We start from the raw sequence: 57,671 nt of genomic DNA on the forward strand, positions 1-57,671 counted from the left end.
ATTCTATAAGGCATATTAACAAATTCTTCTTTTTCTTTAATTGTATCTTTACTTGGTATATGACCGGCTACAGCCCATAGATGTCCATTATCAGTAGCCCACTTAGCAAAAGTTAATGCTGCTTCTCTCTTCTCCTGATCCACATTTCTTGAATAAGGGATAACTAGAGTATGAGAATCAGCCCAGACAGATCGATTATCAAAAATTTGCGGCATTGGAACAACTCCAAAATTAAGATCTTCTGTAGCTTCCAGGGTTCCAGTAATCCAAACACCTGTTAACAGTGATGCTGCTTCACCATTTCTAAATAAGTTTACATTTTCCATATATTCTGAGTGCAGTGGTGAATATTCTTTGTCATAAAGATCCTTCATATAATTAATTGCTTCAACAGCTTTTGCTTTGTCTAGAGTCACTTCATCACCGCTAATAACTGGTGATCCATCAAGCTGACTGTAAAGACTCCACCAGACTCTATAGTGTCCTTCTTCAGTTAATTTTGTCCAGTTTGTCATTGGATATTTTGCAGAAGAATCAGATTTCAATTTCTCTAGAAAATCTTTGAAAGAACCTTCCATCTTAGGAGTACCATCTTCTGCTAATAAGTCTGCTTCAGCTAATAGATCTTTATTATAATAGTAAACAAGTGGATGTGTATCAAATGGTACTGCAAAAATTTCCCCATTAATTTCTGCACCACTTAGAATATTTGTATTGTACTCAGTCCAATCAATACCAACATTTTCTCCCAGCTCATCTAAAGGAACAATTAAACCTTCATCTGCAAGCTCTTTAACTCTGGTAACATGACTGATAGCAATGTCAGGTCCGTTACCACTGGCTGTTGCAGTCTTGAGTTTGGTATAATATTCTCCCCACTCTAACCTGGTGACATCTACTTCTATATCCTCATGTGAAGCATTAAATTCTGCTACTATTTCATCCATAAATTCTGCGTCTCCACCACCAAAAAGATTCCAGTACTCTACTGTTACAGTTTCTGCCATTACATTAGATGTCAAGCCTACCATTACTGCAACTAAAACTACTAAAAATAAAGCCTTTTTCATTATATAATCCCCCTTAAGTATTTTATTAGCGATTTTTTGAATTTATCGCTAAAGATAAATAAATTTGATTACCCGACTACTCTCTCAATTGATAATATTGCGAAAATTAACTCTAAAAAAATATTACTTTATTCAGCCCTAAGTATCGCCCTCCTTTTGATTTAAGTATCACTGCTTTAATTTAATGTTTATTGAATTAAAGCACATAAAAAATGCAGCTGAAAATTTGTCTCTAATTATTACTATTCTACACGAAATAAAAAATTCCTGCTTTTATTTTAATTTTTTTTGATTTAATTCATTAATCATTGAATTTATATCTATATCTAAGCATCATATCCTGTCTGTAATTACCAAATTTTTTGCCAAAAAGATTGACACCACCAACATTGCGGGCGTCTTCCTTAACCCCAATTTTAACATCAATAAAATCTTCATCTTCAATCTTAAGATCAGCTAAAGTTACATCCGAAATCTGATTGCCGTCAATAAATGCTCCCTCTTCTGTAACCTGCCAGATTTTTAATAACCCGTGCTGAGTTTGATCAAAATACCACCAGTCAGGATTTAAAATACCCCTTTTCTCACCAAAATCTCCGGGAGAAGTCCAGACACCAATTTCAACTCCATTGATCCAGATTGAAATATCAGATGGCCAGTCTTCGTTATAATCTGAAGTTTCGGAACAAATCTCCATACTCAACTCTAATTTTGTTGCCTGAGAATTATTGGGCAGATTATTTGGAAAAACATATTTTACATAACCCTTACCAAACCAGAGAATCTGGGCATGAATATGCTCTGGGTGGAGAAATGACTTAACATCATCCAGCTCGCCAATCACCGCTTTCTCTGAAGCCAGACCACAGGTGGGGCTGACATTAAAGTCTTTATAATTACCAATTGGCATTGAGGTTTCAATTAAATTTTTATCCTTTAATTCTCTATTTCCAGGCAGGTTAACTAAAATTTTATCATAGTTTAAGCTGCAGATCTTTTGAGATCCGTGATTACCTGGTCGATACTCAGTTTCGATCAGACCTGCCTCCTCCAGCTTTTTGATATTTACTGTTACTGAGGAAGCAGGCATATCTATAAATTCAGAAATTTGATTTAAGTTCATATCTTCATTCTGTAAGACTTCTAAAATTCTCATTCTGGATTCAGAGCCAAGGGCTTTTAAGACCTCAATAATTTGCTCTTCATCCTTTAATTCCATTATATTACCCTTCATTTTAATCACTCCAATTGCTTTTTGCTAATTTTATTTTAACAATTATTGAATTAAAAAGCAATTACAAAATTAAAAAAAAGAGCCGTCTCCGGCTCAATTGATTTTAAAATTTAACTGCTTCTCCAGTTTCAGCAGATTTATAAATTGCATCCAGAATTTGCGCTACCACAACTGCCTCTCTGGCTTTAACTGGCGGCTCTTTATCATCTCTCACAGCCTCAATCCAGAGTTTCATCTCCCTCTCACCTGGATCTTCATTGCCTGAACTGGCTGTAGAAATTTCCTCTTTATATAATCTGCCATCCTTTTCGCCATTGATCCGGAGTCCATTGATATTATCCGCTCCTGCTTTTCTGCCGCTTAATACAGTCTTAATGTCATAGTCCTCTGGAGTATTTAACGCCCAGCTGCATTCTAAGAAGACTGTAGTCCCATCTTCCATAATGATGTGAGCAACTGCAGCATCTTCGACTTCAAATTTTTCTTTTTCCCAGGGGCCAAAATAATTGGCTTCACTGCTTTCTTCTGCCATCTCATTAAATACATTTGCCAGCACAATTTTAGGCTGATAATTATCCAGCAGCCAGAGGGTTAGATCGAGTGAGTGGGTACCAATATCGATTAGAGGTCCTCCTCCCTGAATTTCTTTGTCCAGAAAATAGCCCCAGGTCGGCACACCTCGTCGCCTTAATGCTAGTGAGCGGGCAAAATAAACTTTTCCCAGTTTACCGCTTTCAACCAGTTCCTTAAATAAAATATTTTCTGCCTTAAAACGATTCTGATAGCTGACAGATAATTTTTGCCCGGTCAATTGAGCTGTTTGATACATCTGCTCTGCTTCTTCAGCGTTTAAAGCCATCGGTTTTTCACACATTACGTCTTTACCGGCCTTAAGCGCTGCAACCGAAATTTCTGCATGGGAGTTGTTTGGAGTGCAGATATGAACCAGATCAAGCTGCTCATCCTCCAGGAGTTTTTTATAATCTGTAAAAACCCTGGAAACTTCTGCCCCAAATTCCGCAGCTGCTCGTTCTGCTTTTTCTATACTTCGGTTGCAGAAAGCTGTCATTTCTACATTTTTTAATTTATTAAGTCCCGGCATATGTTTGCTAAAAGCAATATCACCACAACCAATTATTCCAACTTTCAACTTTTTTTGCATAATATTAGTGCCCCTTCCTCTACTAATTTAAATTCAATTTTAATCAGATTTTTTTCTTTAAAATTTTCCAGATTGACTTTGCTGCTTTAACTGCATTTTCACCCAGAGAATGATTGCTGTAAGCACTTTCGACAAAAATATCTGTCAGATCATTAATCTCATCTTTTAAATTCTGATATTTTTCTTCCAGATAACTGCTGTATTCATAAGGAGTTGAAGCGGGATCTTTTCCCATCCCTTTTAAAGACAGAAGTTTAAGTAGAGAATTATAAATTCTGATTATTATTGAATTAGACTCCCCTTTGAGATCAATGTTTTTTAAACTATTTTCTTCTTTTTTAGTTGATTTCTTATTCTTAAGCCTTTCTCTTCTTTCCTTCCAGCTTGAACTGAGATTGAAATTCAAATCTTTAACAACAGAAAAAATATCTTTGATTGATTTGATCAAAAATCTGTAAAAAGCCTTGAAAAACTGGGGCATATTCTTAATTTTACTAATTTCGGAAGTTATAAAAAAGATTATCAAAGCCAGAAAAAAGAGTCCAAAAATAACTGTTAAAAAGATCTGAATAACAATAAATAATATTTCAATCAGTCTTGATTCCTCTTCTTCTACCTCAGCGGGAAGCTCTCCTTCTCCCATGTTTTGGCCAATATTTTGCTGCTGCTCCATCTCAACTACTCCCATTTGAGCTAGCTGTCTCCCAAGCCAGCTGTTAATTCTATCCATCGGCAGCGGTTGATAATTAGAAGGAAGTAAAAAGGCAAGCAGCAGAGCTGAAATGATAAAAATCAAAAGAAATTTTCGCCAGCCCTTTTTTATTGATTGGCTCTCTTTAATTCGATTAACATTCCAGTCAACTGTTTTTTTATCAAGATAAGTTAGGGCCAGCAGAAACACTTCTACCACTAGAAAAATTATTGTTAGTACCAGAAAAAATGTGTTCATCTCTCCCATAACCGCCCAGAGAATAAATAAGGGGAGATTAAGCCAGCTGATTTTTTGAGTCATCCTGGGCCAGATCAGAGGATAATCAAGAAGCCTTCTAAACTCATCAAGATTCCAATCTTCACCTCTACTTGCATAGATTTTATCAAAATCTTTACGGAAGTACTCAAAAATACCGCAGAATTCATAAACCTGATACCAGATAAAAATACTGATCAGCCAGAAAGTAAATAAATCAAGATTTTCAAGAATGAATATGGAATTTAAGCCCTGATAACGGCCACTAAAAACGACTAAAATAAAAAGGTAAAGAAAAAACTCAGCCGCAAAAGTCAGCAGCGGGATTTTTATTTCCAGGGAAGCATTAAAATGCAATATTGCTTCAATTAGAAATAAAAAGAGCAGTAAATAGGATAGCATGTTTAAATTAAAAAAGTTAGAATTAATTTCAACTAAATAAAAAAACATCACTGCCAGAATAAAATAGAGCAGAACCCCCATAAAAGGATAAAGATAGCTGTATTTAAAATTATATTCTTTAGCTTTCATGCAGATCACGCTCCTTCCTTAAGTGATGGATAGAAAGTGGTGCTGTAAAAAATCGGTACCTAAATTCTCGATGAACTACCTCATCTCCCATAATCATAATTTTAATATTATAGCCTCTTCGCATTAAATTTTCTACCACCTGCATCAATTGGCTGTCATCCTTTTCTGTAAAAATAATCAGGGTTCCTCCCCAGGCTAAATCGAGCTCATCAGTCAGCAAATTAAGAAAATTATCCGCCTGAGATATATCAACCCGAGCAAGCAGTTCAAGCAGCTGCTGCAGATGGCCATCTCCATTTCCTGATGGAAGTTTTAAATAGCTATCAAAGTCATGCTCCACGTCTTCTGCATCAGAGACAGAACTATTTGCAATTTTATCATTAGCTGCCGCTTCTGAGTCTGAATTCTCATCTTTTTCACTTTCTGAATTCAGTTCAGTTTCAACTTCTCCTTCAGTTATTTTTGCCTGGTAGGCATTAAACGCCTCTCGGTTTTCACCTTCGATGACGGCATTACTCATAAATTTATAACTGTGACCAATTCGATTTAAATAATAGGCTATCGAAGCGGTGGCAGTGACTGCGAGTTCTGTTTTTCTTTCTAAAAATTTGTGGCCATAATCTTCCTGAGACATATTTAAAACCAGGGCTGTATCAATGGAAACCGTCGATTCATTCTTGCGGGATTTTAATTCTCCGGTTTTGGCTGAAGCCTTCCAGTGGATCTGATTCATCCTATCCGAACCCTGATATTCTCTGATACCTGCTGTTCGATAGGGGTCCTGGTAAATCGGCTGAGGCCATTTGGATTTCCCAAAGGGCAGCCTGGAGGCAAGTCCCAGTTCTTCTAAGTTCAAAATTTTGGGATAGATATATACTTCCAGCTCTTTGAGCTCTCCTTTTGTCAGTTCATAACCCAAAAAATCTCCCATTTCCCATCTCAGCGGTCCAATTTTATAGAGCCCTCTCTTCTTTGCTTTCAGGCTAAAAGTCCACTCTTTTTTCTCGCCAGCTTTAAAATAACTTAAATGCTGTTCTTCCAGAGTAGTTAACTTTCCGGGTAAATACTCATCAAATTTGAGCCATAAAATTGGCAGAAAGCTGTTGTTTTCTACTTCAATAGTTACCTTAATTTCTTCATTATAAAACAAATGATCATTTTCCAGGTAATGATTTATTTTTAAGTTTTTGGAGATATTATAGTGGTAATATTTAATTGTAAAATGAAAGAGGAGGAAAAAATAAGCAAGCTTAAACAAAACTGTCCGCTGCAAAACTGCTCCTCCCAGATAGGTTACTAAACCTAAGGCAAAGAAATTAATCAATTACTGGCACCTCGGTTCTTCTGATAATCTCCTTCACAATCTTTTCTTTATCTGCACCTCTAAGTCTGCTTTTTGATTTAATAATAATTCGGTGAGCTAAAACTGCAGCTGCAATTTCTTTAATGTCATCAGGAATAATATAATCCCGCTCATTAATTACTGCCCAGGCCTGAGCCATTTTCATCAGGGCAATACTTCCGCGGGGACTGGCTCCCAGCTCTAGATCACTATGACTGCGGCTCTGATTGACCAGCTCAACAATATATTTTCGCAGCTTCTGATCAACATGTACCTTTTTGACATCAGACTGCAGCTCAATAAATTCTTGATCGGTCATTACAGCCTCCAATTTTTCCACCGGATGCTCAAGCTGCAAATTTTTCAAAATCATCTGTTCTTCTGCTTCGGCTGGATAACCAATCTCCAACCTGATTAAAAAACGATCAAGCTGAGCTTCAGGCAGGGGAAAAGTCCCATCATATTCAATGGGGTTCTGGGTTGCCATTACTATAAAAGGATCTGACAGCCTGCGGCTAACCCCCTCGACTGTAATCTGCTTTTCTGCCATACTCTCCAGCAGTGCTGACTGAGTTCTTGGCGTAGCTCTATTTATCTCATCAGCCAAAACAACCTGAGAAAGGATTGGCCCCTCTCTAAATTCAAATTCATTAGTTTTTTGATTATAAATTGAAACTCCAGTGATATCTGAAGGTAGTAGATCCGGAGTAAACTGAACTCGTTTAAATGAACAGCCAATTGAGCGGGCCAGTGAGCGGACAAGTATAGTTTTCCCAACTCCAGGAACATCTTCAAATAGGATGTGCCCTTCAGCCATCATCGCTGCTAAAGCCAATTTTATTACTCTATTTTTACCCAGAATTACTTCTTCCACATTGTCAATAATTTTCTGTACTTTTTCTATATTCTGCAATTATTCCACCTCTTTTTGTCTTTTTATATTTATTTGAACCATATTTATTTGAACCAGGTCCAAAATGGCCATTTTGGACCTGGTTCAAAAGATATTTTTAACATATTATTTCACCACAGGAACAGTTAGGCTTCCTTGAGGCATTATATAAACTGAATAATCAGCACCGTGTTTTTCTTTAAGGAAATCGACTGCCTCCTGGATATTTTCCATTTTACTGGCAAAAATATTCTCTGTTCTTTCTTTTGTCAGACTGGAAATTAATATTATCTCTTTTTCTGCTGCTACTTTTGAGATTGCAAAGGCTTTATGACCACCAATTAGAAACTTTTCTTTAATTCGATCTACATTATCTTCAGGGTTTTGAGCTTCATTCATCCACATTTCAAAACGCTCTTCTCCATAACCTTCCGAGCATTCTGCCACCCAGATAATTGTACCACCCTTTTTTACCGCATGGTCGGCATGATCGAGAGCTTTCTGGGCCTGATAGATGTTAATATCACGGGGAAAACCACCTGAACTGACAACTGCTGCATCAGCTTTTTCTGCCAGATTTAAATGATACATCTCTGCTGAAATATCAATGCCAGCCTCCCAGGCCTGACGGTAATCACCAGCAACTACTTTTACTATCTCTCGTTCACTGTTTGTCACCACATTAAGTATATAGTCCACACCCAGCATCTCTGCTGCTTCAAACATTTCTCTGCTGATAGGATTATTTTCTAAAGCGGGCTGTTCTTCAATTACCTCGACCATCATCGCGTGATTATTTTCAATACTATCTCTGCCGGCAACTCCTGGTAAAATTGATTTTCGACCTCCAGAAAAGCCAGCCATATAGTGGGGCAAAATGACTCCTGTTGTGATTACAAAATCAGCTTCAGCAACTTTTTTATTAATCTTTAACTGATTACCGGTGCTCAATTTTCCTAAGTCAGCTAAATTCTGATCACAATTGTGGTGAATAAAATTATAACTGCTGTCAATTTCTCTGCCAAAGATTTCTCGATTCTGTTCAGCAGAATGAGCAGAGTGAACTCCTGTAGCAATCACAAAAGTCACCTGCTCCTTTTTAATTCCTGCCTCAGCAATAGTCTTCAGCAGTGGAGGCAGCATATAATTATAAGGGGTAAAGCGGGTTACATCATTAACTATAATTACCAGCTCATTTATTTCTCTAAGCTGCAGAAGCTCTGACAGTGGAGCTGAGCCAATTGAGTCTTCAAGGGAATCTTCTACTGCTGACATTGGGTCAGCCAGACCTTCTTTTTCATTTGCTTTTAAAATATCCAATACTCTGCTGCTTTCAATCTCAAATTCTAAATTCTTTCTACCATACTTTAATTTCATTTCTGCTCTACTACTCCTTACTTTTTCCTATTTGTGAATTGTTTCTTTATAACCAGGTCCAAAACGGCCGTTTTGGACCTGGTACCAAAAATATTTATTCAGTCCAGCTGTTGATATAATCTTCCTGCTCATCAGTTAATTGATCAATTTCGACGCCTAAAGATTTCAATTTATATTCAGCCACCATATTATCAATGTCATCAGGTATATTATACACCTGGGCATCTAAATTCTGATTGTGGTTTAGATGCAGCAGTGAAGATAACTGCAGGGCAAACGTCATATCCATAATTTCTGCCGGATGTCCATCTCCGGCTGCCAGATTAACCAGACGTCCATCAGCCAGGAGATACAGCTTGCGGCCATCTGCCATTTCAAATTTCCTGATATTTTTTCTGGACTCACTTACTTCGACCGCCAGCCTGTTTAAAGCTGGTTTGGAGACTTCAACATCAAAGTGGCCTGCATTTGCCATAATAGCTCCATCTTTCATTACCTTAAGATCTTCTTCGTCGATTACATTTTTACAGCCTGTAACAGTAATAAAGAAATCACCCTTTTTAGCTGCTTCCCGCATTGGCATTACCTCAAAACCATCCATCCAGGCTTCGCTGGCCTTAATCGGATCGATTTCAGTTACAATTACTCGGGCACCTAATCCTTTAGCCCGCATGGCAACACCTTTGCCACACCAGCCATAACCAGCCACTACCGCGGTTTTACCAGCCACTACCAGATTAGTCGTCCGCATAATTCCATCCCAGACCGACTGACCGGTACCATAGCGGTTATCAAAAAGTGATTTGCATTTTGCATCATTAACTGCCATCATTGGAAAAGCCAGAGTTCCATCACCTTCCATTGCTTCCAGGCGGTGAATTCCAGTAGTAGTCTCTTCTGCCCCACCAATGATATTTTCTAAGAGTTCTCTTCTCTCTGTATGTAGAGTCTCAACCATATCGCCACCATCATCAATAATCAGATCCGGCTCAATATTTAAAACCATATTTAAATGCTCTTTATACTCTTCAGGTGTGGAGCCATACCAGCTGTGAACCATCACACCGTGGGCTGCAAGACCTGCAGCTACATCATCCTGAGTAGAAAGTGGATTACTGCCGGCAATAGCCACATCTGCTCCCAGCTGACTGATCACATAAGCCATATAGGCAGTTTTAGCCTCTAAATGAAGGCAGATTGCCACTTTTTTACCTGCCAGCGGCTGTGATTCCTGGTGTTCTTTTAAAATTTCATTTAAAATATCCATTTTATCAGCTACCCACTGAATTTTGCGCCAGCCCTCTTCAGCCAGTTCCGGACTTCTTAATGTTGATTTATCTAGCATAATTACTCCTCCTTATTGATTTAACTAAAATTAGCTCTTACAAAATAATACTATAATTTCAGTCAGATAATTTACTTCGAGATTATTATTAAAATTTCAATAAATTATCCGAATTTTCCTCTTATTTATATTTTATCATAGATTAGGGCAATGAAAAGAAAAATCAGTTAAAACTACATATTTTTTATACTTCCTTCCAGAAAACTCTGGCAGTATCAGTTTTCACAACCGAATTCTTTGGTACCTGACTGAAAATTAAAATAGAGTAAAATATATCACCTGCTCCTCCAATGGAATTCAGAACTGCTAAAATAGCTAAATATATATAATTTAATTCGAAGACAGAAATTAATAAAACTGGAATTACAGTTAGTATAAATAGAGGCGCCAGCATAGCAATTATAATTCTATCTCTTTTTAGAGGTAAATCATAATAAGAGTAAAAGACAAATTTCTTCGGCCAGAAACCAAAAATACTTTTGTCAGAAAGACCAAAATTGGGGTACAGTAGGGCATGACAAACTTCGTGTAAGGGGATTAATAAAAATACTATGTACCAGTTGTCCATATAGTTACTGTAAATTTCCCTAATTGATATAATTTCTTTAATAAATTGATAAAAAAATGTACTGATTAAAATTCCAAAAGGTAACGTCAAGTATTTTGTGTAAATAAATTAATATCTTTCTTCAAATAGTTGAATTAGTTTTTCTCGAGCAGCTAAAAATCCTTTTAATCTTCTCTCTGACCATTTATAATTGTAGTCTATGATCTTAAGATATAAGATTTTTTCTGCTGCTTTTTCATTCGGTAAACTGTTCATTGTTTTAAGTCTTTTTCTGATTTCCTTATTGGCTCTTTCAATCCAGTTAGTTGTATAAATTGACTTCTGAATACTATCTGGATATTTGTAGAAAGCAAACAATTCATCTTTATCTTCAAACCAGCTTTGAGCTAAGTGAGGATAGAGTTTATCCCACTTTGAGCTGAAATCATTTAAGGCCTGCTCTGCATACTCTCTGCTGGGAGCTTTGTAAATTTTCTTTAGATCTGTAACAATTTCATCTGTATGTTTTTTCTTGACTTTATGAAGAGTATTTCGAATCTTGTGAACTACACAGCGTTGAACATCAGCTTTTGGATATACTTTAAGGAATGAGTCAGTTAATCCTGGTAGACCATCCATAACACCCAAAAGCACCTGTTCTACACCTCTGGATTTCAGGTTCATTAATACTTCCTGCCAGAGTGCAGCTGATTCTGTTACACCAATGTAGAAGTCCAGAATCTCTCTATAGCCTTCTTCATTAATTCCAATGATTATATATGCTGATTCATTGCCAACATGCTCTCGGCGGATCTTGATGCTTAGAGCATCAATAAAGATTACGCTATAGCGCTTTTCTAAGGGTCTTTTTTTCCACTGTTCAATTTCTTTTAATGCTATATCTGTCAGATTGCTGACACTGGTAGCACTGTATTTTTGACCATACATTTTCTCAATTAAATCAGCTATATCTCGAGTGGATAGACCTCTGGCATACATCTGGATTACAGTCTGTTCCAGCCAGTTATCACGACGTTTATATGGCTCAAAAAGAGCAGTTTGAAAATCATTGTTTCTATCTCTTGGAACTTCTAAATTTTCAATGACACCATATTTAGTCTGTAAATTACGAGAATAATTACCATTGCGGCTGTTGCCAGAGTTCTTACCAGCAGAATCATATTTATCGTAATTTAGAAATTCAGTTAATTCACCTTTAAGCATTTTTTCGATAAAATTTTTGATCAAATCATTAATCATATCGTCAAAATTCACTTGACCATTGTTGGGTTTTTCAGTTATACTTTTCATGAGGAGTCCTCCTTGTGGTTGTGTTTTTTATTTTGTCAATAAATATATTCAACCACTCAAAGAAGGATTCCTCTTTTTATTTAAAAAAATTATCATAATTTTATTTACACAACTTATTATACATTACTTTCCAAAACCTAATATTAGTATTTTAAAAATAAAAAAACTTGAGATGTTTTCTAGTTCTTTCCAGTCTTCATTCTGCGATAATTCTTCTAAATCTGTTGGTATTCCCAGCTTAAATTTCATCAAATCTCTCCCCTTAATTTTTTTAAGTTATATTTTTTCTTATTATATAAGATCTTAGCTGAATATAAAAAGTTTTTAGCTAAAAGGTTAATCTCAAAGCCCGACTGGCCTTTAGAACAGGATAAGTTGTCTTAATTCATTTTGCCACTCACAGAATACGACTTAGACTCTCAAAACTGCGACTTAGCTAAAAGCTGTTTTTTAATTCTACAGGAAGTGATATTCTGTATTTAAGCAAAAAAGTAGCTTATCAGAAATAAAACTTTACTTTGGCTAACTTTTATTAATATAATTAAGATAATGTGTAATTTTTTGAAAATAATTCTAAAGCAAACAGAAAATCTGGAGGCAAATAATTATGAAAGTAAAATTGATCTGTTCTGATCCATACCAGCTTTTATTAAAAGATTTTTTGGAAGCCAGAGATTTTGAGATTTCCAAGCAGGCAGAGCTGGCACTGGTTGAAAATGGAGAGGAAATTCCTGAAAACGGAATCAGCATTGTTTTTAACCCTCAAAAAATTGAGCAGTTAATTTCATTTTTAGAAAATAAACTTTTAAATCAGGCTTCAGAAAAAGAAAAATCACTGCAGGATCATTTAATCGGTCAGCTGGATGAAAATTATGAAATTATAAATTATCAGGATATTATACTTTGTGCAGCTCAAAATAGCATTATCTATGCTCTAACCAAAGATAAAAAATATCGAGTTAAGGAAAAATTATATCAGCTGGAAGAAGAACTGGCTGTCGAAGGTTTTGTCAGAATCAACAAGTCAGAGATAGTTAATATTCTACATATAAAAGAAATTGTTCCCTGGTTTAATGGCCGCCTGCTGCTGAAATTAACTAATAAAAAGGAAGTTGAAGTTTCGCGCAGTTATGCTGGTGCTTTTAAAGACTATTTAGGTTTATAAGGAGGTAAGAATGGAAAAATTTAAAGATTACATTTATAATTTACTGCCTTCAGGCATGGTCGGGGTCGTAATTGCTTTTTTTGAAAATATATTTCTGAATCCAGACAGCAATTTAGCTGAATCAATTTTAATTTATTTTCTTTTTGGAGCTGTAATTGGAACTGTAAGTGAGCTTGCTGTATCCTGGACAATTTATAAGACCTCTTCAAAAAAATTGTCCTATTTGGCTGTTTTACTTGCAGATGGAATCTCTGTATTTTTACTTTTAATTGTTTTGGGAACTCAACAGGCTTATGGCTGGCAGGCAGTTTTAACTATTATTTTGATTACCGAAATTCTGGCATTATCTATAGCATTTTTTAACAATAAAAAATATCAAATTTTTAATCAAAGTTTAGAATCTAAAAAAGAAAACTTAAAAGGGAGAGAGTAAATTGAAAAAAATCTTAAAACGCGTTTTAATTATTCTGCCTTTAATTTTAATTGCTTTAGTCTCATTTATTGTTTTAAGCAGTTATTTTGAACACAAAGAGCTGATTGCTGAAGAAAAAGAAAAATATCCTGCCCCCGGCAAAATGGTAGAAGTAGATGGAACAGAGCTTCATGTCTATTCTGAAGGCCAGGGAGATCAAACTCTGGTTTTTATGTCCGGGCTGGGGACTGTTTCTCCCTACTATGACTTCAAGGTGCTTTTTGAAAAATTAGCAGCTGATTATCGAATTGTAGTAGTTGAAAGGGCTGGTTATGGCTGGAGTGAAATCAGTTCTGCTGACAGAGATCTAAAAACTGTACTTAATGAAACAAGAACAGCCTTAAAATTATCCGGAGAAAAAGCTCCCTATATTTTATTCCCTCATTCTCTAGCCGGGCTGGAAGCAATCTACTGGGCCAACCTGTATCCTGAGGAAATAGAAGCTATTATTGGTCTCGACCCTCTGGTCCCCGGGGTTATTGAAAAATCTGAAGAAGGACCATTTTTATCTCCTCTAATTACTTTTTTGACCAGGACCGGATTGGTTAGAAATCAGCCTGAAGTTTTCAACAATAATTTTGAAGCAGTTAAAAAGGAGCTTTTAACAGCAAAAGAAGCTCAAATTGCCCGAACAATATTTTATCGCCGGGTCCAGACTAAAAATATGTGGGAAGAAGTTGATATGGTGGAAAGTAACTCTCAATTAGTTTCTAAGCAAGATAAATCAGGAGTACCTTTTTCTGCTTTTATTTCCAGCCAAAATGAAAAAGATTACTGGCAGAAAAGTATAACTTCTTATGCCCGAGCAACTAATGGTCAGACTTTTATTTTAGATGGAAGCCACTATATCCACCTTGATTATCCTGAGTTAATTGCAGAAAAAAGTAAAGAAATCATTAAAAAAATAATTAAAAATTAAAGCTTTAATTTGCCGGCAGATAGATCCTAAAGAAAACTAATTTTAATCCATATCCCTTTTTTGCGATATTTTTATCTAAAAAACTGGAAATTTGAGTGCTTTACTTATATAATTATAATAACGAGAATATGAATTTTGAAATGGAGGGATAATTAGTGAAGAAAAAAATTTCTATAATCTTAATTGCGGCTCTAGTTTTAAGTGGACTATCAATCTTTTATTTTCAAAACTCGAGCCCGGCTGTAGTTCAGGCTGAGGTTGGAACAGAAACAGGTATGGAAGCTCCGGATTTCACTCTTAAGAATATGAATGATAAAGAAGTAAGTTTAAGTGATTACCGGGGGCAGAAAGTCTTTCTAAATTTCTGGGCCAGCTGGTGTCCTCCCTGTAGAGAAGAAATGCCAGATATGCAGAAGCTGCACGAAGAATATGGAGAAGAAGTGACCATTTTAGCTGTTAATATTGGTGAAAATAAATCAACAGCTGCTAATTTTATGATGCAGAACGGACTAAATTTTACGGTCCTTTTAGATACTGATAAGAGTACAGCCCAAAATTATTTGGTCAGAGGTATCCCAACCAGCTATTTTCTGAATGAAGATGGAATTATAACCAACAAAGTTGTCGGAGCAGTCAGCTATGAAAACATGCTTGAACTAAATGAAATAAAATAAAGTAATTTCAAACTGAAAAAAATCATTATAAACTCAAAAAAGCAGGCCTCGCAAAAATGAGAGCCTGCTTTTTCTAAATAAAATTATTGAAGCTATTTTTTAAATTTTAAATTTAATCTAGTTAGTTTAGTTTATCTTAATGAACTACAAAATATAGTACAAATACTATACCCAGAACATATACTAACCAGTGTACATCTTTACCTTTACCTGTAAAGAGCTTAACTATTGGATAAACAATAAATCCAAGTGCAATACCATTAGAGATTGAATATGTTAGAGGCATCGCAATCATGGCTACAAAGGCAGGCAGGATTTCTGTAAAGTCATCCCAGTCAAGCTTTGTAATATTAGTCATCATCATTGTACCTACAATAATTAAGGCAGGTGCTGTTGCTGCTCCAGGAACTATTCCAATTAATGGTTTAAAGAATAATGATAAGAAGAACAGAATAGAAACCACTACCCCAGTTAAACCTGTACGTCCACCTTCAGCTACACCAGAAGCAGACTCTACATAAGTAGTTACTGTACTTGTACCAAATAAAGCACCACCAGTAGTACCAATAGCATCAGCTAAAAGAGCTTTACTTGCTTTTGGTAAATCACCATTTTCATCTAAGTAACCAGCCTGCTGACTTACTCCAACTAAAGTTCCAGCTGTATCAAACATATCTACGAAGAGGAATGATAATAAAACTCCCATCATGCTGAAGCTCAAAGCTGACCCGATATCTAATTGGAATAATACTTCTGACCAGTCAGACATTTGCGGCATTGCAACTACACCATTGAAAGCCGGTGTTACCCCATTAATCCAACCAAAAGCTGTAGATGCCAGGATACCCCAGAGAAGAGCTCCTTTAATCCCTTTAGCATGTAAAACACCTGTAACAATCAAACCAAATAAAGCTACAAGTCCAGGTCCTGTTAAAACACTTCCCATTGCAACTAATGTAGCCTGATCTGCTACGACTATTCCAGCATTCTGCAGTCCAATAAAGGCAATAAATAAACCAATACCTGTACTGATACCTGTTTTTAAAGCCATTGGAATACTATTAACAATCATTTCTCTAACAGGGGTCACACTCAAAATAATAAAAATAATACCTTCCAGGAATATAATTCCCAGTGCCGCCTGCCAGGTAACTCCCATTCCAATAACTACTGAATAAGCAAAGAATGCATTTAAGCCCATTCCAGAAGCCAGTGCAAAAGGATAATTAGTTAAAGCTGCCATCGCCAGAGTACCAAGCATTGCACCTAAAATTGTAGCAATGAATACTCCGTCAAAAGGCATTCCTGCATCACTTAAAATTGCAGGGTTAACAAAGATAATATAGGCCATTGTCATAAAGGTAGTAATCCCAGCGATAAGCTCAGTCTTCACATCAGTATTGTTTTCTTTTAACTTAAATATGTTTTCTAAAGTTCCATTATTATTACTCATTAATAAATACCCTCCTTATTTTTTTCTAGATATCTAAAAACAGAATCTAAAGTTTTCACCACCCCTCTATAAAATAGTAAAACCCGAGAAAATAGACTCCTGCTATGAGGAATCTATCTTCCCGGGTTAAAGTACCCCTATAAGATAGCACATGTTAGCCATGTCTAGATTCTGCTCTGATATTTTAAAATTATCTGGAGCAGTTCTAATCTACTTCCCTCATAGTTGTCAGTTATCGGCTGACAATAGAAACTTGTGAACCATATCATCACAATTATACGAGGCCTATTTAAATTTTATTTAAACTGATAATTATTTACATATTTTAAAGAATAATGATTTAACTTCAATTCCATCTATTATTATAGATAAACTTGAGCAGCTTGTCAATAAAGTTTTGAAGTCAGACCATAAAAATACATAAATACATTATTTTAAATAGGCTTTGAAACTTATAAAATTCTACTCAATAATTAACTCTACTTTTTCAAACTTACTTACATCAAATAAACCCTGGTCAGTTAATTTAAGTTCTGGAATCACAGTCAGAGCCATAAAGGAAAGGGTCATAAATGGTCCATCCCTGTTAACTCCAAGTCCATTTGCTATATCCCTCATTTTATTCAAACGATTTGCTACCTCTTTCACAGATTTAACTGCCATTAATCCTGCAACAGGAAGCGGCAGAGATTCTTCGACTTTGCCGTTAACAACAATCACCAGTCCCCCCTGCATCTTTTCGATTTCTCGAACAGCAAGTTCCATATCTTTAGCTCCAACACCTGCTACAACTATATTGTGGGCATCATGGCCGATAGAAGTTGCAATCGCACCCCGCCGGAGACCAAAGTTGCGCAAAAGCCCCAGGCCAACATTGCCTGTTTTATGATGCCTTTCGACAACAGCCAGCTTAACCAAATTGTGTCCAATCAGCTCGATTGCAGGCGGCTCATCCTCGTATTCAGCTTCTGTATGATAAACTGATTCTCCTGTAACTACCTGATCTTTAATCAGTTCAATTACCCGATATTTTTTAGCAGCAGGTAGTCTAAAATCACTTTCAGAAATATCGCCAATTTTAACTGAGTTAAATATTTTTTCTTCAATTTCTTTATTCATAAAATCTTCTTTATCCAGAGAAATTTTATCATCAATTGACTTGAGCAGAGTTCCATCTTCAGCAACCAGTCTGCCGTCCTTATAAACCTTTTTGACTTCAAATTCTCGCAGATTATCAAAGACCAGCAGATCAGCTTTATAGCCGGGAGCAACTGCACCCAGTTTTTTAATTCCCAGTGCCTGAGCAGCATTGATAGTCGCCAGTTTAACAGCCCGCAGAGGTGAAAGACCATACTGAATTGCTTTTCGGACAGCAAAATCAATCTGACCTTCTTTAATTAAATCACCAGGATGCCTGTCATCAGTTGCAAACATAAAACGGGAAGAGTTGCTGCTGTTTACAGCCGGGAGCAAGCTGACTAAATCTCTGGTTACTGAGCCCTCACGAATCATAATATACATTCCCTTAGAAACTTTTTCTCTGGCTTCCTCAGCCGTTGTTGCCTCATGATCAGCCTGGATTCCAGCCAGCAAATAGGCGTTTAAATCTTTTTCCGAAAGCCCGGGTGAATGACCATCCTTAAATAAATCTGAAGCCATTTCAATTTTATCCCAGATTCCCTTATCTCCACTAATAACCGATGGGAAATCCATTACCTCACCCAGACCAAAAATCCCCTCTTCATCAATCAGAGTTTTTAAGTCAGCGGCTGAAAGTTCTGCGCCTGAGTTTTCAAATTTTGAAGCCGGAACACAGGAAGGGAGCATTAGATTAAAATTCCAGGGCTGGGCATTACCAGCTTTGAGTAAATATCTAATCCCTGTCAGTCCTGCAACATTAGCAATCTCATGGGGGTCAGCAACTATAGTCGTCGTCCCCCTGGGAATAATCACCCGGGCAAACTCATCAACATTGGTCATTGAGGATTCAAGATGAAGATGAGCGTCAATCAAACCGGGAGTTACAATTCTGCCTCCAAGATCAACCTCTTCTTTTCCTTCATAATCTCCAACTCCAATAATAATTCCATCAGCAACAGCAATATCATTTTCAATCAGTCTTTCATTAAAAACATCAACAATTGTTGCATTCTTAAAGACTTTATCTGCTTTTTCCAGACCGCGGGCCTGCCTTAATAATTCTTTTCTCAGCATAAACTCCCCCCTTTCTCTTTTCTTTTATCAGGCCAGTTTTAAAGCATCAAAATTGCAGCGGGTAACACAGAGTCCGCAGCCAGCACATTTTGCTGCCTCAATAACAATCTTATTATCATCATCAAGATAATTCGCATCATAAACACAGCTAGTAATGCAGAGACGGCAGCCGGTACAGTTTTCTCTAATAATCTCTGGGACTTTAGTTTTGTAATTTGCTTTTTCGGGTGCTTTCTTTTGAGCCAATCCTCTGATCTGATCTAAATTGTCATAACCATGTTCCTCTAAGTACTGATCAATTTCTGCAGCAATTTTTCCATAAATTTTGGGTCCTTTTAAAATAGCGGCTGTACAGGTCTGAACTGCCTGAGCTCCAGCCATAATCATCTTAACAGCATCTTCTCCGGTAGAAATACCACCAACTGCTAGAACTGGTATCTCAACAGTTTTTACTGCCTGAAAAACAGCTCTTAAAGCCAGCGGGAATATTGCCTCTCCCGAAAGCCAGCCGTATCCATCTTCACTCCCCATCAGCGGTTTCCCACTGTCGATGTTAAAATCAAGGGTTGGACCAAAAGAGTTGATTAAAACCAGGCCATCAGCTCCTGCATCCTCAGCAGCTTTTGCAAATTTGGGGATGTCAATCTGGGGGCTTAATTTAACCATCACCGGTTTATCAGTTGCCTTTTTGGCAGCCTTAATACTCTCTACAACTGGTGAAGTATCACTGCCCAGATAATGAGTTGAAAGCTCAAAGGCATCTGCATAGGGATCTGTCTTTTGAACCAGCTCATTAATCTGCTCGGCACTGTAACCAAGACCAACTATTACTGGCAGACCCAAATTTTTAATCTCAGGGTATTCATTTTTAAGCCAGTGCTCAGGTCCCATTTCTGACCAGAGCTCAGTATTCATAAAACCTCCTCTGGTCTGAGCCATATTGGGACGCGGTACTTCAGCTGCCTCAGTCGAAATTGTTTTGGTTACTATTGCACCTGTTCCACCTTCTTTTGCTTTTTTGGCCATTTCAGCATCCTTAATTGGTGGCCCAGCTGCCGGCATTACCGGGTTTTTTAAAGTCATATCAAAAAGTTTAACACTTATGTCAGCCATTTTATTCACTCTCCTGTTTGTATATTTTTAAATTTTCTAAAATCTTATTTAAGATCACTGCCCTCTGCTCCTGGTCGTCCTCATTTAACTGATAAATCTCTATATCATTTCGCTGCCTGATTTTATCCAGAAATGGGTTCTCTTCAGCTTTTATAACTCCAATAACAATTTTTTCTGAAGCGAGTAGAGAAAAAACTTCTTTTTGAAATTTAGCGGCCTCTAATTCAAAGCGCCCCAGCTCATCCATTACTATCAGCTCAGCCGATTCTCTTAACAATTCAACCCCCAGATTATCAAAAACTTCAGCTTTTAGAGTAAATTTAGCTTCAGTATTTTCTCGATAGGCAAAAATTTTCGGATATCTTAATAATTTAAGTGATTTTCCTGCAGCTGCCGAAAGGCTTAAAGTCTCCGGTGCTCCATTGAAAATTTCAAAAGTTTCCTGACATCTTTTGGCCTCTGCCTGATCTTCCTTTACTTTTTCTGCAGCAGAAAAATCAGCTGCAGCCTGATTTTTTAATGCTTCTGCACCTTTTTCTTTTAACTCAGCTGCCTGCCTTAGCTCAAATAACAGCGGCTTACCATCTGCCGCATTAATTCTCGCCACTGAAAACCCAGCTGTTTTTAGATCGAGTTCCTGAAGCAGCCGGGCCAGCAGTGTTGACTTACCGACCCCTTTAGCTCCAGTAATTAAATAATTATTTGCCATTAGCTATTTTCTTCCTTCTCTTTTTCCTTCAGAGCTTTTTTAATTTTAGAAGGACTGATCGGCAGCTCAAAAAATCTGACTCCAATTGCATCATAAACTGCATTGGCCAGTGCCGGTGCTGCCGCAATTAAAGTTGGCTCTCCAACACCTTTGGCCCCAAATGGTCCTTCAGAGTCCTCTTCTTCAACCAGATAATGTTTAAATTTAGGAACATCAACACTTGTCGGCACCAGGTAGTCTGTCATGCCTGCATTTAGGGTCTTACCATTGCGGATCACCTGGTCTTCCATCATTCCCATACCAAGTCCCTGAACTGTTCCACCTTCAATCTGACCTTCAACATTTTTAGGATTAATTGCTTTCCCAAGATCAATAGCAGAATAAACATCTAAAAGATCAATAGTTCCCGTGTCAGTATCAATTTCAATATCAATTACCTGAGAAAGGAAGGTATAGGCTACATAAACTTTATCAGCCTGTCCGTTTTCATCCGGACTATAGGTTACAGGAAAGAAACTTCCCTCAGCTTCCAGTTTTTCGCCTCTTTCTTTAACTCTCTCTGCCATTTCCCAGTAGCTTATATAATCATCAGGATCATCATACATATAAATTCTGCCGTCTTCAATCGCAATCTCAGGATGGTTGCTGCGGAACTCCAGACTGCCGTAATGGTAAAGATTGGCCAGCATATCTTCTGCTGCTTTTTTTACAGCATTACCGGTAAAATAGGTCTGTCTGGTAGCAGAAGTTGAACCTGAATTTTTCGTTTTATGGGTATCACCCTGTACTACCTCAAAGTAGTTAGGATTAATTCTTAAAATCTCAGCTGCAATCTGAATTACTGTAGTAATTACTCCCTGACCAACATCTGCAGCTGCAGTTCTGATTACTATCCGCTCGTCTTCTTTAATTTCTATTGAGGCAATTGAATGGTCAGGAAATCCCTCTCCATAACCAAAACCAAACATAATTGTTGCCATTCCTCGTCCAAATTTTTTCATTATTTTCTGCCCCCTTTCCAGTCACTGAGCTCCATCACTCTTTTAATTGTTTCTTCTGCATTCACACTGTGAGTAAGCTGCTGACCGTTAGGAGTTATTGAATCCTTTTGATAAATATTTTTTAGTCTAAATTCTGCAGGGTCTATATTTAATTTATGAGCCAGAATATCCATCTGCTGCTCATAGGCGAAAGCTCCCTGAGCAGTACCAAAACCGCGCATCGCACCGGCATAAGTGTTATTTGTATAAACAGCATGAGAAACTCCACGCAGATTAGGGCAGTTATAAGGCCCTGTAGCATGATACATTCCTTTGTGCACAACCGCCGGCCCACTGGAAGCATAGGCTCCCGTATCTCCAACAAACTTGGTCTCCCAGGCTGTTAAATAACCATCCCGGTCAACACCAGTTTTATTAATAATTGTAATTGGATGGCGCTTGGATTGGGTAATCATTGACTCTTCTCTGGTAAAACAGAGTTTAACCGGTCTACCAGTCCGCATGGCTGCTATTGCCAGGTGAATATGAACTGAAACATCCTCTTTTTTACCAAAGGCTCCTCCAATTGTTGGCTGGATTATCCTAACCTGATCCTTAGAGAGACGCAGTGACTGGGCAACATCAGCCTGAGTATCATGCAGCCACTGGGTTGCAGCCCAGATATCAACTACTCCGTGCCGCTCATCATAGAGGGCAACTCCAGCTTCATTCTGCATCGGCAGCTGATCGATAAACTGTGTCTGATAGCGATTTTCTTCTACAATGGCTGAATTTTTAAAAGCTTCATCAACATCGCCCCGATTTAAATGATGGGTAATTACTATATTTCCATCAGGGTGAATATTTGGAGCATCAGCTTCCATGGCTCGGAAGGGATCAGTAATCACTTCTAATTCTTCTACTTTAACCTGAATTAAATCTCTGGCTTTTTTTGCGGCCTCTTTAGTTTCGGCAACTATAATCGCCAGAGCATCCCCCATATAGCGCATCTTTTCTCCGGGTGCAATTAAAACCGGCTGGTCTCTAATAATAAGGCCGAACTGCCTTACATCCGGAATATCTTCAGCAACAATGATATCAACTACTCCCTGAACTTTTTTAGCTCGAGAAATATCAATATCTTTTAAAATTGCATGGGGGTGAACTGCCCTTTTGATTTTAATATGCAGCATATCATCAAAGCTGATGTCATCAGGATAAACTGCCTCTCCAGTTACTTTATCCCAGGCATCTGCTTTCAAAATATCATGCCCGACAAAACGTTTGCTCTTTTTTACTCCTTCAATTGTACAGCGAGTAGTATGTTTACAGAAATAATCTTTAATTCTCTTATTCTGATCAGTCATTACTATCACTTCCTTCAACTGCAAGTTTATCTGCTGCCAGCATTACAGCATCGATAATCTTTGCATAACCGGTACAGCGGCAGATATTGCCGGAAAGACCATAGCGGACTTCTTTTTCTGTTGGTTTAGGTTTTTCATCCAGCAGTCTTTTGCTTGCCAGAACCATTCCTGGAATACAGTAACCACACTGCACTGCACCGGCTTCCACAAATGATTCCTGAATTGGATGCAAATCATCCTTTGTGCCCAGCCCTTCTACGGTTACAATCTCAGCCTGATCGGCCTGGGGAGCAGGTACCAAACAGGAAGCGGTCAGTTCTCCATTCATAATTACAGTACAGGCACCACATTCACCTTTACCACAGCCTTCTTTGACACCGGTTAGCCCTAAATCTTCTCTCAACAGATCGAGCAGCCTGGTATAGGGAGTAACTTCCAATTCTCTTTTGGCTCCATTAACTGTTATAGTTATCTGCATCAGCTGCTCACCTTCCTTTCTATTTCATTTAAAGCTCTAACCATCACATCTACTGCCACATCTTCTCGATATTCTTTAGTTCCTCTTAAGTCATCTATCGGATTGATACTGGATTTAACTTCTTTTCCCAGCGCTTTATAATCAAGGTCTTTAAGTGTTTGATCAATCATCACCGCTTCTATCCCCTTAAGCCTGACTGGAGTTGGAGCAACTGAACCCATTGCCACACCAGCTTTAACTATTTTTTCTCCTTCAAACTCCATTACAACAGCAAGGGTCAGAGTAGAAATAACAAGGGCTTTGCGGCGGCCAACCTTAATCCAGGCACCCTCTCTCTTATTTTCAGTCATCGGAATTATAATCTCTGTTAAAAGCTCATCTGCTTCCATTAAGTTTCTTTTAGGACCGGTAAAGAAATCTTCTGCCTTAACAATTCTTTCTCCAGCCTCTGTCTGCAGTTTGAAACTTGCCTCATAGCTTAATAGTGGTGCTAAAAGATCTCCTGCAGGGGAAGATGTACAGATATTACCTCCAATTGTACCTCTGCTTCTTATTTGAGGTGAACCAACATCTTCTGCTGCAGCAGCCAACACCGGCAATTTATCCTTAATTAAATCTGAATCCATTAAATCCAGGTGAGTTACCATGGCTCCAATATGCAATTTGTTGTCTTTAACCTTAATTTCTTTGAGCTCATCCAGCTTTACCAAATCCAGCCAGTATTCAATCTCATGCAGTTTTTCATAATTTGCTACCAGTAAATCTGTAGATCCTGCTGCCACTTTGAGCTCTTCTTTATATTCAGCTTTTATTTCCAGGGCTTTTTGAAGATTTTCTGGCTGAAAGTATTCTTTAAAATCTGCGCCAGAAATCGTCTGCCTGTTCTCCTGTTTCATGGGTGATTTTCTCATCATCAACTACCTGCACCTCCCGATTTTCCATTAAGATTCTTCCTTTTACAATTGTTGTATCAACCATACCCCCATTAATCCCAAATAAGATATGGGCATAAGTATTATCACTGTTGATCTCAGTTGGCGGCTTATAATCTACCACAATAATATCTGCTGCCGCTCCCTCTTTTAAAACTCCCAGCTGAGGTCCAAAAGTCTCAGTTGCCAGCTGAGCATTGGTTTTAAAAACCATCTGAGGTATTTCAGTCCAGCCGAGACGAGGATCCCGATTCTGATGCTTGAGCATTAAATTGGCGAACTTAATGCTCTCAAACATATCAGTTGTATAACCATCTGTTCCGAGACCTACTTTTAAATCTTTAGCCAGCGCTTCTTTTAAAGGGGCTGCTCCAACAGCATTTCCCATATTTGATTCCGGGTTATTGATTAGATAACAGTCATTATCTCTTAAGATCTCCAGTTCACCTTCCTGTAGATGCACTCCATGAATGGCCATTGTTCCCGGCCGCCAGATGTTATACTGATCAAGACGCTTAACCGCTCCATTGTAGCCGCGTAATCGGCTGTCTTCTAAATCAGTTCGTCCTTCAGCTACATGAATATGAAAACTACTGTCCAACTCATCTGCCAGATCTGAAACCTGCTCTAAAGTTTCATCCTCTAAGGTAAAAGAAGCATGTAAGCCAATTCTACCATTTAAGTGGTCCATATCTTTCTCCCTAATCTTTCGTAAAAAACTTTCGCTTTCTGTAATTGAATCCTGAGACTGCTCCGGTCCATTGCGGTCAGAAATCTCATAACAGAGATCAGCTCGAATTCCGAGTTCTTCTACAGCTTTAGCAATTAAATCAAGACTGTATCTAACCTGCCCGTAGCTTGCGTGGTGGTCAAAAACTGTAGTTACCCCCTGTTTTAAGCCGGTTAAAAAGGCATAAAGGGCACTGTAATAAACATCATCAGCTTTAAGAGTACTGTCAACCCTCCACCACATTTTCTCTAAGATTTCTAAAAAGTGACGGGGAGGCTGCTCGGTCTTTAAATCCATTCCCCGAGCAAAGGTACTGTAAATATGCATATGGGTATTGATCATCCCTGGCATAATAATTTTACCTTTAACATCTTTAATTTCAGCTTCCGGATACTTAGATTTTAAAAGCTCAGCTTCACCTAAAGCCTTAATCTCTTCGCCATCGATTAAAACTGCTCCATTTTTAATAACTCTATTATCCTGATCATGAGTAATCACTGTTCCATTTGTTAATAAGAGCAAGAAACCACTCCTTTCTTTCTGATTTTTCAGATAGAAAATTTAATAAAATAAATGTACACTACTTTGACTAATAAAACTTCAACCAAAGCTTAAAATCTCTTGCTGAATAAAGATTTTAATCAACACCACAAGTCTAACCCTCAATTTAGTAAAGATAATTCAATTTCTGTGCTTGTATATTGAGGCTGAGAAAAGTTTAACAGCTATTAAGTGTTTTTGACTGAAATAGGAATAAATTTAATGACTCAGATATTTTATTTAATTAAACTTGATGAATATTAAGTTAAATCAGACCTAAGAACACGATGTTCTTAGCTGACCGCAGCACAGGAGGTGCTGATCGGGAAGGAAGTCTGATTTAACGAAAATATGAATCTTAGTTTAATTTTAAAATTAATGCCGGAATAAATTTATCCTATTTCAGGCAAAAATATTGATTCAAAACTTTTCTTAGCCTTTAACCATCTCAGCAGAAATTGAATTAGCCTTTGCTATAATTTCTTCTTCATCAACTCTTGTCAGCTCTCCATCTTCAACCACAATTTCACCATTAACAATTGTATAATCAACTATCTGGGTATCACCTGTATTAATAATTGCAGAAACTGGATCATATAATCCTCCAGCAAAGCCCAGTCTTTTAGAATTGACCATAAACATATCTGCAGCCTTACCGACTTCGAGACTGCCAATCTCCGGCTGGGATAAAACATCACGACCGCCATTGGTTGCTAAAGCAAGCACATCTTCAGCAGTAATGGACTTCATCCCGTGGACCAGCCGGTGCATCAAAAAGGCCGACTTCATTTCTAAAATCATATTAGAGGAATCATTGCTGGCACTACCGTCAACACCAAGACCGACCGGAACTCCTTTCTTGATCATCTCCGGCACCTTTGCTGCTCCCGAAGAGAGCTTCATATTGGAAACCGGACAGTGCGAAACTCCGGTTCCAGTTTCAGCCATTCGACTCAGCTCATCACTGTTTAAATGTACTCCATGAGCATACCAGATATCACTGCCAACCCAGCCCAATTTTTCCATATAGGCTAAGGGTCTGAGCCCTGTCTTTTCTAGAACAAACTGCTCTTCATCTTTAGTTTCTGCCAGATGAGTGTGAGCCTGAACTCCATAGTCCCGGGCCAACTCCACCGACTCGATCATCAATTCTTCAGTCACTGAAAAAGGTGAGCAGGGAGCCAGCGCTACCCGCTGCATGGCAAAAGGTGAGCTGTCATGATATTTTTCAATTACCCTTCTGGAATCTTTTAAAATTTCCTGATCAGTCTGCACTACTGAATCAGGCGGCAGTCCTCCATCTTTTTCACTTAAAGACATACTGCCCCGGGCGCCGTGGAAGCGAATCCCGATTTCTTTAGCAGCTTCAAACTGATTATCAATCAAATTAGCAGGCTGTGATTTTGGAAAAACATAAAAGTGGTCACTGGTAGTTGTACAGCCTGTTTTTAAAAGCTCTCCTGCTGCCAGCAGAGTTGAATAATAAACTGCATCTGGATTAACTCGAGACCAGATTGGATAAAGATATTTAAGCCAGTCAAAAAGTTCTGATTCCTGAGCATCAGGCAGATTGCGGGTCAGAGCCTGATAAAAGTGGTGGTGCAGGTTGACCAGACCTGGAAAGAGAAAATAATCGCGCCCGTTAATTGTTCGGTCCAGTTCTCCTTCAACCTCGATTTCTCTACCCATTCTGGTAATTTTTCCATTTTCAATCAGTAAATCCGCATTTTTGAGCCGCTCTCTATTTTTATTCATTGTAATAATCTCTTTAACATTTTTTATTAAAATTCTGGCCATTTTAGGCACCCCATTCTTCAGCTGCCATCTCAACTGCATCAATTATCTGCTGATAACCGGTACAGCGGCACAAATTTCCTTCCAAAGCTGTTTTTATCTCTTCTTTGCTTGGTTCAGGATTGGTATTCAGTAAGGCCAGAGCTGACATCAGCATTCCCGGAGTACAGAAACCACACTGCACAGCCTGTTTTTCAATAAAGGCCTTCTGCAGTGGATGGAGTCCGCTCTTTGACTCCAAGCCTTCAACGGTAATAATCTCACTACCGTCAACCTGAGCTGTGAGCACCATACAGGAATTAACTGCCTGATCATCAACAATCACCGTACAGGCACCACATTCTCCAACACTGCAGCCTTCTTTGGTTCCAGTCAGCTTCAGCTGTTCTCTAATTGTATCCAGCAGTCTCTCCTGACTGCCTACTTTTAATTTATGTTTTTCACCATTAACTGTTAATTCTACATCTAACTTAGCCATTATATCCCGCCTCCTCAAGTAAATCTTCAACTGCTCTTTCTACAAGTTTACCGAGAGCAGGCCGTTTATAAGGAGTTGACCATCTTTCTCCGGTAATCCCTACCATCTCATCTGCTGCTATATTTCCAGCTTCAATCGGATCAATTTCCGCAAAGCTTTTACCATTCAAATAATCATTGACCTTTCTAAATGGTACAGGAAAAGGTGTTGCTGCTCCAGATGCTACCTGAGCTTTCTTTACTCTGCCATTTTCTACCTCAGCTAAAAGTGTCAGTGAAATTCTCGAAATACTTAAAGCCTTGCGGCGCCCAATCTTCTGATAGCTGCTGTAATATTCACCCTGGGGCATCGCAAAAACTATTTTTTCTAAAACCTCATCCGGCTTAATTATAGTCTGATAGGGCCACTCCACAAAATCTTCAAGTAATACTCTGCGGGCTCCCCCCTTTGACCTCAGGACTACTTCTGCTCCCAGAGCAATCAAGGGTGAAAAGGAATCCGCACAGGCTGCTGCATTGGCCAGGTTACCACCAATAGTTGCCCGGTTTCTAATTTGAGTTGAGCCAATACTGCTGGCTGCTGCCGCAATAAAGGGCAGTTTTTCCTTGATTTCCGGATTACTTACCAATTCAGCGTGGGTAGTTAAGGCTCCAATTTCACCTTTTTTATCTCCAAGCTGAATTCCTTTTAGTTCATCTACAGCTGTAATATCAAGCAGATAATCTATCTTATCAAATTTCTGATCCTGATGGTGAAGGTCAACCATTAAATCAGTTCCACCAGCAAGAAGTTGAACATTTTCTCTTTGATCAAGTATTTCTAATAGTTCATCTAAACTGTGAGCTCTCAGTAATTGATATTCTACCATTATTATTTACCTCCCTTATGCAGAGCACGACCAATTAAAACCCGCTCTAAATTAAGGGGTAAAGAACGAATTCTCTTGCCTGAAGCATGAGCTACTGCATTTGCTATTGCTGCACTACCCAGTTCTAAAGTCGGCTCTCCAATTGATTTAGCCCCAAAAGGACCATCAGGATCAGGATTTTCTACAATCACCGGTTTAATATCAGGCATATCCTTAATGGTTGGAATCATATAGTCATGGAAGTTAGTCCCCTGAATCACTCCATCTCTTAACTCAAGTTCCTCCATAATTCCATAACCTAAGCCCATCATAACTCCACCGTAAATCTGACCTTTTACATTTTCCGGGTTTATGGCTCGTCCAACATCATGAGCTGCCGCCATATTAATCACACTCAGCTCACCGGTTCCGGTATCAACTTCAACCTCAGCTATCTGACAGCCGTAAACATAGGTGAAGTAAGGATTTCCACAGCCTTTTTCTTCATCCCAGGAAATTGGTGGAGATTTATACCAGCCGTAAGCTGACATTAAAATCCCTGTATTCCCCATCTCACCTGTTAAATCAGCAAAGGTTGCCAGTCTGTTTCCCTGACCGTCATACAAAAATCCGTCCTTTAATTCCATCACTTCTGCATCTAATTCATATTTATCCTGAGCAAAAGTCATAATTCTCTGCTTCAACTTTTCAGCTGCATCTTTAACCGCATTACCACCAATTAAAGTAGCCCGAGAAGCAACCGTTGAGCCGCTGTCTGGAGTAAAACTGGTGTCCAGCTCTTTAAATTCTACTTCACTCATTGGAATACCCAGAACCTCAGCTGCCATTTGAGAAAAGATTGTTTTTAAACCCTGTCCATTTTCTGCCAGGCCGCTGTAGACAGCCACACTACCGTCTTTATTAATCTGAATCACAGAAGCTGCTGCATCAATTGCCTCAGCTCCTAAACTACAGCCTCTAAAGGAAATCGAAAGTCCAATTCCTTTCTTCTTATCTCCAGACTGCTCTTTAGAATATTCTTCATATTTATTTTTGTAATCTATGGCCTCCATCGCCTTATCCATAACTTCATTTAAAGAAACAGTATGCCGATCAAGCTTCTGACCGCTTGCAGTCACTGATCCCTGCGAATACATATTTCTTTTCCTCAGTTCTACCGGTTCCAGGCCGAGTTCTCCTGCCAGCTCATCCATTAGCGACTCCTGAGCAAAAATAACCTGAGGGGAACCATAACCGCGCATCGCCCCGGTATAAGGATTATTGGTATAATAACCATAGGTATCAGTTTTAACATTTTCTACTTCGTAGGGCCCTGTCGCCTGGACCACACTGCGCCAGGTTACAAAGGGAGTCTGACAGGCATAGCCCCCACTGTCAGCTACAGCTTCGATCTCCATTGCTGTCAGCTTACCTTCTTTAGTCGCTCCAATTTTATATGTTAAATGATAGGGATGACGCTTATAACTTTCGGTAAAAGATTCTTCCCTGCTGTTGACCATTTTGACCGGCCGACCTGTAGCAATTGCCATCACTGCTGCCCGAGCAGCCATCGCCGAGACAACCTCATCCTTACCGCCAAAGGAGCCGCCGATATGATTTTGAATAACTCTGACATCAGCCAACTCAACTTCCAGCACCGCAGAAACTGCATTTCTGGTTGCATAAGGATTCTGAATCGAGCCATAGACTGAAACCAGGTGATTGTCTTCATTAGGAACCACTACAACTGCCTCCGGCTCCAGATAGGAATGCTCAATAAACTGTGTTGTATATTCTCTCTCTAATACCACATCTGCTTCTGCAAATCCTTTTTCCACATCACCTTTCCGCAGGGGATGATGAATTACCTGATTATCCTCTTTTTCTGGATGTAATTTCAAAGCACCTTCCTTCCGTGCTTCTAAAGGATCAAAAACTCCTTCCAGTTCTTCATAATCAACCTCGATTTTCTCCAGCGCTGCCGCTGCTTCTGCTTCACTTTCTGCAACAACCATCGCCACTCCATCGCCAGCCAGCACTACCTTATCCTCAGCCAGCACCTGCTGATCCTGCACAATAACTCCAAAAAGATTATTGGGAATATCCTTAGCTGTAAATACTCCTTTTACTCCCGGCATTTTTTCAGCCTCAGAAGTTTCAATTTTTAAAATTTTAGCATGAGGATATTCAGTTCTCAAGACTTTAGCATAGAGCATATTGGCAAATTCTAAATCCGCTCCAAATTTTGCCTTTCCTGTAACCTTTTCATAGGCATCAACTCTTTTGACACCCTTGTTGACATGTTTAAAAGCCATTACTGCACCTCCATAATTAAAATTACCCCATTAAACAGAAGGACTTCCGCCATTTTTGCCGGCCAAAATCCCTAATCAAACAGCTCCAGCTCAGACAGCCTTCTACTGCCAGCTCTAAATCTGCAAATCAGGAATAGTCACGGCATTTATCTCAATTTTAGTTGAGAGAAATGTTAAAATGGTGAAAGTCCATGAAATAAAATTTACTTTATTTAATTCTTATTTACTATTATATAACAAAATATTTCAAATTAACAGATTTTTATTACAATTTTTTGCTGATTAACAGATTTTTTTCTCATCTTTCTCCGGCAGCAGCAAATTTAAACCAATTGCAATGATAGCTCCAACAGTTATTCCCGATGATAAAACTGTAGAAATAACTTCTGGCAGCTGGGCCACAACATCAGGTCTAAAGGTTACTCCCAGCCCGAAACTTAAAGCAATTGATAAAATAAAAATCTTTCTATCTGTCAGACCATTTTTAGTCACAATTTTCATTCCTGAGGTAGCAACCATTCCAAAAAGAGCAATTGTTGCTCCACCTAAAACAGGGTTGGGCATTACACTTACTAAAGCTCCAATCTTAGGAACCAGACCCAGAAAGAATAATATCCCGGCAACTGCTATTCCTACTACTTTACTTCCTACTTTTGTAATCTGAATAACTCCAATATTCTGGCTGAAAGTTGAGTTAGGTAGTGAATTAAAGACAGCTGCAATTGCACTTCCAACACCATCAGCCATAATTCCACCACTGAGTCTTTCTATATGCTGTTCATTTGCTACATCCTCACCGGAAACTTCGGCTACAGCAGTTAGATCTCCTATTGATTCCACAGTAGTAATTATATAAGCCATTACCCAGGGTAGAAGGTGACTTAACTGAAATGACATTCCATACTTAAAAGGCTGAGGAATAGTAAACCAGCCAGCATTTGCTACTTCTGTCATATTAACCAGCCCCAGGGGAATAGAAACTATGTATCCCACAATCAAACCAATCGCTACCGCTCCTACTTTAATTAAACCCTTACCAAAACGATTAGCAATAATAATAATAGTTAAGACAAATAGTCCTAAAATTAGATTCTGAGGTGCGCCATAGTTTTCTGCGCCTGCTCCACCACCAAAATCTGTAATACCAACCTCCATCAGACCGAGACCGATTAACATAACCACAGTTCCAGTTACAACCGGTGGAAATATTTTTCTGGTCTGTCTGATAAATCTACTTAAAATCATTTCAACTGGAGAAGTGGCAAGTCCCATTCCTAAAACTAGAGGTAAACCACCCTCACTTGCTGCTGCAATCGCCATCGGCACAAAAGTAAATGAAGTACCATGAACTGCCAGCAGACCTGAGCCCACAGGCCCAATCTTTGTCACCTGAATATAGGTAGTAACTCCCGAGACCATCAGTGCCATACTGACAAAAAATCCAGTTTCCGCTGCATTTAATCCTGCTACTCCAGCAATAATCAGAGGAGGAGTAATAATCCCCACAAACATAGCCAGCATATGCTGCAGCCCCAGTAATAAAGTCTCAATCATAGGCGGTTTTTCTTCAAGTCCGTAAAAAGGTTCATCCTCAACATACATTTCCCGTTTCTGCTCACTACTTTTCTGCATAGAACCTCTCCTTTATTATTTTTTCTTAACTATTATATTAAGCCTTAAAAATAATTATCCTGCAAATAAATTAAACAAAACAGTCACTAATGGAAAATTATAGTTGGATACACCTCCTGATTATTCTAAATTTTTAGATAATTAACTTCAAAAAGGTACCGGTTACTTAGAAATTATTTCGAGCCAGCGGCTTTTATATAACTCAAATTACCCGGCACCTGATAATTTTTACTTACCTCCCATAGTTAAGGTCATTACTGCCTTAGCTGTGTGCAGTCTATTTTCTGCCTCAGTAAAGACAATTGAATGCTCACCATCAATTACAGAATCTTCAACTTCATTACCGCGATCAGCAGGGAGAGCGTGCATGTACATTACATCGTCATCTGCCATTGCCATTCTTTCTTCAGTACACTTCCAGTGTTTATTTGATTCTAAAAGATCATCTATTACTGCATCATCCTGATTTGTTACCCAGCTTCCCCAGTTTTTAGGGATAACAATGTCAGCATCACGATAAGCTTCATCCTGATCATGTGTTATTTTAAAGGTACCATTATGTTTTTCAGCATTGGCTCTGGCCTGTTCAATTACCCAGTCCGGCATCTCATAACCCTCAGGATAGGCCAGGGTTACATCCATACCATAGCGGGGGAATAATAAAGCCTGAGTTAAAGGTACAGAAATCGGCTTTTTGTGGCTGGTAGCATAAGCCCAGATTATTGAAACTTTTAGATTTCTAGTTTCTTTTTTCTTTTCTTTTATAGTCATTAAATCTGCAATACCCTGCATTGGATGATAGAGATCACACTGCAGGTTCATTACTGGAACTTTAGCATGATTGGCCAGTGAGCGCAGATACTTATTTCCGATTTCCCAGACACAGTTGCGGCAGGCAATAGCATGTCCATAGCTGCCCAGAATAATTCCGGTATCTTTGGCAACCTCACCGTGAGAAACCTGCATGGTGCTGGTATCTAAAAAGTTAGCATGACCACCCAGCTGAGCCAGACCGGCTTCCATTGAGTTTCTGGTTCTGGTTGACTGCTCAAAAAACATCAAAAAAGCTGTTTTATCTCTTAAGTATGGTGTTGGCTCACCCATTGCAAATTTTCTCTTTAAATCAAATGATACCTCAAGTAGAGTATCAATCTCATCTTTGGTCCATTCCTGCAGTGTTATAAAATCTCTTCCCTTTAATTGAGTTTCCATTAAATAATTCCTCCTTTGATTTTTTAGGTACCGGGCACTTGGATATTATTTCCTTTTGCTATCATTAGTTTTATTGTGAAAATAATATCCAAGTACCCGGTACCATTAAAGCTTTAAGCTAAAAGATTTTCGGTTTCTTCTGGCATCTGATCGGCATATTTTTCTACAAATAATTTTGGAATCGCAGCATAAATTGCAGCGGCTTTAACTAATTCTGATTTCCAGGTCTTTTCGTTTGGTGCATGTGCCTGATCTTCATGGCCGGGGCCAAATCCAATACAGGGAATTCCATGCCGCCCCATAATTGAAACTCCATTGGTTGAAAAAGTCCACTTATCAACCAGCGGCTCTTCCTTAAATAGTTCCTTATAAGCTTCAACTGTAGTCTGACAGACGGGGTGATCTTCTTCGATCAGCCAGGTTGGAAAATAAGCATCAATTGGATATTTAAGACCTGTATAAGAAGGTCTTTCATATTTATACATTTCAACTTCTGCATCTGCCTCATTGACTGCAGGTAGGTTTTTAACCTGCTGCACAGCAAACTGCCAGCTCTCACCAGCGGTCAGGCGGCGGTCAATTGAAATACTGCAGCCGTCTGCTACCGCACAGCGGGAAGGTGAGCTGTAAAAAATTTCGGAAACAGTTAGACTTCCCTTACCTAAAAAGTCATGGGGAGTTAAATTTGGATGCAGAGCTTTAAGTTCATTGATAATTGGAGCCATCTTATAAATTGCATTATCTCCTCTTTCAGGAGCTGAACCGTGACAGCTGACACCGTGGGTGCTGACTTTCATTTCCATTCTGCCCCGGTGACCGCGGTAAATATTACATGATGAAGGCTCAGTAATTACTACAAACTCAGGTTTGATATCATCTTCTTCTAAAATGTAATGCCAGCAGAGGCCATCACAGTCTTCTTCCTGAACTGTTCCAGTGATTACTAAGGTATAATCATCTTCCAGGCCCAGATCCTTAATAATCTTACCGGCATAAACCATTGAAGCCATGCCGCCTTCCTGGTCACTGGCTCCCCGGCCGACAATTATTTCATCATCTTCATAACCTTCAAAAGGATCATAATCCCAGAGAGATTCATCTCCCACACCAACAGTATCAATATGAGCATCCATAGCAATTACATGGCTGCCGCTACCTATGTAGCCCAAAATATTGCCCATCTCATCAATCTCAATCTTATCAAAGCCTACTTTTTCCATTTCTTCTTTTATTCTCAGTACTACCTCTTTTTCTTCACAGCTTTCACTCGGTATTCTGATCATATCTCTTAAAAATGCACTAATTTCTGAACGATAACTTTCTGCTTTTTCCATTATTTGATCAAATTCTATCACTTAGCTGGCACCTCCATTAATTTAATATTTATTCCCAAACAAGTACTGTTAAAATACTTACCCAAATGCCTTCACTTTTAAAGGAATTATAGTTTAAAAATTAGGTGGTGTAATTGCTGAGATAAAGTGCAGATCTTCTTCACCAATACTCCTAATCTTATGGGGCAGACTAGCTTTATAATAAATACTGTCCCCTTTTTCTAATTCATATTCCTGATCCCCAATTTTAATATACATTTTCCCCTGCATAACAATAGTACATTCTTCGCCCAGGTGATTTAAGGGTTCATCAGTTGTTTCTGCTCCTGGCTCTAAAGTTGCTTCTATGACCTCCATATCTCGATTTAAATCTGGAGAAAGAAGCTCAAAGGTTAGATGAGAACCGGGGAAATTCAGGATTCGACGCTCATCTTTACGGACTACCGCATTATGACTTTCTTCTTCAATTAGAAAATAGAAAATTGGAACCTCAAGCGCCCTGGCTATTTCTCTTAGTGCAGTAATTGATGGTTCCGCCAGACCTCTTTCCACCTGGCTTAAATAACTTGATGTTTTTTGGATTTCCTCTGCCACGTCATTTAAACTCATCCCTCTTGCCTGGCGTTTCTTTCGAATTCGCTGGCCCAACCTGATATTATCACTCATCACTGGTCACACCCTGTTCAGCAAAGATCTTAGTTAGTTTCTCCAGGTCCGGTTCAACTTCGATTGGGTCACCAGCTGCCCGGCGGGCATTTTTAACATCTTTAAGACCATTACCGGTAATTACAACAGCTGCGCTCTCATCTTTCTTTACAATCCCCTCTGCTGCAGCTTTTTTAAGCCCAGCCATTCCAGCAACTCCTGCCGGTTCACCAAAGATCCCGGTTTTTTTACCGAGATTTCTCATCATAGCTAAAATCTGATCATCGCTGACATTAATCATTTGCCCTTCAGAATCCCTAACAGCTCTAACTGCCTTCAGCCAGTTGCGTGGTTTACCTACAGCAATACTGTCGGCGATTGTGTTTTCAGCTGTGACTTCCAGATCCTTACCAGTTCTGAAGGCTTCTGTGATTGGAGCACAGCCTGCTGCCTGAACACCCAGCAGTTTTGGAATCCGATCAATAAAACCAATCTGTTTTAGGTCATATAAACCTTTATAGGCTCCTGCTATTGTACAGCCATCACCAACAGAAAAGACAAGCCAGTCAGGCATCTCCCATTCCAGCTGTTCCGCCAGCTCTAAAGAAACTGTCTTTTTACCTTCAACCAGATAGGAATTAATGGCAGCATTGCGGTTATACCAGCCCCATTTTTTAATTGCCTCTGCCGACAGATAAAATGCTTCCTCATAAGAACCTTTGACCGAAACAACATCAGCTCCGTAAATTAAAAGCTGGGCCAGTTTACCGGCTGGAGCCCGATCGGGCACAAAAATAACTGCGTTCATTCTGCCTCCCATAGAAGCAATATTACCTGCCAGTGAAGAAGCTGCATTACCTGTTGAAGAACAAGCAACCGTTTTTGCTCCTGCTTCCTGAGCTTTAACTACAGCCATCGCTGAAGCTCTATCTTTTAAAGAAGCTGTTGGATTTAAGCCATCATCCTTAATAATAAGCTCTTTAATCCCAAATTCTTCTGCCAGGACCGGTGAATTATAAACCGGGGTATTCCCAACAGCAAGTTTAGGCTTTTCAGTCTCCGGCTTAATCGGCAGCAGAGGTTCAAAGCGCCAGATACGCTGATCAGGATTTGCCTTTAAATCAGCTTTTGACCATTCACTCTTAATTTTTTGGTAATCAAAATCAACATCTAAGATCCCATCCTCACAGTCATCACAGAGATAACGCTCAGGATCGGCTTCATATTCTCTACCACACTTAATACAGTGCAGCCCTGTTACATATTTCATCTGCTTCACCTCAATTACTAATTCTATTCTCGTCTATTTAATTCTGCCCGCTTAGATTGAAATAAGCAGCGAGAGAATCCGAATTTATTTTCTATTTATATAATTCTACAGCTCTGCTAATAAACCTGTCTTGTGATTAAATTCTTCTATCAATTTATCTATTTCTTCTGCCTGAGAATGGATTCCGCCCCAGTAATTTTCATAGTCATACCACTGAGCATTTAATTCTTCCGAATCTCTGCCCTGCTGCTCAATCCAGGTATAATATTTAAGGTTGTGGACACGGCGGCGTTCTTCCAGCCCCATCTCCAGAGTATACTCGGTATCAATACCGCGTAAATAACGGTGATAATCTTTAATCGCGTCTTCTCTGGTGTATTCTCCTCTTTCTTCTCTCATTTCTTCCAGGCGAGAAGTATATAATTCTAAAGAATCAGTTAAAACAGTCATCAGCATCTGATTTTGATCCAGCTCATAATATTTAGCCATCTTAATAGTTCCAACCAGGTTGGCAATTCCTGAAATTCCTAATAGTTCAAGCTTTTCTACAAAATCTTTTGCTATTCCCTGCTCAACTAAATACTCTCTTCCTGCTTCTTCGTTAAATAAGCGCAGCAGTGACATTGTTCGCTCATCATCTATGGCAACTGCCATATCAGTATTTTTTACATTATGAATCCAGGGAATATGCTTGTCGCCAATACCCTCAATTCTGTGGGCACCAAAACCATTACTTAAAATTGTTGGACACTGCAGTGCTTCCCCGACAGCAATTTTGCTCTGTGGGAACTGATCTTTAAGATGGTCGCCAGCTCCTAAAGTTCCAGCTGAACCTGAAGTAGCAAAGAAGCCAAAGTAATTATCGTCTTCTCTCATCTCACTTCTGATTACTTCTTCCATCGCAGAACCGGTAACCTCATAGTGCCAGAGGTGGTTGCCAAATTCTTCAAACTGATTAAAAACTGTGATATTATCTCTGGTTTCCCTGAGCTCCCAGACCTTATCAAAAATTTCTTTAACATTACTTTCAGTACCTGGAGTAGGAATAACCTCACCTGCAACTTTCTGCAGCCATTCAAAACGCTCCTTACTCATTCCCTCCGGTAAAATGGCAATAGAATCACAGGCTAGAAGTTGGGAGTTATACGCTCCACCACGGCAGTAATTACCGGTTGAAGGCCAGACTGCATGGCTGGATGTTGGATCAAACTGACCGGTTACCAGCTGAGGGGCCAGACAGCCATAAGTAGCTCCTACCTTGTGGGCTCCCGTTGGGAACCATTTACCAACAATTGCAAAAATCCTGGCGTCAACACCTGTTAATTCTGAAGGAAACTCAATATAATTTACCCCGTCATAGAGTCCCCCATCTTTTTTCGGCTCATTTTTCCAGCTGATGCGGAATAAATTATAACTATTCACATCCCAGAGGCCAATATCTTTTAGCTTTTCTTTGATCTTATCCGGAATTAATTCTGGATTTTTCATCTGCTTAAAAGTTGGCAGAATTATGTTCTTTTCTCTGGCTCTTTCAACCGCTTTTTCTAATTGTTTTTCATCGACTTCTAAATTAATCATCATTATCCTCCCTCTTTAAATTAAGAGTATTTAGAAAATTATTTGTTTAAAAAAATTAAATCTCACTTTATATATTCAATGAGATTTAAATTAATCCTGCAATAATTTGTAGATAAAATAAAAAAAATACCCGGATATCCGGGTATTCAATAATTTCAATCATTTTTCTGTAATATATTTACTTAAAATTATTAATTCTTCTTCATTTAACATATATTAACATAATCTAATCTGTAGACTCAATTTCATAACTTGAAGTGATTTCTGCATTTAAAGAGTTGCTGGCCGAGCAGTATTTTTTTTCCGAAAGATTAATTGCTCTTTCCACCCTGCGTTCATCTAATTTTTTCCCTTTAAACTTATATTTAATATGAATTTTAGTAAATCGCCTCGGAGGTTCTTCTGCCCTTTCAGCATCAACCTCCATTGCAAAGTCTTCTAATTCAGTTTTCATCTTTTTAAGTATCAAAACAACATCAATTCCAGTACAGCCAGCCAGTCCACTGAGCAGTAATTCCATTGGGCGAGGCCCCTTATTATGCCCTCCACTTTCTGCTGCTGCATCAACTGTTAATTCATGACCTGATGGCAGTTGATTTTTAAATTCCATTTCTCCCTGCCAGTCTACATTAATTTTCATAATCGAATTAATCCTCCTTTTTGTGCACTCAACTTCTCCTTAGAGCAATTTACTCAATTAAATTTATAATCTCTTGATTATTAAAACAAGCACTAATAGATTCAGGATTTTAAGCCTCCTGATCCTCATCACATTCCGGGCACTTCTCTTTAGACATATTTTTCCCGTGCTGATGAGTTCTACCTCTTCTCATTTTTTTGCCGCATTCCGGACAGTGGCCCGGTCTCACCAGACGATAATCTCCCCCAGCAAATTTAATTGCCTTACCACAGGTTAAAGCCTCAGCAGCCTTTTTTCTGGCTGAAGTTAATACCCGCTGAAAAGTTGGGCGAGAAACATTCATCAGTTCTGCTGCTTCTGCCTGAGTTAAACCTTTAACATCTTTTAGGCGCAGGGCTTCCACTTCTTCCATAGTCATCTCTACTATTTCCAGCTGATGTCCGGGGACTCCCGCTGGTTTAAAAAATTTTATTTCAGGTAATTTTTCAATTATCCGATCTTTGGTTGGACGGGCCATACTTTTTCACTCCTGTTACATTTATTTAAAGTTTAGTAAAATACTCTATTATATTTATTATAACAGATTGGTGAACAAAGAACAAAAGTTATATCTTCTTTTCTGCAACCATTCCCAGTATTGCTACTGCATCTTTAGGACCGGAATAAGGAGGAGCATAGGCAAGATCAACCTGAAACAGTTCTCCTGCAGTCATTCTATTGTAAATTGCTGTAGCCAGCACATCAATTCTTTTATCAGAACCTTCACCGCCGATTACCTCTGCTCCAACAATAACTCCATTTTCTCTATCAAAAATTCCTCGCAGATGAATTGGAGCAGTACCCGGATAATAGCTTGCATGATTATGAGCTTTAATTTTGACAGCCACAGCATCGATTTCTTCTTTTTCTGCCTCCTCCAGATCCAAACCAGTTTTTGCCACTGTCAGGTCGAATATTTTTGTAATTCCTGTTTTTAAAATACCATAATGTTTATAATCTCCACCGGCTGCATTTTCGCCAGCTGTTCTTCCCTGCTTATTTGCAGTAGAACCAAGAGGAACCCAGACATCTTTATTGGTCAGCAGATCAGTTGATTCCGCACAGTCACCTGCAGCATAAATATCTTTAAGATTTGTTTCTAATCTCTCATTAACTTTAATAGCTCCTGTTTTACCGATTTCAACTCCAGCTTTTTCTGCCAGCTCTGAATTGGCCTTAACTCCAATCGAAAGTAAGACAAGATCAGTTTCAATTTTTTTGCCAGAAGCAGTTACAACTTTCTCTACCCTGTCTTCACCCTCAAAATGATCCACTCCATCATCTAAAATCAGTTCAACTTCCTTTTCCTTTAAATGTTCTGCTACAATCTCGGCCATTTCTTTACTATAAGGAGGCAGCACCTGATCTTCCAGTTCAACAATTGTAACATCCATCCCCAGCTCCCTAAAAGATTCTGCCATCTCAAGACCAATCAGGCCGGCACCAATAATTACAACCTTTTGAGTTTCTTTTCGACTTAAAGCCACTTTTATCTGGTCGGCACTCTCAACAGAGCGAAGAGTAAAAATATTTTCCAGATCCAGACCTTCAAATGGGGGTTTAATTGGAGAAGCACCGGTAGCAATAATTAATTTATCATATTTATACTCACCCGTTTCTCCTGTGTTTAAATTCTTATATTTTAATTTTTTGCCATCTGTTTCAATTTGAGTAACCTCGTGTTGGAGCCTAACTTCGACATTATATTTTTCCTTAAAATCTTCCACTGTATTCATTACTATTTCAGAACGGGAAGGTGTTACGCCAGAGATATAATAGGGAAGTCCACAGCCAGCATAAGAAATATCCGTTCCCTTTTCAAAAACTACAATTTCTGCTTCTTTATCTGTTCTCCTTGCTTTAGCTGCAGCACTTGTACCTGCTGCAACAGCACCAATAACAGCTATTTTCATCTTAAATTCCTCCTGTTAAAAATTTATTATAATTCAGTAAAGCATTTACTTAATTTAATCAATGTCTTCAGCCAGAAAAATACTTAACTGTCTGGAATAAATGTTTTTCAAATTTCACAGGCATTTTTCTCAACAACCTTAAATAGTGTATTATTAACTGTATTTTCTGAAGGTCTTGAAATAGCAGCCAGGTTTTCAAATGTTTTACTTAAAGAACAGTTAATAAATCCTGAAGGAAGATGACAGTTCAGATCCTGCATAATCAAATCAAAATGCCTCAATGCAAGTTCAGCTGCTGTAAGCGACTTTAAAGCACAGCTCCCCTTGGCTCCATCACAGTAAACTCCACTTGTATCACTGATTAAATTATTGATCGCCTCTTCTATTTTATCTTCTTTACCGGCCAGATAAAGTAAAGCTGCCAACACTCCCGGTGCTGCAGCATAAAAAAGCCCACAGAGTGCAGAAAGACGCCCCAGGTAAATTTTGGCATAATGACCAACCAGATGAGCAATCATTGTTGCCTTAAAAATTTCTTTATCTGAGATATTAAAATAATGTCGGGCACTGTGATAGGTAACCAGCGAAATAAAAATGCCCTGGTTACCACTACCTGAAGATGCCAGGGCTGGAGAAGCTGCTCCGGCCATTCTGGCTCCTGTACCATCAGCAGCTTTAGCTGCAATTTCATTTAGCTCATTAAAATCAGTTCGTTTTCTATATTTAACCCCAACTTCCGAACCAACTCCCTCTCTACCAGCTCGGGCGATTACCGAGTTTAGTTTCAAGCCATCTTTTAATAACTGAAGCTGCCTATCTGAAAATTCTTTTTCTACTAGCTCAATTAACTGATAAATATTCATCGTCTTTAATTGAGCATTAAGATTTTTTAACTGCTGGTCAGCAGAAATTTTACTCTGATTTTGATAAACTATTTTACCATCAACTGTAATCTTTTTTAAATCATCATGACTGCCTTTAATCAGAGAGCAAACCTGATTATCAGCTTCAATAATTGCTTCCACATAAACGGGCATCTTTTCTTCCAGAACCTCAAATTCTACTCGCTCAATAATCCCCAGGGCCTGATCCAGTTTATCTTCTAGATCAGCTAATATTGTCAGTTTTCTTGCTAAGGGTTTATCGGCAAAATAACCTAAAGCGGCTGCTGTTTTATTTCCATAATACTTATTAATCCCCGGCAGGCCGGTTGACATACCATTTTTATAAACAAAACCATCAATCTTAATCTTGATTTTCTTTAGCTCACCCCGACTGTGTTCGGCTGCAGCAGCCACTGCAAAAGCCACCGCTCCCGGTTCAGTACATCCCTGAGCTAGAACAAGCTCTTTTTCTGCAAAAAGGTCCAGCAGTTCTGACATTTGATCACCTCAGCTTAATATTTTCTTTAAAACTAACCAGTAATAATAATCTCTTTAAATTTATAAACAGAGCATTTCCTTTATAAAGAATAATTCCTACTCTTAACTATACTATTCTAGATTTAACTGCTACTTCCTTGTCATAAAATTAATTATTATGAACAAATGTCAAAAAGATTAATTGTTTCAAGGAAAAACAGGCCCAAAACACTGACAGAACAGTAAGGAATAGAGAGAAAATTTTAAATTATATTTCTTCAGCAAAATTCTTGACGCCAGTTAGTTCTTATGCTATTATATTTATTGCAGTCAACAAAATTATATAAAAATTTGCCCTCATCGTCTAGGGGTCCAGGACACCAGGTTTTCATCCTGGCGGCAGGGGTTCGAATCCCCTTGAGGGTACCATTTTGAATCTAAGACAGCCAATTGGCTGTCTTTTTTGTTTATGCTCGTTTATGTTTGTTTATGTACACGCACCGTGAACCTGTCAGTTTTTGTCGATTAGCTGACAGTAGAAAAATTCTATGTTATAATTTATAATAAATATTCTCAATTTTAAATATATTTAATTAAAATCTGGAGGGATAGAATGAAAATATCAGCCGACAAGCATATCTATTCAATGTCTGCCCACAATAAGGAGGCTGCCAGCTGTCAGCCAGGTGAAACAGTAATTTTTGAGACACAGGACTGTTTTAGTAATCAGATTCAAAGTGAGGAAGTACTTTTTGAGTCGACAGACTGGGAGACAATTAATCCAGCAACTGGACCTCTAAAAATTGAAGGTGCTGAACCTGGAGACACACTGAAAATAGAAATCAAAAAAATCAAAGTAAAGGATCAGGGAGTTATGATTACCTCTCCGGAAATGGGATTTCTGGAAGAATTTATTACTGATTCGGAGACTAAAATTATTCCTATCGAAAATAATAAGGCTATTTTTAACGAAAAAATTAATATTGATCTCGATCCAATGATTGGAGTAATTGGTACTTCACCTGGCAAAGACGAGAAAGCTGTTCCCTGTGGTACACCAGCCTCCCATGGAGGAAATATGGACACCAAAGTAATTAAGGAAAATGCAATTCTTTATCTTCCGGTTAGAGTTCCTGGAGCAATGCTGGCAATAGGAGATCTGCATGCAGCCATGGGTGATGGCGAAGTTGTTGTAACAGGTATTGAAATTGCTGGTGAAGTTACTGTCAAAGTTGATCTAATAAAAAATAAGGAATTAAGTGATCCAATAGTTGAAACTGAACCAGCTTTTTATACTATTGCTTCGGGTACAGATCTGGATGCCGCTGCCAAAAAAGCGAGCAACAATATGTTTCAATTTTTGAACGAAAGACTTCCACTGAGTAATAATGAGCTTGCAATGCTGATGAGTATTATTTGTGATCTCCAGATTAGTCAGGTTGTTGATCCTCAAAAAACTGCCCGCATGAGAGTAGAAAAAAGGGTGTTAGAAAAATATGGTTTAAAGTATTAATTACAATTTTTATAATTTAAACAATGGCTGGCTTTTTTAGGTCAGCCTTTATTATTGCCGAAAAGCTAGCAAGCTCAAATTTCAGCTATTTGTCATTATTTTTTAGTTCTGATATAATTCAGATAGCATTTAATTTTAAGGGGTTTTAATCATGTACATAATCTATAATTTATTACTTGTTTTAATTTTCATAATCTATTCTCCTATCTTAATCTATAAAGAGCTTACTAATACAAACAAAAAAAATACCAAAGAACTTTTTGGCTTTTATGCAAATAAAATAAAAAGTCTAGCCACCAATAATAAAGTCATCTGGATTCACGCAGTTTCTGTCGGGGAAACTGTGGCCGCCAGTCCTGTTGTAAAAGAACTAAAAAAAGAACTACCCGAATACAAATTAATTTTTTCTACTACCACTTATACCGGCCAGAATATGGCCCACAAAATCATTGAGGATGCTGATGCTATAGTCTATTTTCCCTTTGATCTACCGTTTGCTGTTAATAAGGCTTTAAATATAATTAATCCTGATCTGATTATGATTATTGAAACTGAACTCTGGCCAAACTTTATCAAGATTGCAAACAAGCGAGGGCATAAAATAATCTATGCCAATGGTAGAATAAGTGATAGTAGTTACAAAAAATATAATTATTTAGGCTCAATTATGCCGGATATGCTTAATAATATTGACTGTCTGGCCATGCAGTCTGAACAGGATAAAAATAGAGTTATAGAACTTGGAGCTAATGAAAAAAAAGTTTTTAACCTGGGAAATACAAAATTTGATCAGAATTATTCTCTAATTTCTGAAAACAAAAAAGAAAAATATCGAAAATTGTTTAAAATAAATAAAGATAATTTAGTTTTTGTTGCTGGTAGTACTCATCCTGATGAAGAAAAACATTTAATCCAGATTTATCAGGAGCTAAAAAAGGAATTTCCTAATTTATATTTTATTGTTGCTCCCCGTGATATTGAAAGAGCAGCTGAAATCAATGAAATTTTTAAAACAAATAATATTGATGCTGTAAAAAAAACAGAGCTTAAGAATAACAATTCTAAAAAAATTGAAGCTCTTATTTTAAATACTATCGGGGAACTGGCACAAATATACAGTATTGCTGATCTAGTTTTTGTAGGAGGCAGTATGATGGGAAAAGGGGGGCATAATGTACTGGAGCCTGCCGCCCAGGGAAAACTGGTGTTTTTCGGTCCGGATATGTCTAATTTTAAAGACAGCAGAGATCTTTTAATTAAAAATGATGCCGGAATACAGGTAAATACCTGGCAGAGTTTAAAAAAAGAACTTAACTATTATTTAAATAATAAAAACAATTTAAAGAACAGGGGAGAAAAAGCCAGAAAAGTAATTCTAAATAATAGAGGTGCTTCTAAAAGAATTCTTAACCATACTTTAAAAATAATCAAACAGAAAAGCTGTCAGCATCAAGACTGACAGCTTATAAGTTATATATTAGCTATTTTCAAAAATAACTTTTTTCTACATTATTCGCTTTCATAGTCGTCATCCTGATTACTGCCGCTGTCATCATCTTCTCCATGTTCTTCTGATTCATTATCCTGATTATCATAGTCTTCTGTCTCATTACCTTCATTATGATGTTCTCCGCTTTCATTCTGATAATTATTTTTCTCATCTTCAAAAGATTTTAATATTTTACCAGTATCTGCATCAATACTTACCTCATGATTTCCATTTGAATCAGTAAATTCTACTTCAAAAAATGTTTTACCATTTTCCAATTCTTTGTCAACTGATTTAACCTGGGCATTAGTATATTTCTCTTTTACAACCTTAATAGCCTTTTCCATATTAAAAATATTAGATTTCTGATCAGCTGCCTGAACCCTATTTTCGGATAAAGTAAATATACCTCCCACAAAACCAAAAACAAATACAGCTAACATTGATGTTGCTATTATTTTCTTCAACATATTTTTCATCCTTTCCTTTTTTTAATTTCTTTTTTACTACAATTTCATTTTATACTTTAAAAATTAAACAAATGTTAATTATAGATTAAAGTATTTTAATATTCATATTGATTTTTAGTCAGCGACTTCTGCAGCACCTGCATCCTTTTCTATCTTAAAATTAAGAGTTTTATAGCCTTTCACATGCAGATAAACATCAAAAATCAAACCATTAGTTGAACTTCCATATAATCCATTCATATTTGCAGAATAATGATCTTTAGCAATTTTATTGTCAAAATGAAGAGTTAATTCACTTTCTGCAGCAATTTCTGAATTAAGTTTCTGATAATACGATTCTTCGGCACCTGTTTTTTTATCAGTTATTGTATAATAGAGTTCTATATTGCTCAAAGATTTTTTCCCTTTATTTAATAATGTTATTTGCAGATGGTCAGGAAGATCCGAATGATTAGTATCAAAATTATCTTCTACCCTTGCATCCTTTACCCTTATTTGTAAATCTCGGCTGCCGCTTTCTTTAATAGGATTACTCAATTGAACAGGATTATTATCATCTTTATCATTCATTCCATCACCATCACTATCAGCAGCATAAGGATTAGTTCCATATACTTTTTCTACATCATTGGGAATTCCATCTTTATCACTATCCAAATTATTTCCAGCCGCATATATTTTACTAGCACCTCCAGAAAAAACTATTAATGCTGCTAATAATAGCAAAGTCAATGTGAGCCAATTACTCTTTTTTACTTTCATCATAATCTTTTACCTCCATAGTTATTATTTTTAACTTTTTAATATATTATCTATTTAAAGATTTTCTCTGCGCAAAAAAACCAGATAAGACAGCATACTTAAAATTATATTAGGCACTAATAAACCTGCCAGATTTAGCCACTTTAGATTAGCTATTTCCCAGGCAGTATTATTTTTAAAACCAGGTTTAACTCCTAAGAGAGCAAAACTAATTCTTTCAAAATGTTTGGTTGGAGAAAGTTCTTCTATTCCATTTCTAAGTGTTTCATAGAATTTAAATTTATTGACTATCTGTTTCTCCTGAGCTCTGTTGAGTCCCATACTTGCGAAAAATCCACCAGGAAGTTGGTTATCCATATCCATGGTATCGCCAATTTGAGGGAATATAAAAGCAAATACAAGCCAGATAATTATTACTGTAAGCAGGGCATAGTTTTTATATGGTAGAAGCAGAGTTACAAACAAAGAAATTATAAAAAACAAGGCCATATATAAAAATGAAGCGGCAAAGAAAAAGATTAATCTTATTAAATCCGCCTGACTAAGACTAACTCCCCCCAAAGCAGTAAGAAAAATAATTGTTACAGCTGCAATAGCAAAGTTAATTAAAGCTAAGAGCAGCAGATTCCCACCCAACTTTCCATTAATAAGCTGGTCCCTATAAATTGATCTGGATAGTATCAGTTTAAATGTACCATTTTTCCTCTCTTTGCTTACTGCATAATTACCGAGGACTATTGCTAATAAAGCACCAATCATAGCAACATAATTTACAAAGCTCTTTGATACTGAGAGAGGATTAAGGCTGGGCATTGGTGGTAAATTAGTTTTACCCATTGACTTTAAAAACTCAATAGACCTATTGTACTGTGCTATCTGGGAGTGGACCTGTAAGGTCCCCAAAACTATTGATACTATAGTTAAAATAAGCAGCAAAATAAGTATGGAAAGAAAAAATTTATTATTTAAAGAATCTTTAATCTCCTTTCTAGCAATCACTATCATTTCACTCATTAAGTTCACCTCCATTTAAAATATTTATCTTCTTCCAAATCTGCGAAAATAATATATTGTTCCCATTATCATAATAATCAGCAGAATCAGGATTACCAAAAAGTAATTTGGATTCTTTTTAACAGTAATTGAGCCAATTAAAATTTTTGTCTGAGAATGCTGATTATAGGCAATTACTGAAATCTCTTTGTTAGCAGCTGCCTGTGATGAAGGAACAAATATATCCACATTAAATGATCCTTTTTCTCCAGCTTTAAGATCCATTTGTTTGGGTTTAATATTTTCTATTAACCACTTTTTCGGCAGCTCAAATTTAAGTTTAATATTTTTTAGAGTCTCTGTTCCTATGTTTCCAACTGTAACTGAAAAACTTTGATTTTCACCACTGATCAAATTCAAATCTCGAGGATAATCTGCGATTGTGAGCTGATAATCTTTATTAATTTTAATGTTAAGTGGTAGAGATTTAGTAATATTACCCTCTTTTTTCAAGACTGCCCGGAATGAAAGATGATCAGCTTTTGAGTTTTCTGGTATTTTTAATTTCAAGTCTATTTTTTTACTATTCCCTGCAGTTAAACTAAAATTGGTTTCTGAAAATGACTTATAATCCAGACTGCTGATATATTCTTTTTGAAGATTTAATATCTGAAAAGAATAATTATGTTCTCTCTGGTCATTATTTTTAATTAGAAAAGTATAATCAACCTGCTGCCCCCCCGCTGCCTCTTTGCTGAGATAAATAGGACTGGTAGCAAAAGTCTGAGCTGCTGCTCCTGAACTAAATCCTGCTGCTAAGACTATCCAAATTATTAATACAGTTAATATTCTTTTCATTTAATTACCTTCTTTTAAAAAACTATTGTATGAACCAAAAAGCATAAAAAGCCCAGGAACTAGAAGATATATAATAGATCGCAGATTAAGCTTCAATAATGTAAAAAGAGAAAGTTGAGCATGTTCTGGAACTACCTGCAGAAGGTCACGACCTATATTTTTAAATTGTACTGTAGGAGAAAATATCTCTATTGTCTTAGAGATCAGTGTATCCTGCGGCATTTGATTCATGGTTTGACTTATATTATTCAGTACATAAACATAATTTTTTTGGCTTTCAGCCAGCTGTGGAATAACATAACTTACTCCCATCCAAATAATTAGCATTAATAAAAAAGCAAAAGTACTGTTTTGACTCTTGAGAGAAACAAATAATGAGGCAAGATAAAAACTTATCATATAATAAAAAGCAAAAACAAAAAAAACAGTTAAACGACTAAATTCAGCAAAATTAATATTCATTCCAGATACCACTGTAAAAAGGAAACAATTAAAAACTAAAGTTATTATTAATAAACCTGCAATTACGAACGCTCCTCCAAAAAGTTTACCATTTATCAGCTGATCTCTGTAAATTGGTCTTGAAAGTAAAAGCTTAATTGTCCCCTCCTCTCTTTCTTCACTAAAAGAATTGAACCCAAGAAATATAGCAACAATTGAGCCTATTACCGCAACATAATTTATAATATTTTTCAAAATTGATAAGGGGAATATCTTCGGCTCTGCTGGAATAGAAGTAGCTCCCTGTGATTTCAATAAGTTAACAATATCCTGATATGCTGTGATTTCAGCATTTTTGGTTGCTGACCCTATATACACTGATAGAATAGAAAGCAGAAGGAAAAGTAAAGCAACTGCAAGAAAAGCCTTATCTTTAAATGCAGTTTTTATTTCTTTAGATGCTATAGACAGTATTTTCCCCATTATTTTGATCCCCCTCAATCCGGAAATATATATCCTCAAGAGATTTTTCACTACCAAATTTTTTCTTAATATTTATTAAAGAATCTGTCATCAGCAATTGCCCGTGACTTATTATTCCAATACTACTGCAGATTTTTTTCACTTCTGATAAAAGATGGGTATTTAGAAATATAGTCGTATTCCACTTATTATTTATATATAAGAGCAGATCACGGATGCTTTTGGTCCCCTGTGGATCCAAACCTGATGTTGGTTCATCTAAGAATAATATCCTGGGTTTATGCAGTAAGGCCTGAGCTATACCGATACGCTGTCTCATTCCTTTAGAAAATTCCCTGACTTTTGTATCTTTCCAGGAGTTCATCTCTAAATCCTTAAGAACCTCATTTATCCTTTTCTCAACATTTTCAACCCCAGATAAACTACCAAAAAAATAGAGATTTTCAAAAGCTGTTAAGTTGCTGTATAAGTTAACATTTTCTGGTAAATAACCAAGCATGCTTCTTACTTTAAGATTATCTTTTACAACATCATAACCAGCAATCTCAGCACTTCCACTGCTTGGTCTGATTAATGAGACCAGCATAGAAATTGTTGTTGTTTTCCCTGCTCCATTATGTCCCAGGAAGCCAAATATTTCACCCTCTCCTACTTTAAAACTTAAATTATCAACAGCTGTAAAACCATCGTAATTTTTAGTTAAACTATTTATTACCAACATTTTTATCACCACTTTTTAAGATTATTATTATCTCTTGCTCTGATTTAAATTTTACAACTTAGATATTAGAGATTTATTAATTAAAAATGAGATTTTTTTAATCTTTAAAGTAACAGAGATAAAAAAAGGCACCGCCCAGCTGGAGTTATCTCAGCTGAACAATGCCTTTAATAATTATCAAAAATTATTTATTTTTTAATAAAACTTTGAGTTAATTAAATATTTTAACTGAACTCTATTTATTCAACTACCAATATATATGCTTTGCCATCCGTGAAAAAAGGATCTCCTACAAAATTACTTCCCAGTTTAGGCGCGACAAATTGATATTTTTCTGCAGATTTGATCAGAGAAGTAGTCTCTAAATCATCAAAAAGATATTCCCTCTCACTATCAATATCAGGATCAATCTTATGAGTTATACCCCACTTAATTCCACTATCAAAACTTGCCGTACCTACATATATTTTCTCTCCATCATTGGTTATAAAATTAGTCTCCCAGAATCGAGCATGATGACGAACTCTAATATTATCACTAGAATCTGGTTTTTCAAAAGCAAGATCATTAACCTTTGAATTCCAGAAATCAGGTGTAACCGGTGCACTGGGATATGGTTTTTTTAATAAAGCCGCTTTTGCAGCTTTATATAAAGTATATATGTTGATTTCATCGGCTGTATTCCAGCCAGCACTTTGAAAAGTTCTGATTAATTGTTTTTCATTATTAGCCACGATAATAAAACTTATCGGTTCTCCTTTTTCTCCTAAAAGCGACTCTGTATATTTAAGCCTACTGCCTTCAAAAACATTGAGAGCTTTACTAACAATTAGTGGCTTCTGTGGGGGAGTTGTTCTATATGGAATTTGATATTCTAAGGAAAAAAATGTATATGAGCCAACTGCTAAAATTATTATTATAACTGAAATTATTTGTTTTACCAGTCCGGACAATTCTACATCTTTAAATTTATGGAAAATATTTTTTTGATTAAGAGTTAAATATTCTGAAACACTTATTGCTATAATCAACCACAGAGCTCCAACTAAATATCCAGCCCAGACATCACTTAAAAAGTGTACACCCAGATAAAGTCTACTGAAACCAATAGCTATAATTAATATCAAACCTGTAAAAAATATATTTATCTTATTTTTCCAGCTAGAAATTTCCTTCACTAAAAAATAAGTTAAAAAACCATAAAACGCAACTGAAATTGTAGCATGACCACTGGGAAAAGAAAAAGAACTTTCTTGATAAATTGCAACAACCGGCCTTGGTCTATGAAAAAGTAATTTACCGATATAGGTAAATAACACACTACCTGTAATGCTAATCAGGATTGGAATTATATATGATTTTTTATTCCAGAGCCATAAAATTAAAATTATACTAAATGTAAAAACTAATATAACCTGCCATTTCCCGAGAAAAGTAATCCAGAAAAATATATCTGTAAGAGTTTCATTTCTAAAAATCGTCAAAAGATTTGCTATTCTATGATCCACACTAATAATTAAATCAGTAGTTAGAAAATCTTCAATAATACCTCCTAAAAGAGCCATTACATAGATTAAAGACAAAACAAAAAGAGTAACTGGAAGACCAAAAAAATTATTCCTATCAAATCTTTTTCTTAGAAATGAAAAGAATGCCTTATGCTGCTCAACAAATTCTTTTACTTCTTTATTTTCGATCACAGCCCTTTTTATCGATTCACCTATTGAAACAAGTAAAGTTAAAAGTTCCTTTCCTCTACTCAAAGCAAAATGTTTGAGTAAATATATTAAAATCACAAAAACAATTAATCCTGTAAAGAAAATTGTAAACCTTGTAGACCAGAGGGCAACAAGCTGCCAGGTTCTACCAAAAAAGTAGCCAAGAGCAATATGAGACGCTGCCCATAATATGCTGCTTAAAATATTCCACAGCAAAAAAACTTTAGCATCTAGCTCAAAAAAACCGGCTATAAATGGGATAATAGGTCTTACCCAGCCAACGAATCGCCCCAGAAAAACACTTTTAGCTCCATAATGTTCAAAAAACTTTCGGCCTTTTATAAAAAGTTCCTGATTAAATATTTTACCATCCTGATTAAAGGGGACTTTTTTATTTCTTCCTAAACGAAAACTATAATTATCTCCCAAAACAGCAGCCAGAAAGACTAAAAGATATAAAATGATAATATTCAAACTGCCGTGAGCTGCTAAAAATCCTCCAATAATAACAGCTATACTTCCCGGTACTATTAAACCTATAAAAGCAAAAGATTCAAAAAAAGCCAGAATAGCTATTAATAGATAACCAAAAATAGAGAAATTTTGAATTAATGATATTAGATAATTATAATAATTACTCATAGCGAAATCCCCTCTTTAATAAATTTAATTTCATGAAGAATTATATTCATTCTGAAGATAGATATATAGCTTATTGAAAACAAATAAAAAGCTTATTTTTATAGTCCAGGTAGCAAAATAATATAAATTTTTAAACTACAGGGAGCTTAATTATAAAGGTTGTTCCTAGACCAGCACTACTCTCAAAATTAATACTTCCTTCGTGAGACTCCACTATCCATTCACAAATAGCAAGCCCCAGACCAGTGCCCCCCTTTTTACGAGACCGTGACTTATCCACCCGATAAAATCTCTCAAATATATTATCTTGATCTTCTTCAGGAATACCCCTACCGGTATCTTTAATTTTAATTATTAAATTTCCATCATTTTTTTCAGTAATTATCTTAACTTCTCCACCTTTTGGTGTATATTTAATAGCATTATCAATTAAGTTAAGAAGTAGTTGAATAATCATACTTTGATCTGCTAAAACACTTATGCTTTCGCTCGACTGTTCAGTAATTATTTTTATATTTTTATTTTCAGCAACTGCGCTAAACTCTCCCGCCACAATTTTCACTAATTCATTAATATCAAACTCTTCTTTTTCAATAATCTGCTTTCCACTATCACTTCTTGCAAGCAGTAAGAGCTGTTCAATTAAATGCCCCATATAATCAGACTGCTTTTTTATGATTTTCAGGGTTTCTTCACATTCTTCTTTTAAATCTTTTCTTCTCAGAATCTTTTCCGATTGAGCTCTGATTACAGTTATTGGAGTCCTTAGTTCATGAGAAGCATCTGAAGTAAACTGTTTTTCTCTTTCAAAGGCCTTCTCCAGCCTTGCAAAAAGCTGATTTAAAGTTACAATCAGACTACCCACTTCATCGTCAGTATTTTTTTCTTCAATTCTTTGCCCCAAACTACTGGAACTTATTTCTCTGGCAGTAGTATTAATTTTCTCTATTGGGGAAAGAGCCTTCCCAGCCAAAAAGTAGCCGCCAGTAATAGCTGCTATTAAAAAAATTGATATACCCAGTATTGAAATTAATATTAATTTATCTAATATTTTTTCTTCCGAATCCAGCCTTTCTGCTACCCTAATCCAGCCCGAAGTACTTTGACTGCTTATCGGTAAAGTTATTAACGCCCAATCTTCATCAATATTATCATTTTCTAATTTAATGACAGAAAAAATATTATCAGTCTTCAATTTGTCTGGTAAAATATAGTTTTGTTTATTGGTTAATACCAAATTCTTATTCGCAGCATAATAAGCTATTAAATAATCTTTATCAGCATTCTCTTTTACTTCATTAATGATTGGACTAATTTCGATGTTTTCCTCTCTAAGATCATTATTCTCAATTTCTCCAATGATTTGCTCTCCTTGATTTTTTAGCCTAATTTCTACCTGGTTATATATATATTGTTCTACATTTAAAAATATAAAACTGCTAAAGGCAATTAAAGTCATTGTTAAAATAATTATATACCATAAAGTTAATCTTGTCTTTATTTTTAATCTAAGTTTCATTTTCAATTACCTTTATCCTATAGCCTCTACCATGAACCGTTTCAATTAATTTTGGCTCGAAATCATTATCAATTTTTTGTCTCAAATAACGTATATATACATCAACAATGTTAGATGTATTTCCATATCGATAATCCCAGACATGTTCTTCTATCTGGGTTCGAGACAGTACCTGGCCTCTGTTCCTCGTCAGATATTCCAGAACAGCATATTCCTTAACTGTTAAAGGTATTTCAATTCCTCCGCGTAAGACTTTATGGTTTACCGTATCAATTACAAGATCTCCGGTCATAAGTTGATTATTATTCTCTTCAATACCTCTTCTAAGTAATGCTCTAACTCTTGCAACCAGCTCACCAAAAGCAAAAGGTTTGGTTAGATAATCATCTGCACCGCTGTTTAATCCCTTTATCTTATCTTCTACCATATCCTTTGCTGTTAATATTAAGATCGCTGTATTAATACCGTACTCTCTGATTTCTTTTAAAGCTTCCATTCCATTTTTAACTGGTAGCATTAAATCTAATATTATTATATCGTATTCATTATCCCAGGCAAGATTAACAGCCTGCTGGCCATCACTTACTGTATCAACAACAAAGCCTTCTTCCTCAAGCCCTTTTTTAATTACATCTGATAAATCCTTTTCATCTTCTACAACTAAAATTCTCATTTATCAGCACCTCTTTAAATAAATATGTAAAATAACTTTAGTTCACTGATTACTTGTGCTCTTTCTGTTCTTTTTAATTAAATATAAATTTCGTAGATAAATAAAAGAACCGGTTGACTGTCCCACAATAAAAACTGGATCTCGCCGATGAATTGCATAAACTAACAAAGTAAGACTTCCTGCAATACTAAAATACCAGAAAGCATTTGGAACTATACTTTTTTTTGCTTTTTCTGAAGCAATCCATTGAATAATAAAACGTAAGGTAAACATCGCCTGACCAACAAATCCAATTATTATCCATATCATAGATTAATCCCTCTTTATATTATAATTAATAATTCTTTTCTTCATCCACCGCATAACTAGTGTATCAAATAATCCTCTCCACATTCTGTTATTAATCCCATATTTAGACTGACCATATTTTCGGGGATAATGGTTAACCGGAACCTGTTTTACTTCATATCCATTAATTCTGGCTAAAGTAGGGTAAAATCTGTGCATACCTTTAAAAGGATAAAATTCTTTATGAATCTCATTTTTAAAAACTTTTAGTGGACAACCTGTATCAGTAATCTTTTCACCGGTAATAAAGTTCCGAACCCCATTACCAACCACTGAAGAAATTTTTTTAATCAAACCATCATTCCGGTTGGTCCGCATCCCGATTACCATATCATAATCATTTAAAAAGGGAATCAGTTTAGGTATATCAGCAGGACTGACCTGGAGATCTGCATCTAAAGTAATTATATATTCTCCTTCCGCTTCTTTAAAACCAGCTAAGAAAGCAGCAGTCTGACCATTATTTTTAGTAAAATGTATTGCTGAAAGTCTATTTATTTTTTCCTGCAGCAAATCTATTTTTTGACTGCTGCCATCCTGACTTCCATCATCTACATAAATTATTTGATAATTATATTCTTGTTCATTTAATTCATTAATTATACTATCTGTTAGAGGAGACAAATTTTTGATTTCATTATAAATGGGTACCACTATTGAAAAATCATATTTATAATTCTGCATTTTCCACCACCCTTAATTTATATACGTTTTTAAAGTTAAATCAGTTACTATAATTAGTAATAATTATATAACTTTGATTAAATTGTGATACTTCAAATTTGTTTTTTATATTTTGATTCAAATCCCCCCTGATTCGCTGCCAATCGTCAAGTTCCATCATAACTGCAAATTTATCCTGCTTAAGATAATTTAGAAAGCCAACCCGGTCCTTAATCACTTCCGGCCAAAAGTCAAGATAAATACCAAGAGAATCGGAATCACCATCATATTTATAAGTAGCAATATTATTGATTCCTCTAGTTTTTAACTGCTGCATTTCTTTAGCTGTCTCTTTAAGAGTATAAGTCTGACTGAAAGGTTGAGCTACTGAGAAAGAAAAGTTGAGTAGAAAAACTGCAAATATAATAATAACGAGATACGAAATATAACTATATTTCTTTTTAAATAGTAGAATTATCCCGACTATTCCTCCCAGAATCCAGCTTATAATTGTTGGCATCAAAAGACTTTTTAAAGCTATTCCCTGTGTTTCCTGGGGTATAAAAAAACTTCCGATGGTGAAAAATGCAAAAGTAATCAATGCTGGAATTATAATATAATATTTGGATGCTCGCCGATTTGAAATCTCTTTAAATAAATAAGCAACCAAAAGAGCTCCAGCTGGATAGATTGGTAAAAGATATATGTCAAGCTTTCCACTTATTAAAGAAAATAAAATAAAAGTAACAGCAAACCAGCTAAGTAAAAACTTTATAAATTGAGGTAACTTTCCCCTATTCTTAAAACAGTAAATAAAAGCTGAATAAAGAAAGAAAGACCACGGTAAAAAGGTAAAAGAAAAAGTTGTTAAATAATAATAAAATGCTTTCTGGTGAGCAAAGGAATTAACAGTTCTACCAAAAGTTTGAACAACTAATAATTGATATGCATATTCTTTTCCCCCTCTAATTAAAGCGGGTACAAGCCATAATAAAATTACAGCTACAAAAATTAAGATGCCTTTTTTTAATTTTAAATTTTTAAATTCCGCCAGATCTTTTTGAATTAACAAAAAGGCAGGAATAACAACTAAAGGAATTAAAAAACCAGCCGGTCCCTTAATCCATGTTGCCAGGCCCATAAATAAGTAAACCAAATAATAGAATCTATCTTTTCTTTTTGATTCTGAAGAATAACCGAGATAAAAAGAAAATAAAGCAGAAATAATGAAAAATCCCATTAAATGATCCATTCGAACTGTTATTGAAAGAGCAAAAAAGTAAAAAGTAATCATTAAAATCAAAGCCGACAAAAATCCATATTTCTTATTAAAATTCAGGCTTCCCCAGAAGAAAGTGACTATTGCAATTAAAATACCCGGAATTAAACTCATCATAACCATTGCGGTTACAGAATAACCCCCGGCCATAAGTCGGCTAAAATTTAAAAAGTAAAAATAAAATGGAGGTTTATGAGAATAAAACTTCCCCCCTAAATGTGGAACCAGCCAGTTTCCAGTATCATACATTTCCTTAGCAACTTCAACATATTTCATTTCTTCTTCCCAGTGCAAATCTCTATAGAAAGTAGCTGGCAAATAGAGAGCTGCCCCACAAATAATAATTAATAATATATATATATAAATATTTTTATGATTATTTATTGTTTTAATTGAACTTACCCCCTTATAATTTAATAATTTTGTTTATAATTAGTAAATACATCTCTTGCTGATCACCAAACTTAATTTGATAACTCAATTATATTTTTAATATATTAAAAATATATTAAAAAAC

52 protein-coding genes, 1 tRNA gene and 1 riboswitch (1 of these 54 only partly in view) are annotated in these 57,671 nt (G+C 36.8%); of the genes, 7 read left to right on the top strand and 46 right to left on the bottom strand.

The features are described from left to right. The 11 genes from C8C76_RS02020 to C8C76_RS15305 form a co-directional block, all read right to left on the bottom strand. Positions 1-1,070, bottom strand: the 5' portion of a protein-coding gene (locus C8C76_RS02020; RefSeq protein WP_108138186.1) for an ABC transporter substrate-binding protein. The gene continues 172 nt to the left of window position 1, outside the view; only the first 1,070 of its 1,242 coding nucleotides appear in the window; it begins with the start codon at positions 1,068-1,070; its stop codon lies off the left edge, out of view. Positions 1,071-1,371: 301 nt separating this feature from the next. Continuing rightward, a complete protein-coding gene (locus C8C76_RS02025; RefSeq protein WP_108138188.1) occupies positions 1,372-2,304 on the bottom strand; it encodes an ArsR/SmtB family transcription factor in 933 nt (310 codons plus the stop codon). A gap of 103 nt (positions 2,305-2,407) precedes the next feature. Continuing rightward, positions 2,408-3,466 (bottom strand): Gfo/Idh/MocA family protein, encoded by a 1,059-nt coding sequence (locus tag C8C76_RS02030; protein WP_108138190.1) that lies wholly within the window; start codon positions 3,464-3,466, stop codon positions 2,408-2,410. Positions 3,467-3,509: 43 nt separating this feature from the next. Continuing rightward, entirely contained in the window at positions 3,510-4,964 is a 1,455-nt protein-coding gene (locus C8C76_RS02035; protein WP_108138192.1) for a DUF4129 domain-containing protein, read from the bottom strand. Beyond that, positions 4,954-6,237: a DUF58 domain-containing protein gene (locus C8C76_RS02040; RefSeq protein ID WP_181248130.1), complete on the bottom strand. Its 1,284-nt coding sequence runs from the start codon at positions 6,235-6,237 to the stop codon at positions 4,954-4,956. The genes C8C76_RS02035 and C8C76_RS02040 overlap by 11 nt, the downstream gene beginning before the upstream one ends. Positions 6,238-6,280: 43 nt before the next feature. Then, positions 6,281-7,219: an AAA family ATPase gene (locus C8C76_RS02045; protein ID WP_219909354.1), complete on the bottom strand. Its 939-nt coding sequence runs from the start codon at positions 7,217-7,219 to the stop codon at positions 6,281-6,283. A gap of 105 nt (positions 7,220-7,324) precedes the next feature. Continuing rightward, on the bottom strand, positions 7,325-8,575 hold the full coding sequence (larA, locus tag C8C76_RS02050) for a nickel-dependent lactate racemase (RefSeq protein ID WP_108138196.1): 1,251 nt from the start codon (positions 8,573-8,575) through the stop codon (positions 7,325-7,327). Between the two features lie 94 nt (positions 8,576-8,669). After that, positions 8,670-9,920, bottom strand: coding sequence for an adenosylhomocysteinase (locus tag C8C76_RS02055; RefSeq protein ID WP_108138198.1), 1,251 nt, complete (start codon positions 9,918-9,920; stop codon positions 8,670-8,672). Positions 9,921-10,104: 184 nt separating this feature from the next. Beyond that, positions 10,105-10,488, bottom strand: a complete 384-nt coding sequence (locus tag C8C76_RS02060; protein WP_108138200.1) for a DUF3267 domain-containing protein — start codon at positions 10,486-10,488, stop codon at positions 10,105-10,107. Positions 10,489-10,596: 108 nt separating this feature from the next. Then, entirely contained in the window at positions 10,597-11,778 is a 1,182-nt protein-coding gene (locus C8C76_RS02065) for an IS256 family transposase (protein ID WP_089656229.1), read from the bottom strand. Positions 11,779-11,901: 123 nt separating this feature from the next. After that, positions 11,902-12,027, bottom strand: a complete 126-nt coding sequence (locus tag C8C76_RS15305; RefSeq protein WP_258222403.1) for a hypothetical protein — start codon at positions 12,025-12,027, stop codon at positions 11,902-11,904. 358 nt (positions 12,028-12,385) lie between these two features. Here C8C76_RS15305 and C8C76_RS02070 point away from each other — a divergent pair, with 358 nt between their 5' ends. The 4 genes from C8C76_RS02070 (at position 12,386) to C8C76_RS02085 (ending at position 15,008) form a co-directional block, all read left to right on the top strand. Then, entirely contained in the window at positions 12,386-12,943 is a 558-nt protein-coding gene (locus C8C76_RS02070) for a LytTR family DNA-binding domain-containing protein (protein WP_108138202.1), read from the top strand. Between the two features lie 10 nt (positions 12,944-12,953). Next, the gene (locus C8C76_RS02075; RefSeq protein ID WP_108138204.1) at positions 12,954-13,376 is read left to right on the top strand and encodes a hypothetical protein; all 423 of its coding nucleotides are present in this window, start codon (positions 12,954-12,956) and stop codon (positions 13,374-13,376) included. 1 nt (position 13,377) lies between these two features. Beyond that, complete coding sequence (locus C8C76_RS02080; RefSeq protein WP_108138206.1) at positions 13,378-14,334, top strand: alpha/beta fold hydrolase; 957 nt, start codon at positions 13,378-13,380, stop codon at positions 14,332-14,334. A 155-nt stretch (positions 14,335-14,489) separates the two neighbouring features. Next, complete coding sequence (locus tag C8C76_RS02085) at positions 14,490-15,008, top strand: TlpA family protein disulfide reductase (RefSeq protein WP_108138208.1); 519 nt, start codon at positions 14,490-14,492, stop codon at positions 15,006-15,008. A gap of 136 nt (positions 15,009-15,144) precedes the next feature. Here C8C76_RS02085 and C8C76_RS02090 read toward each other — a convergent pair whose 3' ends face one another. From C8C76_RS02090 to C8C76_RS02200, 23 genes are all read right to left on the bottom strand, one after another. After that, positions 15,145-16,461, bottom strand: a complete 1,317-nt coding sequence (locus tag C8C76_RS02090; protein ID WP_108138210.1) for an NCS2 family permease — start codon at positions 16,459-16,461, stop codon at positions 15,145-15,147. A gap of 202 nt (positions 16,462-16,663) precedes the next feature. Beyond that, positions 16,664-16,763, bottom strand: a riboswitch (purine riboswitch). A gap of 160 nt (positions 16,764-16,923) precedes the next feature. After that, the gene (gene ade / locus C8C76_RS02095; RefSeq protein WP_108138212.1) at positions 16,924-18,675 is read right to left on the bottom strand and encodes an adenine deaminase; all 1,752 of its coding nucleotides are present in this window, start codon (positions 18,673-18,675) and stop codon (positions 16,924-16,926) included. Positions 18,676-18,702: 27 nt separating this feature from the next. After that, positions 18,703-19,788 (bottom strand): alpha-hydroxy-acid oxidizing protein, encoded by a 1,086-nt coding sequence (locus C8C76_RS02100; protein ID WP_108138214.1) that lies wholly within the window; start codon positions 19,786-19,788, stop codon positions 18,703-18,705. Between the two features lies 1 nt (position 19,789). Further along, the gene (locus C8C76_RS02105; RefSeq protein WP_108138216.1) at positions 19,790-20,497 is read right to left on the bottom strand and encodes a nucleoside-triphosphatase; all 708 of its coding nucleotides are present in this window, start codon (positions 20,495-20,497) and stop codon (positions 19,790-19,792) included. Continuing rightward, entirely contained in the window at positions 20,497-21,498 is a 1,002-nt protein-coding gene (locus tag C8C76_RS02110; RefSeq protein ID WP_108138218.1) for a xanthine dehydrogenase family protein molybdopterin-binding subunit, read from the bottom strand. The genes C8C76_RS02105 and C8C76_RS02110 overlap by 1 nt, the downstream gene beginning before the upstream one ends. Next, positions 21,498-22,844, bottom strand: coding sequence for a xanthine dehydrogenase family protein molybdopterin-binding subunit (locus C8C76_RS02115; RefSeq protein WP_108138220.1), 1,347 nt, complete (start codon positions 22,842-22,844; stop codon positions 21,498-21,500). Before C8C76_RS02115 ends, C8C76_RS02110 begins: the two co-directional genes overlap by 1 nt. Continuing rightward, the gene (locus C8C76_RS02120; protein ID WP_108138222.1) at positions 22,837-23,322 is read right to left on the bottom strand and encodes a (2Fe-2S)-binding protein; all 486 of its coding nucleotides are present in this window, start codon (positions 23,320-23,322) and stop codon (positions 22,837-22,839) included. The genes C8C76_RS02115 and C8C76_RS02120 overlap by 8 nt, the downstream gene beginning before the upstream one ends. Continuing rightward, positions 23,322-24,236: an FAD binding domain-containing protein gene (locus C8C76_RS02125; RefSeq protein ID WP_108138224.1), complete on the bottom strand. Its 915-nt coding sequence runs from the start codon at positions 24,234-24,236 to the stop codon at positions 23,322-23,324. Before C8C76_RS02125 ends, C8C76_RS02120 begins: the two co-directional genes overlap by 1 nt. Then, positions 24,175-25,506, bottom strand: a complete 1,332-nt coding sequence (ssnA, locus tag C8C76_RS02130) for a putative aminohydrolase SsnA (RefSeq protein ID WP_108138226.1) — start codon at positions 25,504-25,506, stop codon at positions 24,175-24,177. The genes C8C76_RS02125 and ssnA overlap by 62 nt, the downstream gene beginning before the upstream one ends. A gap of 450 nt (positions 25,507-25,956) precedes the next feature. Further along, entirely contained in the window at positions 25,957-27,321 is a 1,365-nt protein-coding gene (locus C8C76_RS02135) for an 8-oxoguanine deaminase (protein WP_108138228.1), read from the bottom strand. Position 27,322: 1 nt separating this feature from the next. After that, entirely contained in the window at positions 27,323-27,796 is a 474-nt protein-coding gene (locus C8C76_RS02140; RefSeq protein WP_108138230.1) for a (2Fe-2S)-binding protein, read from the bottom strand. Next, a complete protein-coding gene (locus C8C76_RS02145) occupies positions 27,789-28,664 on the bottom strand; it encodes an FAD binding domain-containing protein (RefSeq protein WP_108138232.1) in 876 nt (291 codons plus the stop codon). Before C8C76_RS02145 ends, C8C76_RS02140 begins: the two co-directional genes overlap by 8 nt. Before the next feature lie 2 nt (positions 28,665-28,666). Further along, the gene (locus tag C8C76_RS02150; protein ID WP_108138234.1) at positions 28,667-30,958 is read right to left on the bottom strand and encodes a xanthine dehydrogenase family protein molybdopterin-binding subunit; all 2,292 of its coding nucleotides are present in this window, start codon (positions 30,956-30,958) and stop codon (positions 28,667-28,669) included. A 282-nt stretch (positions 30,959-31,240) separates the two neighbouring features. After that, complete coding sequence (locus tag C8C76_RS02155; RefSeq protein WP_258222404.1) at positions 31,241-32,590, bottom strand: uracil-xanthine permease family protein; 1,350 nt, start codon at positions 32,588-32,590, stop codon at positions 31,241-31,243. 228 nt (positions 32,591-32,818) lie between these two features. Further along, a complete protein-coding gene (locus tag C8C76_RS02160; protein WP_108138236.1) occupies positions 32,819-33,802 on the bottom strand; it encodes an ornithine carbamoyltransferase in 984 nt (327 codons plus the stop codon). A gap of 113 nt (positions 33,803-33,915) precedes the next feature. Next, complete coding sequence (locus C8C76_RS02165; protein ID WP_219909355.1) at positions 33,916-35,157, bottom strand: YgeY family selenium metabolism-linked hydrolase; 1,242 nt, start codon at positions 35,155-35,157, stop codon at positions 33,916-33,918. Between the two features lie 93 nt (positions 35,158-35,250). Continuing rightward, positions 35,251-35,802, bottom strand: coding sequence for a cupin domain-containing protein (locus C8C76_RS02170; RefSeq protein WP_108138237.1), 552 nt, complete (start codon positions 35,800-35,802; stop codon positions 35,251-35,253). After that, positions 35,795-37,051, bottom strand: coding sequence for a threonine synthase (locus tag C8C76_RS02175; RefSeq protein ID WP_108138239.1), 1,257 nt, complete (start codon positions 37,049-37,051; stop codon positions 35,795-35,797). The genes C8C76_RS02170 and C8C76_RS02175 overlap by 8 nt, the downstream gene beginning before the upstream one ends. A 105-nt stretch (positions 37,052-37,156) precedes the next feature. After that, positions 37,157-38,629 (bottom strand): pyridoxal-phosphate dependent enzyme, encoded by a 1,473-nt coding sequence (locus C8C76_RS02180; RefSeq protein ID WP_108138241.1) that lies wholly within the window; start codon positions 38,627-38,629, stop codon positions 37,157-37,159. Between the two features lie 226 nt (positions 38,630-38,855). After that, a complete protein-coding gene (locus C8C76_RS02185) occupies positions 38,856-39,269 on the bottom strand; it encodes an OsmC family protein (RefSeq protein ID WP_076545784.1) in 414 nt (137 codons plus the stop codon). Positions 39,270-39,378: 109 nt separating this feature from the next. Next, positions 39,379-39,786: a DUF134 domain-containing protein gene (locus C8C76_RS02190; protein WP_076545783.1), complete on the bottom strand. Its 408-nt coding sequence runs from the start codon at positions 39,784-39,786 to the stop codon at positions 39,379-39,381. An 88-nt stretch (positions 39,787-39,874) separates the two neighbouring features. After that, on the bottom strand, positions 39,875-41,221 hold the full coding sequence (locus C8C76_RS02195) for an FAD-dependent oxidoreductase (protein ID WP_108138243.1): 1,347 nt from the start codon (positions 41,219-41,221) through the stop codon (positions 39,875-39,877). Between the two features lie 107 nt (positions 41,222-41,328). Further along, positions 41,329-42,603 (bottom strand): L-serine ammonia-lyase, iron-sulfur-dependent, subunit alpha, encoded by a 1,275-nt coding sequence (locus C8C76_RS02200; protein ID WP_108138245.1) that lies wholly within the window; start codon positions 42,601-42,603, stop codon positions 41,329-41,331. 332 nt (positions 42,604-42,935) lie between these two features. On the opposite strand from C8C76_RS02200, the gene C8C76_RS02205 reads away from it, so the two are divergent. The 3 genes from C8C76_RS02205 to C8C76_RS02215 all read left to right on the top strand — a co-directional run bounded on the left by C8C76_RS02205 (position 42,936) and on the right by C8C76_RS02215 (position 45,554). Then, a tRNA-Glu gene (locus C8C76_RS02205) sits at positions 42,936-43,011 on the top strand. A 184-nt stretch (positions 43,012-43,195) separates the two neighbouring features. Continuing rightward, positions 43,196-44,095, top strand: coding sequence for an acetamidase/formamidase family protein (locus tag C8C76_RS02210; RefSeq protein ID WP_076545780.1), 900 nt, complete (start codon positions 43,196-43,198; stop codon positions 44,093-44,095). Between the two features lie 151 nt (positions 44,096-44,246). Next, entirely contained in the window at positions 44,247-45,554 is a 1,308-nt protein-coding gene (locus C8C76_RS02215) for a 3-deoxy-D-manno-octulosonic acid transferase (RefSeq protein WP_076545779.1), read from the top strand. Between the two features lie 50 nt (positions 45,555-45,604). Here C8C76_RS02215 and C8C76_RS02220 read toward each other — a convergent pair whose 3' ends face one another. The 12 genes from C8C76_RS02220 to C8C76_RS02275 all read right to left on the bottom strand — a co-directional run bounded on the left by C8C76_RS02220 (position 45,605) and on the right by C8C76_RS02275 (position 57,547). Next, positions 45,605-46,054: a PepSY domain-containing protein gene (locus C8C76_RS02220; RefSeq protein WP_076545778.1), complete on the bottom strand. Its 450-nt coding sequence runs from the start codon at positions 46,052-46,054 to the stop codon at positions 45,605-45,607. 114 nt (positions 46,055-46,168) lie between these two features. Beyond that, a complete protein-coding gene (locus C8C76_RS02225; RefSeq protein ID WP_108138247.1) occupies positions 46,169-46,819 on the bottom strand; it encodes a hypothetical protein in 651 nt (216 codons plus the stop codon). Between the two features lie 51 nt (positions 46,820-46,870). Continuing rightward, positions 46,871-47,830 carry an ABC transporter permease gene (locus C8C76_RS02230; protein ID WP_076545776.1) on the bottom strand — a complete coding sequence of 320 codons (960 nt, stop codon included), beginning with the start codon at positions 47,828-47,830 and terminating at the stop codon, positions 46,871-46,873. A 24-nt stretch (positions 47,831-47,854) separates the two neighbouring features. Next, complete coding sequence (locus C8C76_RS02235; RefSeq protein ID WP_108138249.1) at positions 47,855-48,667, bottom strand: COG1470 family protein; 813 nt, start codon at positions 48,665-48,667, stop codon at positions 47,855-47,857. Next, positions 48,668-49,591 carry an ABC transporter permease gene (locus C8C76_RS02240; RefSeq protein WP_076545774.1) on the bottom strand — a complete coding sequence of 308 codons (924 nt, stop codon included), beginning with the start codon at positions 49,589-49,591 and terminating at the stop codon, positions 48,668-48,670. It abuts the gene before it with no gap. Continuing rightward, positions 49,563-50,312 (bottom strand): ABC transporter ATP-binding protein, encoded by a 750-nt coding sequence (locus C8C76_RS02245; RefSeq protein ID WP_108138251.1) that lies wholly within the window; start codon positions 50,310-50,312, stop codon positions 49,563-49,565. Before C8C76_RS02245 ends, C8C76_RS02240 begins: the two co-directional genes overlap by 29 nt. A gap of 239 nt (positions 50,313-50,551) precedes the next feature. Next, on the bottom strand, positions 50,552-52,672 hold the full coding sequence (locus C8C76_RS02250) for an LssY C-terminal domain-containing protein (protein ID WP_076545772.1): 2,121 nt from the start codon (positions 52,670-52,672) through the stop codon (positions 50,552-50,554). Positions 52,673-52,802: 130 nt separating this feature from the next. Next, entirely contained in the window at positions 52,803-54,191 is a 1,389-nt protein-coding gene (locus tag C8C76_RS02255) for a sensor histidine kinase (RefSeq protein WP_258222405.1), read from the bottom strand. Next, positions 54,181-54,864: a response regulator transcription factor gene (locus C8C76_RS02260; RefSeq protein WP_108138256.1), complete on the bottom strand. Its 684-nt coding sequence runs from the start codon at positions 54,862-54,864 to the stop codon at positions 54,181-54,183. The genes C8C76_RS02255 and C8C76_RS02260 overlap by 11 nt, the downstream gene beginning before the upstream one ends. Before the next feature lie 42 nt (positions 54,865-54,906). Next, positions 54,907-55,173, bottom strand: a complete 267-nt coding sequence (locus tag C8C76_RS02265; protein ID WP_076545770.1) for a lipid-A-disaccharide synthase N-terminal domain-containing protein — start codon at positions 55,171-55,173, stop codon at positions 54,907-54,909. A gap of 3 nt (positions 55,174-55,176) precedes the next feature. Further along, positions 55,177-55,896: a glycosyltransferase family 2 protein gene (locus C8C76_RS02270; protein ID WP_108138257.1), complete on the bottom strand. Its 720-nt coding sequence runs from the start codon at positions 55,894-55,896 to the stop codon at positions 55,177-55,179. 40 nt (positions 55,897-55,936) lie between these two features. Continuing rightward, positions 55,937-57,547, bottom strand: coding sequence for an ArnT family glycosyltransferase (locus C8C76_RS02275; RefSeq protein WP_108138261.1), 1,611 nt, complete (start codon positions 57,545-57,547; stop codon positions 55,937-55,939). Positions 57,548-57,671: the final 124 nt, after the last annotated feature.

The organism is Halanaerobium saccharolyticum, from assembly GCF_003053565.1.
In the GTDB taxonomy this organism is placed as follows: domain Bacteria; phylum Bacillota; class Halanaerobiia; order Halanaerobiales; family Halanaerobiaceae; genus Halanaerobium; species Halanaerobium saccharolyticum_B.

Bases quoted from the DNA above. Each gene is read 5' to 3' on its own strand.
- C8C76_RS02025 (WP_108138188.1), bottom strand. From the start codon at position 2,304: ATGAAGGGTAATATAATGGAATTAAAGGATGAAGAGCAAATTATTGAG.
- C8C76_RS02030 (WP_108138190.1), bottom strand. From the start codon at position 3,466: ATGCAAAAAAAGTTGAAAGTTGGAATAATTGGTTGTGGTGATATTGCT.
- C8C76_RS02035 (WP_108138192.1), bottom strand. From the start codon at position 4,964: ATGAAAGCTAAAGAATATAATTTTAAATACAGCTATCTTTATCCTTTT.
- larA (WP_108138196.1), bottom strand. From the start codon at position 8,575: ATGAAATTAAAGTATGGTAGAAAGAATTTAGAATTTGAGATTGAAAGC.
- C8C76_RS02055 (WP_108138198.1), bottom strand. From the start codon at position 9,920: ATGCTAGATAAATCAACATTAAGAAGTCCGGAACTGGCTGAAGAGGGC.
- C8C76_RS02060 (WP_108138200.1), bottom strand. From the start codon at position 10,488: ATGGACAACTGGTACATAGTATTTTTATTAATCCCCTTACACGAAGTT.
- C8C76_RS02065 (WP_089656229.1), bottom strand. From the start codon at position 11,778: ATGAAAAGTATAACTGAAAAACCCAACAATGGTCAAGTGAATTTTGAC.
- C8C76_RS15305 (WP_258222403.1), bottom strand. From the start codon at position 12,027: ATGAAATTTAAGCTGGGAATACCAACAGATTTAGAAGAATTATCGCAG.
- C8C76_RS02070 (WP_108138202.1), top strand. From the start codon at position 12,386: ATGAAAGTAAAATTGATCTGTTCTGATCCATACCAGCTTTTATTAAAA.
- C8C76_RS02075 (WP_108138204.1), top strand. From the start codon at position 12,954: ATGGAAAAATTTAAAGATTACATTTATAATTTACTGCCTTCAGGCATG.
- C8C76_RS02090 (WP_108138210.1), bottom strand. From the start codon at position 16,461: ATGAGTAATAATAATGGAACTTTAGAAAACATATTTAAGTTAAAAGAA.
- ade (WP_108138212.1), bottom strand. From the start codon at position 18,675: ATGCTGAGAAAAGAATTATTAAGGCAGGCCCGCGGTCTGGAAAAAGCA.
- C8C76_RS02100 (WP_108138214.1), bottom strand. From the start codon at position 19,788: ATGGCTGACATAAGTGTTAAACTTTTTGATATGACTTTAAAAAACCCG.
- C8C76_RS02105 (WP_108138216.1), bottom strand. From the start codon at position 20,497: ATGGCAAATAATTATTTAATTACTGGAGCTAAAGGGGTCGGTAAGTCA.
- C8C76_RS02110 (WP_108138218.1), bottom strand. From the start codon at position 21,498: ATGAAAAAATTTGGACGAGGAATGGCAACAATTATGTTTGGTTTTGGT.
- C8C76_RS02115 (WP_108138220.1), bottom strand. From the start codon at position 22,844: ATGACTGATCAGAATAAGAGAATTAAAGATTATTTCTGTAAACATACT.
- C8C76_RS02120 (WP_108138222.1), bottom strand. From the start codon at position 23,322: ATGCAGATAACTATAACAGTTAATGGAGCCAAAAGAGAATTGGAAGTT.
- C8C76_RS02125 (WP_108138224.1), bottom strand. From the start codon at position 24,236: ATGATGAGAAAATCACCCATGAAACAGGAGAACAGGCAGACGATTTCT.
- C8C76_RS02135 (WP_108138228.1), bottom strand. From the start codon at position 27,321: ATGGCCAGAATTTTAATAAAAAATGTTAAAGAGATTATTACAATGAAT.
- C8C76_RS02140 (WP_108138230.1), bottom strand. From the start codon at position 27,796: ATGGCTAAGTTAGATGTAGAATTAACAGTTAATGGTGAAAAACATAAA.
- C8C76_RS02145 (WP_108138232.1), bottom strand. From the start codon at position 28,664: ATGGTAGAATATCAATTACTGAGAGCTCACAGTTTAGATGAACTATTA.
- C8C76_RS02150 (WP_108138234.1), bottom strand. From the start codon at position 30,958: ATGGCTTTTAAACATGTCAACAAGGGTGTCAAAAGAGTTGATGCCTAT.
- C8C76_RS02155 (WP_258222404.1), bottom strand. From the start codon at position 32,590: ATGCAGAAAAGTAGTGAGCAGAAACGGGAAATGTATGTTGAGGATGAA.
- C8C76_RS02160 (WP_108138236.1), bottom strand. From the start codon at position 33,802: ATGGAAACTCAATTAAAGGGAAGAGATTTTATAACACTGCAGGAATGG.
- C8C76_RS02170 (WP_108138237.1), bottom strand. From the start codon at position 35,802: ATGAGTGATAATATCAGGTTGGGCCAGCGAATTCGAAAGAAACGCCAG.
- C8C76_RS02175 (WP_108138239.1), bottom strand. From the start codon at position 37,051: ATGAAATATGTAACAGGGCTGCACTGTATTAAGTGTGGTAGAGAATAT.
- C8C76_RS02180 (WP_108138241.1), bottom strand. From the start codon at position 38,629: ATGATTAATTTAGAAGTCGATGAAAAACAATTAGAAAAAGCGGTTGAA.
- C8C76_RS02185 (WP_076545784.1), bottom strand. From the start codon at position 39,269: ATGAAAATTAATGTAGACTGGCAGGGAGAAATGGAATTTAAAAATCAA.
- C8C76_RS02190 (WP_076545783.1), bottom strand. From the start codon at position 39,786: ATGGCCCGTCCAACCAAAGATCGGATAATTGAAAAATTACCTGAAATA.
- C8C76_RS02195 (WP_108138243.1), bottom strand. From the start codon at position 41,221: ATGAAAATAGCTGTTATTGGTGCTGTTGCAGCAGGTACAAGTGCTGCA.
- C8C76_RS02200 (WP_108138245.1), bottom strand. From the start codon at position 42,603: ATGTCAGAACTGCTGGACCTTTTTGCAGAAAAAGAGCTTGTTCTAGCT.
- C8C76_RS02210 (WP_076545780.1), top strand. From the start codon at position 43,196: ATGAAAATATCAGCCGACAAGCATATCTATTCAATGTCTGCCCACAAT.
- C8C76_RS02215 (WP_076545779.1), top strand. From the start codon at position 44,247: ATGTACATAATCTATAATTTATTACTTGTTTTAATTTTCATAATCTAT.
- C8C76_RS02220 (WP_076545778.1), bottom strand. From the start codon at position 46,054: ATGTTGAAGAAAATAATAGCAACATCAATGTTAGCTGTATTTGTTTTT.
- C8C76_RS02225 (WP_108138247.1), bottom strand. From the start codon at position 46,819: ATGATGAAAGTAAAAAAGAGTAATTGGCTCACATTGACTTTGCTATTA.
- C8C76_RS02230 (WP_076545776.1), bottom strand. From the start codon at position 47,830: ATGAGTGAAATGATAGTGATTGCTAGAAAGGAGATTAAAGATTCTTTA.
- C8C76_RS02235 (WP_108138249.1), bottom strand. From the start codon at position 48,667: ATGAAAAGAATATTAACTGTATTAATAATTTGGATAGTCTTAGCAGCA.
- C8C76_RS02240 (WP_076545774.1), bottom strand. From the start codon at position 49,591: ATGGGGAAAATACTGTCTATAGCATCTAAAGAAATAAAAACTGCATTT.
- C8C76_RS02245 (WP_108138251.1), bottom strand. From the start codon at position 50,312: ATGTTGGTAATAAATAGTTTAACTAAAAATTACGATGGTTTTACAGCT.
- C8C76_RS02250 (WP_076545772.1), bottom strand. From the start codon at position 52,672: ATGAGTAATTATTATAATTATCTAATATCATTAATTCAAAATTTCTCT.
- C8C76_RS02255 (WP_258222405.1), bottom strand. From the start codon at position 54,191: ATGAAACTTAGATTAAAAATAAAGACAAGATTAACTTTATGGTATATA.
- C8C76_RS02260 (WP_108138256.1), bottom strand. From the start codon at position 54,864: ATGAGAATTTTAGTTGTAGAAGATGAAAAGGATTTATCAGATGTAATT.
- C8C76_RS02265 (WP_076545770.1), bottom strand. From the start codon at position 55,173: ATGATATGGATAATAATTGGATTTGTTGGTCAGGCGATGTTTACCTTA.
- C8C76_RS02270 (WP_108138257.1), bottom strand. From the start codon at position 55,896: ATGCAGAATTATAAATATGATTTTTCAATAGTGGTACCCATTTATAAT.